This window comes from Nocardioides pinisoli (assembly GCF_024199985.1).
GTDB classification, from domain to species: Bacteria; Actinomycetota; Actinomycetes; order Propionibacteriales; family Nocardioidaceae; genus Nocardioides; species Nocardioides pinisoli.
In genome coordinates this window covers 448779-505188 of sequence record NZ_JANARS010000001.1, presented here as the reverse complement: position 1 = coordinate 505188, position 56410 = coordinate 448779, and the positions used below count along the sequence as shown (strand labels likewise).

The 56410-nt window shown below is 73.7% G+C and carries 52 protein-coding genes (2 of these 52 only partly in view); 24 read left to right on the top strand and 28 right to left on the bottom strand.

Annotation, left to right across the window (positions count from 1 at the left end; genetic code table 11):
- Positions 1-492: the 3' portion of a DMT family transporter gene (locus NCI01_RS02440; RefSeq protein WP_254179872.1), read on the top strand. 468 nt of this gene lie to the left of the window's left edge; 492 of the gene's 960 nt are visible here — the last part of the coding sequence; the start codon falls outside the window, past its left edge; its stop codon occupies positions 490-492.
- Here NCI01_RS02440 and NCI01_RS02435 read toward each other — a convergent pair.
- The 5 genes from NCI01_RS02435 to NCI01_RS02415 form a co-directional block, all read right to left on the bottom strand.
- Positions 489-1373, bottom strand: coding sequence for a LamG domain-containing protein (locus NCI01_RS02435; RefSeq protein WP_254179871.1), 885 nt, complete (start codon positions 1371-1373; stop codon positions 489-491). The two genes, NCI01_RS02440 and NCI01_RS02435, sit on opposite strands and share 4 nt — an antisense overlap.
- An 83-nt stretch (positions 1374-1456) precedes the next feature.
- Positions 1457-3634: a HelD family protein gene (locus NCI01_RS02430; protein WP_254179870.1), complete on the bottom strand. Its 2178-nt coding sequence runs from the start codon at positions 3632-3634 to the stop codon at positions 1457-1459.
- Positions 3635-3749: 115 nt separating this feature from the next.
- Positions 3750-4178: a hypothetical protein gene (locus tag NCI01_RS02425; protein WP_254179869.1), complete on the bottom strand. Its 429-nt coding sequence runs from the start codon at positions 4176-4178 to the stop codon at positions 3750-3752.
- On the bottom strand, positions 4175-4867 hold the full coding sequence (locus NCI01_RS02420; protein ID WP_254179868.1) for an SDR family NAD(P)-dependent oxidoreductase: 693 nt from the start codon (positions 4865-4867) through the stop codon (positions 4175-4177). Before NCI01_RS02420 ends, NCI01_RS02425 begins: the two co-directional genes overlap by 4 nt.
- A 70-nt stretch (positions 4868-4937) precedes the next feature.
- Positions 4938-5708, bottom strand: coding sequence for an enoyl-CoA hydratase-related protein (locus tag NCI01_RS02415; protein WP_254179867.1), 771 nt, complete (start codon positions 5706-5708; stop codon positions 4938-4940).
- Positions 5709-5766: 58 nt separating this feature from the next.
- Between NCI01_RS02415 and NCI01_RS02410 the strand changes: the two genes are divergently transcribed.
- The 14 genes from NCI01_RS02410 (at position 5767) to NCI01_RS02345 (ending at position 19554) form a co-directional block, all read left to right on the top strand.
- The gene (locus tag NCI01_RS02410; RefSeq protein ID WP_254179866.1) at positions 5767-7308 is read left to right on the top strand and encodes a molybdopterin-dependent oxidoreductase; all 1542 of its coding nucleotides are present in this window, start codon (positions 5767-5769) and stop codon (positions 7306-7308) included.
- A gap of 160 nt (positions 7309-7468) precedes the next feature.
- The gene (locus NCI01_RS02405; protein WP_254179865.1) at positions 7469-8131 is read left to right on the top strand and encodes a fasciclin domain-containing protein; all 663 of its coding nucleotides are present in this window, start codon (positions 7469-7471) and stop codon (positions 8129-8131) included.
- 27 nt (positions 8132-8158) lie between these two features.
- Positions 8159-8788 carry an ECF RNA polymerase sigma factor SigK gene (gene sigK, locus NCI01_RS02400; protein WP_302181434.1) on the top strand — a complete coding sequence of 210 codons (630 nt, stop codon included), beginning with the start codon at positions 8159-8161 and terminating at the stop codon, positions 8786-8788.
- Positions 8785-9522 (top strand): anti-sigma factor, encoded by a 738-nt coding sequence (locus NCI01_RS02395; protein WP_254179863.1) that lies wholly within the window; start codon positions 8785-8787, stop codon positions 9520-9522. The genes sigK and NCI01_RS02395 overlap by 4 nt, the downstream gene beginning before the upstream one ends.
- Positions 9519-11717 carry an FAD-dependent oxidoreductase gene (locus tag NCI01_RS22530; RefSeq protein WP_254179862.1) on the top strand — a complete coding sequence of 733 codons (2199 nt, stop codon included), beginning with the start codon at positions 9519-9521 and terminating at the stop codon, positions 11715-11717. Before NCI01_RS02395 ends, NCI01_RS22530 begins: the two co-directional genes overlap by 4 nt.
- The gene (locus tag NCI01_RS02385) at positions 11714-13063 is read left to right on the top strand and encodes an SAM-dependent methyltransferase (RefSeq protein WP_254179861.1); all 1350 of its coding nucleotides are present in this window, start codon (positions 11714-11716) and stop codon (positions 13061-13063) included. The genes NCI01_RS22530 and NCI01_RS02385 overlap by 4 nt, the downstream gene beginning before the upstream one ends.
- A gap of 8 nt (positions 13064-13071) precedes the next feature.
- A complete protein-coding gene (locus NCI01_RS02380; RefSeq protein WP_254179860.1) occupies positions 13072-14391 on the top strand; it encodes a class I SAM-dependent methyltransferase in 1320 nt (439 codons plus the stop codon).
- Positions 14385-15161, top strand: a complete 777-nt coding sequence (locus NCI01_RS02375) for a DUF1295 domain-containing protein (RefSeq protein WP_254179859.1) — start codon at positions 14385-14387, stop codon at positions 15159-15161. The genes NCI01_RS02380 and NCI01_RS02375 overlap by 7 nt, the downstream gene beginning before the upstream one ends.
- A gap of 392 nt (positions 15162-15553) precedes the next feature.
- Positions 15554-16105, top strand: coding sequence for an RNA polymerase sigma factor (locus tag NCI01_RS02370; RefSeq protein WP_254179858.1), 552 nt, complete (start codon positions 15554-15556; stop codon positions 16103-16105).
- A 34-nt stretch (positions 16106-16139) separates the two neighbouring features.
- The gene (locus NCI01_RS02365) at positions 16140-17351 is read left to right on the top strand and encodes a hypothetical protein (protein WP_254179857.1); all 1212 of its coding nucleotides are present in this window, start codon (positions 16140-16142) and stop codon (positions 17349-17351) included.
- Positions 17352-17576: 225 nt separating this feature from the next.
- Positions 17577-18038, top strand: a complete 462-nt coding sequence (locus NCI01_RS02360; RefSeq protein ID WP_254179856.1) for a helix-turn-helix domain-containing protein — start codon at positions 17577-17579, stop codon at positions 18036-18038.
- Positions 18039-18048: 10 nt separating this feature from the next.
- Positions 18049-18516, top strand: coding sequence for a VOC family protein (locus NCI01_RS02355; RefSeq protein ID WP_254179855.1), 468 nt, complete (start codon positions 18049-18051; stop codon positions 18514-18516).
- Positions 18513-18992: a cupin domain-containing protein gene (locus tag NCI01_RS22525; protein ID WP_254179854.1), complete on the top strand. Its 480-nt coding sequence runs from the start codon at positions 18513-18515 to the stop codon at positions 18990-18992. Before NCI01_RS02355 ends, NCI01_RS22525 begins: the two co-directional genes overlap by 4 nt.
- Before the next feature lie 10 nt (positions 18993-19002).
- Complete coding sequence (locus tag NCI01_RS02345; protein ID WP_254179853.1) at positions 19003-19554, top strand: protein-L-isoaspartate O-methyltransferase family protein; 552 nt, start codon at positions 19003-19005, stop codon at positions 19552-19554.
- Here NCI01_RS02345 and NCI01_RS02340 read toward each other — a convergent pair.
- Genes NCI01_RS02340 through NCI01_RS02330 form a run of 3 tightly spaced genes read right to left on the bottom strand, consistent with a single transcriptional unit; the run spans position 19530 to position 21818 of the window.
- Positions 19530-20657: a heparan-alpha-glucosaminide N-acetyltransferase domain-containing protein gene (locus tag NCI01_RS02340; RefSeq protein ID WP_254179852.1), complete on the bottom strand. Its 1128-nt coding sequence runs from the start codon at positions 20655-20657 to the stop codon at positions 19530-19532. The two genes, NCI01_RS02345 and NCI01_RS02340, sit on opposite strands and share 25 nt — an antisense overlap.
- A gap of 41 nt (positions 20658-20698) precedes the next feature.
- The gene (locus NCI01_RS02335; RefSeq protein WP_254179851.1) at positions 20699-21082 is read right to left on the bottom strand and encodes an MmcQ/YjbR family DNA-binding protein; all 384 of its coding nucleotides are present in this window, start codon (positions 21080-21082) and stop codon (positions 20699-20701) included.
- Positions 21083-21128: 46 nt separating this feature from the next.
- A complete protein-coding gene (locus tag NCI01_RS02330) occupies positions 21129-21818 on the bottom strand; it encodes a winged helix-turn-helix transcriptional regulator (protein ID WP_254179850.1) in 690 nt (229 codons plus the stop codon).
- A gap of 113 nt (positions 21819-21931) precedes the next feature.
- Here NCI01_RS02330 and NCI01_RS02325 point away from each other — a divergent pair, with 113 nt between their 5' ends.
- Complete coding sequence (locus NCI01_RS02325) at positions 21932-23326, top strand: FAD-binding oxidoreductase (RefSeq protein ID WP_254179849.1); 1395 nt, start codon at positions 21932-21934, stop codon at positions 23324-23326.
- A gap of 15 nt (positions 23327-23341) precedes the next feature.
- Here the strand turns inward: NCI01_RS02325 and NCI01_RS02320 are convergent, their stop codons facing one another.
- From NCI01_RS02320 to NCI01_RS21950, 10 genes are all read right to left on the bottom strand, one after another.
- The gene (locus tag NCI01_RS02320; protein ID WP_254179848.1) at positions 23342-24502 is read right to left on the bottom strand and encodes an acyl-CoA dehydrogenase family protein; all 1161 of its coding nucleotides are present in this window, start codon (positions 24500-24502) and stop codon (positions 23342-23344) included.
- Positions 24499-26472, bottom strand: coding sequence for an acetyl/propionyl/methylcrotonyl-CoA carboxylase subunit alpha (locus NCI01_RS02315; RefSeq protein WP_254179847.1), 1974 nt, complete (start codon positions 26470-26472; stop codon positions 24499-24501). Before NCI01_RS02315 ends, NCI01_RS02320 begins: the two co-directional genes overlap by 4 nt.
- On the bottom strand, positions 26469-28112 hold the full coding sequence (locus tag NCI01_RS02310; protein ID WP_254180189.1) for an acyl-CoA carboxylase subunit beta: 1644 nt from the start codon (positions 28110-28112) through the stop codon (positions 26469-26471). Before NCI01_RS02310 ends, NCI01_RS02315 begins: the two co-directional genes overlap by 4 nt.
- A gap of 94 nt (positions 28113-28206) precedes the next feature.
- The gene (locus tag NCI01_RS02305) at positions 28207-28677 is read right to left on the bottom strand and encodes an SRPBCC family protein (RefSeq protein ID WP_254179846.1); all 471 of its coding nucleotides are present in this window, start codon (positions 28675-28677) and stop codon (positions 28207-28209) included.
- Positions 28678-28687: 10 nt separating this feature from the next.
- Positions 28688-29821: an acyl-CoA dehydrogenase family protein gene (locus tag NCI01_RS02300; RefSeq protein ID WP_254179845.1), complete on the bottom strand. Its 1134-nt coding sequence runs from the start codon at positions 29819-29821 to the stop codon at positions 28688-28690.
- The gene (locus NCI01_RS02295; protein ID WP_254179844.1) at positions 29818-31542 is read right to left on the bottom strand and encodes an acyclic terpene utilization AtuA family protein; all 1725 of its coding nucleotides are present in this window, start codon (positions 31540-31542) and stop codon (positions 29818-29820) included. The genes NCI01_RS02300 and NCI01_RS02295 overlap by 4 nt, the downstream gene beginning before the upstream one ends.
- Entirely contained in the window at positions 31539-32318 is a 780-nt protein-coding gene (locus NCI01_RS02290; RefSeq protein WP_254179843.1) for a TIGR03084 family metal-binding protein, read from the bottom strand. Before NCI01_RS02290 ends, NCI01_RS02295 begins: the two co-directional genes overlap by 4 nt.
- Entirely contained in the window at positions 32315-32965 is a 651-nt protein-coding gene (locus tag NCI01_RS02285; RefSeq protein WP_308213182.1) for a TetR/AcrR family transcriptional regulator, read from the bottom strand. Before NCI01_RS02285 ends, NCI01_RS02290 begins: the two co-directional genes overlap by 4 nt.
- A gap of 45 nt (positions 32966-33010) precedes the next feature.
- On the bottom strand, positions 33011-34573 hold the full coding sequence (locus NCI01_RS02280) for an Ig-like domain-containing protein (RefSeq protein WP_254179842.1): 1563 nt from the start codon (positions 34571-34573) through the stop codon (positions 33011-33013).
- Positions 34574-34584: 11 nt separating this feature from the next.
- Positions 34585-36222, bottom strand: a complete 1638-nt coding sequence (locus tag NCI01_RS21950) for an AfsR/SARP family transcriptional regulator (RefSeq protein ID WP_302181433.1) — start codon at positions 36220-36222, stop codon at positions 34585-34587.
- A gap of 254 nt (positions 36223-36476) precedes the next feature.
- Here NCI01_RS21950 and NCI01_RS02265 point away from each other — a divergent pair, with 254 nt between their 5' ends.
- From NCI01_RS02265 to NCI01_RS02250, 4 genes are all read left to right on the top strand, one after another.
- Positions 36477-36671: a hypothetical protein gene (locus tag NCI01_RS02265; RefSeq protein ID WP_254179840.1), complete on the top strand. Its 195-nt coding sequence runs from the start codon at positions 36477-36479 to the stop codon at positions 36669-36671.
- Between the two features lie 90 nt (positions 36672-36761).
- A complete protein-coding gene (locus NCI01_RS02260) occupies positions 36762-36980 on the top strand; it encodes a hypothetical protein (RefSeq protein WP_254179839.1) in 219 nt (72 codons plus the stop codon).
- A gap of 84 nt (positions 36981-37064) precedes the next feature.
- Complete coding sequence (locus tag NCI01_RS02255; protein ID WP_254179838.1) at positions 37065-39356, top strand: MinD/ParA family ATP-binding protein; 2292 nt, start codon at positions 37065-37067, stop codon at positions 39354-39356.
- On the top strand, positions 39353-40048 hold the full coding sequence (locus NCI01_RS02250) for a hypothetical protein (RefSeq protein ID WP_254179837.1): 696 nt from the start codon (positions 39353-39355) through the stop codon (positions 40046-40048). The genes NCI01_RS02255 and NCI01_RS02250 overlap by 4 nt, the downstream gene beginning before the upstream one ends.
- Positions 40049-40062: 14 nt before the next feature.
- Here NCI01_RS02250 and NCI01_RS02245 read toward each other — a convergent pair whose 3' ends face one another.
- From NCI01_RS02245 to NCI01_RS02235, 3 genes are all read right to left on the bottom strand, one after another.
- Positions 40063-42708: an FtsX-like permease family protein gene (locus tag NCI01_RS02245; RefSeq protein WP_254179836.1), complete on the bottom strand. Its 2646-nt coding sequence runs from the start codon at positions 42706-42708 to the stop codon at positions 40063-40065.
- A gap of 61 nt (positions 42709-42769) precedes the next feature.
- Positions 42770-43492, bottom strand: a complete 723-nt coding sequence (locus NCI01_RS02240; protein WP_254179835.1) for an ABC transporter ATP-binding protein — start codon at positions 43490-43492, stop codon at positions 42770-42772.
- On the bottom strand, positions 43489-44130 hold the full coding sequence (locus NCI01_RS02235; RefSeq protein WP_254179834.1) for a PadR family transcriptional regulator: 642 nt from the start codon (positions 44128-44130) through the stop codon (positions 43489-43491). Before NCI01_RS02235 ends, NCI01_RS02240 begins: the two co-directional genes overlap by 4 nt.
- 152 nt (positions 44131-44282) lie before the next feature.
- On the opposite strand from NCI01_RS02235, the gene NCI01_RS02230 reads away from it, so the two are divergent.
- Positions 44283-44774 (top strand): DUF4282 domain-containing protein, encoded by a 492-nt coding sequence (locus NCI01_RS02230; protein WP_254179833.1) that lies wholly within the window; start codon positions 44283-44285, stop codon positions 44772-44774.
- A gap of 120 nt (positions 44775-44894) precedes the next feature.
- Here NCI01_RS02230 and NCI01_RS02225 read toward each other — a convergent pair whose 3' ends face one another.
- From NCI01_RS02225 to NCI01_RS02210, 4 genes are all read right to left on the bottom strand, one after another.
- Positions 44895-46448: a hypothetical protein gene (locus NCI01_RS02225; RefSeq protein ID WP_254179832.1), complete on the bottom strand. Its 1554-nt coding sequence runs from the start codon at positions 46446-46448 to the stop codon at positions 44895-44897.
- Positions 46432-47130, bottom strand: coding sequence for an ABC transporter ATP-binding protein (locus NCI01_RS02220; protein ID WP_254179831.1), 699 nt, complete (start codon positions 47128-47130; stop codon positions 46432-46434). Before NCI01_RS02220 ends, NCI01_RS02225 begins: the two co-directional genes overlap by 17 nt.
- 172 nt (positions 47131-47302) lie before the next feature.
- A complete protein-coding gene (locus NCI01_RS02215; protein WP_254179830.1) occupies positions 47303-49528 on the bottom strand; it encodes a 3-hydroxyacyl-CoA dehydrogenase NAD-binding domain-containing protein in 2226 nt (741 codons plus the stop codon).
- A 185-nt stretch (positions 49529-49713) separates the two neighbouring features.
- A complete protein-coding gene (locus NCI01_RS02210) occupies positions 49714-50925 on the bottom strand; it encodes an acetyl-CoA C-acetyltransferase (protein WP_254179829.1) in 1212 nt (403 codons plus the stop codon).
- Positions 50926-51031: 106 nt separating this feature from the next.
- Between NCI01_RS02210 and NCI01_RS02205 the strand changes: the two genes are divergently transcribed.
- Genes NCI01_RS02205 through NCI01_RS02195 form a run of 3 tightly spaced genes read left to right on the top strand, consistent with a single transcriptional unit; the run spans position 51032 to position 53912 of the window.
- Positions 51032-51640: a helix-turn-helix domain-containing protein gene (locus NCI01_RS02205; RefSeq protein WP_254179828.1), complete on the top strand. Its 609-nt coding sequence runs from the start codon at positions 51032-51034 to the stop codon at positions 51638-51640.
- A complete protein-coding gene (locus tag NCI01_RS02200; RefSeq protein WP_254179827.1) occupies positions 51637-52962 on the top strand; it encodes a cation:proton antiporter in 1326 nt (441 codons plus the stop codon). Before NCI01_RS02205 ends, NCI01_RS02200 begins: the two co-directional genes overlap by 4 nt.
- Before the next feature lie 35 nt (positions 52963-52997).
- Positions 52998-53912, top strand: coding sequence for an NAD(P)H-binding protein (locus NCI01_RS02195; RefSeq protein WP_254179826.1), 915 nt, complete (start codon positions 52998-53000; stop codon positions 53910-53912).
- 11 nt (positions 53913-53923) lie between these two features.
- Here the strand turns inward: NCI01_RS02195 and NCI01_RS02190 are convergent, their stop codons facing one another.
- The 3 genes from NCI01_RS02190 to NCI01_RS02180 form a co-directional block, all read right to left on the bottom strand.
- A complete protein-coding gene (locus tag NCI01_RS02190; protein WP_254179825.1) occupies positions 53924-54610 on the bottom strand; it encodes a CPBP family intramembrane glutamic endopeptidase in 687 nt (228 codons plus the stop codon).
- A gap of 24 nt (positions 54611-54634) precedes the next feature.
- A complete protein-coding gene (locus tag NCI01_RS02185; RefSeq protein WP_254179824.1) occupies positions 54635-55702 on the bottom strand; it encodes an LLM class flavin-dependent oxidoreductase in 1068 nt (355 codons plus the stop codon).
- Positions 55703-55902: 200 nt separating this feature from the next.
- Positions 55903-56410 carry the 3' portion of a DEAD/DEAH box helicase gene (locus NCI01_RS02180; RefSeq protein ID WP_254179823.1) on the bottom strand. The gene runs 956 nt beyond the window's last position, so 508 of the gene's 1464 nt are visible here — the last part of the coding sequence; the start codon falls outside the window, past its right edge; the stop codon is at positions 55903-55905.

Below are 56410 nucleotides of genomic sequence, written 5' to 3'. Positions count from 1 at the left end.
GTCAGCGTCGCCGGGCACGAGTCGTCGACCGGGCCGGCGCCGGTCGCCGGAGTGCTGCTCGCCCTCGCGTCCGGTACGACGTACGCGCTGACGACGGCCGCCGGTGGGTCGGTCAGCCAGCAGGCGCCGCCGCTCGTGCTCACGGCCGGCATGACCCTGGTGGGTGCGGCGGTGCTGCTGCCGTGCCTGGCACTGGTCGACGGCCCGCTCGTCACCACCGACCCGGCCGCGCTGGCCTGGCTGGCCTACCTCGGGGTGCTCACGATGGCGCTGGCCTACGTCCTGCTCTACTCGGGGCTGCGGGTCGTCGCGCCGAGCACTGCTGTCACGGCGAGCCTGGTGGAGCCCGTCACCGCAGCCGTCGTCGCGGCCGTCGTGCTGTCCGAGTCGCTCGGTCCGGCCGCGGCCGTCGGCATCGTGCTGGTGCTCGGCGCGGTCGCAGGGCTGGGCAGGCCCAGCACCGCTGCCGGGCCGGTGCTCGACAGCGCCTAGGGGTAGTCCACCTCGACCGTCACCCAGTCCACCAGCATGCTGTGCCGGGTGCCGCCGGGGACGGCGTGCTCGGGCTTGACGTCCTTGTTGGACAGGCGGACCTGGATGGGGGCGGCGTTGCCGGGCACGCGGCGGGCGTCGGGCGCGGACGCGATCTCGTAGGGACGGTTGCCCGCAGGATCGCTGGCGGAGAACAGCACCGTGTCACCACCGACGGTGAACTCGGCGGAGTAGCTCCAGAACCTGCTCCACGGCTCCGCCCCGGCCGGGAACAGCTGGGTCACCGGCGTCATGACCGGCGCCCTCCCCGTGGCGGCGCAGGCGTTGACGGCGGTCTCGGGGGTGTCGTCGTAGCAGATGTGGGAGGCGAACTGGGCCCCCGCCGGCTTGAGCGGGCCGTAGCTCTCGATCACGTCGATCTCGCGCGGGTCGACGCCGTTGGGGTGCTGCACCCAGAGGGCCGCGTAGTTGCTGCCGGTGTCCGGCATCAGGAGGCTGGCGCTCACCCGCACCCGGGTGCCGACCGGGAGCGTCCAGCCCTGGTTGGTGCGGATCTGGGAGAGGTGCCCGACCTCGAGCTGGCCCAGTCCGTTCTGCGCGGCCGCGTTGGTCCACAGCATGTTGTGCCACTGGTCCGGCCACACCCCCGCGGGACCGTCGAACCCGTCGTAGAACACGGTCTCCCACCCCGAGACCGGCGTGGGCTCGGGGGCCGGGGTCGGCTCGGGCGCGGCAGGCGTGGGCTCCGGCGTGGGCTCCGGGGTCGGGTCGAGCGCGGCGATCACTCCCGGGCCGCCGCCGAACCCGGCGGGGGCGTCGGCGACGACGACGAGGAGGAGCGCCGACACGACCGTGCCGAGGGCGCGCGCGAGCAGGGACATCACCCTCCAGGAGTCAGCTGACCGGACCGGACCTGAGCGGAGAATCCTACGTGGCACCACCGACGACGACCATCGAACCGCGCTCAGCCGACCGTCGTCAGCAGCTGGGTCGCGCGGGTCAGGACGACGTACAGCGTGGCCCGGCCGGTGGCCGACTCGTCCTCGATCTCCTGCGGCGAGACGACCACGATGCCGTCGAACTCCAGGCCCTTGGTGTCGAGGCCGGTCAGCACGACGACGCGGTCCTCACCGCTCGGCGTGACGCTCGAGTCGACGGCCGCACGCGCGTTGGGGGCGGCGTCGGCCAGCTCGGGCCACGACGCCAGCCAGGCGTTGACCTCGGAGCGCCGCGCGACCGGCACGACGATGCCGACGGTGCCCTCCACGCGGTCGGCGATGGTGGTCACCGCCTCGCGCACGGCGGCCTCGAGGTCGTCGACCGGGCCGACGACCTGCGGCTCCTCGCCGGTGCGGCGTACGGCGTCGGGCAGGTCGGCGTCGAGCCCCACCCGGCGGGCGTAGTCGGCGGCGAAGGCGTAGATCTCGGCCGAGTTGCGGTAGTTGGTGGAGAGGTGGAACTCGTGGAGCTCCTTGCCCTCGAGCGCCTCGGCGCGCGCCGCGGCGGCCTCGGGAGCGTCGGGCCACGACGACTGGGCGGGATCGCCGACGATCGTCCAGCTCGCGGTGCGGCCACGTCGACCGACCATCCGCCACTGCATCGGGGTGAGGTCCTGCGCCTCGTCGATGAGCACGTGGGCGTAGCCGTCGTCCTCGATGCGGTGGGTCGGCGCCGACCAGGCGAGCCCGCCGGGGGCGTACTCCCGGTCGGAGATCGTGGTGAGCTCCTGCAGGTCGACGCCGCCCTCGAGCAGGCCCGTCTCGTCGAGGTCGCGCTCGTCGTCGGTGCGCTGCGGGACGTCACCGAGGGCGTAGCGCAGCTCGTCGATGAGCGGCACGTCCTCGATCGACAGACCGCCGACTGCCCACGACTTGGCGAGCAGCAGCTGCTCCTCGCGGCTGATCACGCCCTCGCCGACGCGGGCGAGGAAGTCGGGCTCCCGCAGCCAGCCGAACACGGACTGCGCGTCGAGCGGGGGCCACCAGGCGGAGGCGAACTCCACGAACCCGGCGTGGCCGAGCATGTCGTCGTCGAAGGCCTCACGCCCACGCTCGCGCCCCCGCTCGCCGGTGACCTGGCGCCACATCGCGTCGAGCAGCGTCTTCGCCACCCGCGGCAGCTGGCGGTTGCGGCGTCCCTGCGACATGAGCTGGCGGCGCAGCCGGCCGAGCAGGCCCGGGTCGAGCACGATGGTCTCGTCACGCCAGTAGATGCGGAAGCTGGTCGGGGCGCCGGGCGCGTGCTGGCGCGCGGTGCGGCGCAGCAGCTCGGCCATGCGGGTCGCTCCCTTGACGTCGGCGACGGCCGGCTCGTCGTGCCGGGTGGCGCGGATGCCGCCCACCACCTCGCCGAGGGAGCGCAGCGCCACCGCGGTCTCGCCGAGGCTCGGCAGGACGCGCTCGATGTAGCGCATGAACACGCCGCTGGGGCCGACGACGAGGACGCCACCGCCCTCGTAGCGGCGGCGGTCGGAGTAGAGGAGGAAGGCGGCGCGGTGCAGGGCGACGACCGTCTTGCCGGTGCCGGGACCGCCGGAGATCGACACGACGCCCTTGCCGGGCGCGCGGATCGCCTGGTCCTGCTCGGCCTGGATGGTGGCCACGATGGAGTGCATCGAGCGGTCGCGGGCCCGCGAGAGCTGCGCCATCAGGGCGCCCTCGCCGACGATCGGGAGGTCGGTGTCGGCCTGGTCGTCGAGCAGCTCGTCCTCCACGCCGATGACGGTGCGGTGCAGCGAGCGCAGCACCCGTCGTCGTACGACGCCGGACGGGGTGGCGGCCGTGGCCTGGTAGAACACGCCGGCGGCGGGGGCGCGCCAGTCGATGAGCAGCACGTCGCGGTCGGCGTTGCGCACGCCGATGCGACCGATGTAGCGCGGCTGGGCGTCGATCTCCGGGCGCAGGTCGAGCCGGCCGAAGACCAGCCCCTCGTGGGCGGCGTCGAGCTGGGCGATGCGCTTGGCAGCCTGGAAGACCATGGCGTCACGCTCGACGAGCCCGCCCTCGTGCTCCAGCTTGCCGCGGCTGTGCCCCTCGGCCGCCAACGCCCGCGCGCTCCGCGTCGATGCCTCGAGCTGCACGTAGACCTCGTCCACGTATGCCTGCTCCGCCGCGATCTCCCGCGCCTCGAGCTCCTCGCTCAACTCCTGCTCCTCATCCCCCGATGAACCACTGTCCAACGGTCCCGGACAGACGGACAAGCGTACCGGCGAGCACCCACGACCACCGACTCCTCGCGCATGGTGGACCCGAGGACCCTCATGCGAGGAGCACCACGGCGCCCACCAGGCACAGCACGGCGCCGGCCGTGCGGACCAGGTCGACCCGGCCGAGGGTGTCGAGCAGCTCCGCGCGCTCCACCGCCGGCACGGTGGCCAGGCGGCCGTGCAGGGGCGCGGCGAGCGCGGCGGTGGTGAGGACCGACAGCGCCCCTCCGACCAGCGCGAGCCACGTCCCGGTGGCCTGCGGCTCGGTCGCCGCGACCCAGGCCAGGGCGATGACCAGGGGCACGTAGAGCACGCCCACCAGCGGCGCGATGCGCCGGGAGTGCCGCTCGTGCGCCCCCGACCACGCCTCGTCCCCGACCTCGCGCAGCGCCGGGTAGACCACCGCGGCCACGGTGAGCTGGAAGCCGAGGTGGGCGGCGGCGGCGAGCAGCAGCCAGGTGGCCGGCGCGGTGCGGATCACCCGAACGCCTCCGGGCCGAGGTCGAGCTCGCGTGCCTCGATCGCGTCGACGACCCGGCGCGCGACCCCCGCGGGATCCTTGCCCGCGGGCAGGCGCGGCGCCTCGCCGGCCAGCGGTCGGGAGGCCAGGCCCGTCTCGGTGTGCGGCGGGCGGACGTCGTGGACCTCGACCCGGCTGCGCCGCAGCTCGGTGCGCAGGGCGGTGGCCGCGGCGCTGAGCGCCGCCTTGCTGGCGGAGTAGGCCGCCATGCGCGGCAGCGGCTGCTGGGCCACCACCGCGCTGAGCTGGACCACGAAGCCCTGCGACTCCTCCAGCAGCGGCAGCACGCGCCTGAGCAGGAAGAGCGGGCCGACGACGTTGGTGAGGAACAGCTCCTCGATGACCTCGTCCGGGGTGTCCACGAGGGCGCCGAACGCCACCACTCCGGCGGCGTTGACCAGCCCGTCGAGGCCGCCGAGCTGCTCGCGCGCGGCGACGACGACCGCGTCACCGGCCGTCGCGTCGCCCAGGTCGGCCACGAGCCGGGCCTCGGCCTCGAGGCCCGCGAGCCGGTCGGCGTCACGTCCGACGACCAGCAGCCGGGCGCCGCGCGCGGCGAGCTCGGCGCTCAGGAGGGAGCCAAGCGCCCCGGTGGCACCGACCACTGCGATGCGGGCACCGGCGATCTCGCGGGTCTCACGCTGGTTCACGGAAAGCCTCCTTCGACGTGGTTCCTCCCCCTTCTCCGCTCCGGGGCCGCCGACGGATGCAGGCCCCGCGCTACTTCTTGCGGGAGAGGAAGGCGGTCATCGCCTCGCGCGCCTCCTCGGAGGCGAACAGCCGGGTGCTGGTCTCGGCCATCTCCTCGCCCAGTGCGTCGATGCGCGCGACGAGGTCACGGTTGAGGATGCGCTTGGACTCGCGGAGCCCCTGGGCCGCGCCCGTCGCCAGGCTCGCGCACACGGCGGCGACCTCGGCGTCCAGCTCATCGGCGGGCACCGCCTTCGTCACCAGTCCGTACGCCGCCGCCTCGGCGCCGGTGAACACCTCTCCGCCGAGGGTGGTGAGCGCCGCGGCCCGCGGGGTCATCCGGTGGTGCACGGTGAGGCTGATGATCGCGGCGGCCAGCCCGAGCTTGACCTCGGTGAGCGCGAAGGTGGCGTCGTCGGCGCTGATGGCGATGTCGGCCGCCGCGACGATGCCGATGCCGCCGGCGCGCACGGCGCCGAGGTTCTTGGTGACCACCGGCTTGTCGAGGGTGGCGATCAGCCGCTGCAGCTCGACGATGCGTCGGGTGCCGGCCGCCATGCCCTCGCTCGACGCCTCGGTGAGGTCGGCGCCGGAGCAGAACACCTTGCCCGAGCTGTCGACCAGCACCGCCCGCACGTCGGGGTCGGCGCCGGCCCGCTCGAGGTGGGCGTGGAGCTCGGTCACCAGCTGCCGGCTCAGCGCGTTGCGGTTGGCGGGGCTGTCGAGGGTGATCGTGGCGACGGCGTCGGCCACGGAGTAGTGCACCAGCTCTGCGGAGGCGTGGTCGGTCGGGGCGGTCATGGCGTGCATCCTGCCGCACCCGGGCCATCCGCTCGCCCGGTCGCTCCGAACACCACCCATGCACTCCCTCGACCAGCGATCCCGTCCGCGCACCCTGCGGCACGCGGCCTACGGCGTGCTGGCCACCGTCGTCGGCCTGGCCGCGGCCCACCTCGTCGCGGCCCTGACCGTGCCCGCGGCCTCCCCCGTGCTCGCCGTCGGCTCGACCGTCATCGACCTCACCCCCACCCCGCTGAAGGAGTGGGCGATCCGCCAGTTCGGCAGCGCCGACAAGGTGATCCTGGTCGGCTCGGTGATCGTCGTCGTGCTGCTGCTGGCCGCCGTCGCCGGCGTGGTCACCGCCCGCCGCGAGACACCGGGCCTGCTCGTGCTGGTGGGCCTCGCCGGCGTCGCGGGCGTGCTGGCCGTCCTGCGCCCGGGCTCCGGGCCGCTGGACCTCGTTCCTGCCCTGGTCGCCGCCGCTGTCGGTGCCACCGCGCTGTGGTGGCTGCACCGTCTCGACGGCCGGGGCCCCACGGAGCCGTCGCCGGGGGTCGACGGTCCGTCACGACGCGGGGTCGTGCTGGCCACCGGTGGGCTCGCCGTCGCAGCGGCGGCCATGGGGGCCGTCGGTCGGTGGGTGACGTCCTACCGCCTCGGGGGGACCGACGTGCCCCTGCCGGTGGCCACCGACCCCGCGTCGACCTTCCCGACCGGCCTCGAGGAGACGTACGACGGCATCACGCCGCTGCGGACCCCGACGGCGGACTTCTACCGCGTCGACACCCGCCTCACCCTGCCGACGGTCGACGTGGAGTCGTGGACCCTCACCATCGACGGCGACGTCGACCAGGAGGTCACGCTGACCTTCGACGACCTCGCCGCGATGGACACCATCGAGCGCGACATCACGCTGACCTGCGTCTCCAACGAGGTCGGCGGGCCCTACGTCGGCGGCGCCCGCTGGCTCGGCGTACCACTCGCCGCCGTGCTGGAGCGGGCCGGCATCGAGTCGACGAAGGCCGACCAGATCCTCTCCACCGACGTCGACGGCATGACCATCTCGACGCCGCTCGGCGTCGCCCTCGACGGGCGCGACGCGATGATCGCAATCGGCATGAACGGTGGACCGCTCCCGCGCGCCAACGGCTTCCCGGCCCGCATGGTCGTGCCCGGGCTCTACGGCTTCGTCAGCGCGTGCAAGTGGATCACCAAGATGACGCTGACGACCTACGACGCCGAGCAGGCCTACTGGACCGAGCGCGACTGGGCGGTCGACGCCCCCATCAAGATCTCCAGCCGCATCGACACGCCCGAGCCGCTGTCGGAGACCGACGCCGGCAAGGTCGTCATCGGCGGCGTCGCCTGGGCCCAGGGGGTCGGCATCGACAAGGTCGAGGTACGCGTCGACGGCGGCGCCTGGCAGCCCGCGAAGCTCGGCCCGCAGGTCACCGACGACTACTGGCGCCAGTGGTACTACGAGTGGGACGCCGAGCCCGGACGGCACCTCATCGCCTGCCGCGCCACCAACAAGGACGGCGACGTGCAGACCGACGTCCGGATGCGGCCCTTCCCCGAGGGATCGAGCGGCCTCCAGGAGATCTCGGTCCTCATCAGCTGACCGGCGTCCGGACCGAGCCGCTCCCGGGTCCAGCACGCCCTGTCCAAGGATTGTCCAAACTTTTTCGAGAAACCACCCATCCGCTTCCCACGCGGTCCCGAACACCTCCCGACAGCGGGCCCCCGGGCCCCCCTGATGGCTCCAACCGAAAGGCAGTGTCATGAACACCAAGCTCCGCACCCGCTCGATGGGCATCGCCGCCCTTGCCCTGACCGCGTCCATGGGTCTCGCCGCCTGCGGCAGCGAGGAGGAGAGCAGCAACGCCTCCGAGCCCACTACCTCCGAGGCCCCCATGGAGTCCGAGACCTCGGAGTCCGAGGAGCCCATGGAGTCCGAGGAGCCGATGGCCGCCGACGCCCCGTTCGGTCCCGGCTGCGCCGGCGTCCCCACCTCCGGTGAGGGCTCCGTCGAGGGCATGGCCGACGACCCGGTCGCCACCGCCGCCTCCAACAACCCGCTCCTCAAGACGCTGGTCGCCGCGGTCACCGAGGCCGACCTGGTCGACACGCTCAACTCGGCCGAGAACCTCACCGTGTTCGCCCCGACCGACGACGCGTTCGCCGCGATCCCGAAGAAGGACCTCAACGCCCTCCTCGCCGACAAGGAGGCCCTCACCACGGTCCTCACCCACCACGTGGTCGGCGAGCGCCTGAGCCCCGAGGACGTCGCGGGTGAGCACGAGACCCTGGCCGGCGACATGCTGACCGTCGAGGGCGAGGGCGAGGACTTCACCATCGGTGAGGCCAGCGTCGTGTGCGGCAACGTGCAGACCGCCAACGCCACTGTCTACGTCGTCGACCAGGTCCTGATGCCGCAGATGTGACCGTCTCCCGACGATCACTGCGCAAGGATGACTGACGTGGACCACGTGAGGCCCGTACCGGACGGGGCGCCTGAGGGCGCCCCGTCCGGGGGCGACGCAGCCAGGGGCGACGCAGCCCACCTCGCAGACCTGCTCCGGCAGGCGGCGCGGGGAGACGAGGCAGCCTTCGCCGCGTTCTACGACGCGACGTCCGCCCGGGCCTACGGCCTGGCGCTGCGCGTGGTCCGCAACCCGGCGCACGCCGAGGAGGTCACCCAGGAGGCCTACCTCGACGCCTGGCGGTCCAGCACGAGGTACGACGCCGACCGCGGCAGCGCGGCCGGCTGGCTGCTGACGATCGTGCACCGCAAGGCCGTCGACCGGGTCCGCTCGGTCGAGGCCGCCACGGCTCGCGACGAGACCTGGAACCGGGAGGCCGCGCCGACCGACCACGACCAGACCGCCGAGACGGCACACGCCTCCCTCGACGCCGCGCGGGTGCGCGGGGCCGTCGCCACCTTGACCGACGTCCAGCGCCAGGCCGTCGAGCTCACCTACTTCGGCGGCTACACCCACACCGAGGTCGCCACCTTGCTGGACGTCCCGCTGGGGACGGCCAAGACTCGAATACGCGACGGACTGATCCGCCTGCGCGACCTGATGGGAGTTGCCTCATGAGCGAGATGGATGTTCACAAGCTCACGGGCGCCTATGCGCTGGACGCGCTCGACGAGCTCGAGCGAGCCCGGTTCGAGCAGCACCTCGCCCAGTGCGACGACTGCCGTGCCGAGGTCGCGGAGCTGCGCGAGACCGCGGCGCTGCTGGCCGACACCGTCGCCGTACCGCCCCCCGCGTCGCTGCGCGACTCGGTGCTCGCCGGCATCTCGCAGGTCCGGCCGCTCGCCCCGGAGGTGCCCGCCTCCCCGACGCGTCACGCCACTCGCCCGGCTGCTCGGGGGCGGGCCTGGATGCCCTTTCTGGTCGCGGCGGCACTCGCGCTCATCGTCGGCGTCGGCGCCCTGGTGATGCAGCCCTGGGCCCCGTCCGAGGAGGTCGAGAGGCTGACCGCGGCCGAGCAGGTCCTGCAAGCACCGGACGCCGAGGAGGTGTTCGTCGACCTCGGCGAGGCCGGACGCGCGACCGTCGTCCGCTCCAAGTCCCAGGACCGCGCCGTCATCACCACCGAGGACATGGTCTCCGCCCCCTCGGGCAAGGACTACGAGCTGTGGTTCATCGAGGGTGACGAGTTCGTCTCCGCCGGGCTGATGCCCGACGCGCCCGACCAGACCGTCGTCCTCGACGGGTCCGCCGCCGCGGCCGCTGCCGTCGGCATCACGGTGGAGCCCGACGGAGGTTCCAAGCAGCCCACCAGCGACCCGATCGCCGTCTTCGACCTCACCGAGGCGACGTGAGCCGCGCCCCGCGCGCGGGCACCACGGGCAGCACAGGGTCACGCCGGATCGCAGTCGTCGGCTCCGGCGTGGCCGGGCTCACCGCTGCCTGGATCGCCTCGCGCACCGCCCACGTGACCCTCTACGAGGCCGACGACCGGCTCGGCGGGCACGCCGACACCCACCGTGTCGCGACCCCCGAGGGCGAGCTCGCCATCGACACCGGCTTCATCGTGCACAACCGCCGGACCTACCCCACCCTGCTCCGGCTCTTCGCCGAGCTGGGCGTGGAGACGCAGCCCTCGGAGATGTCGCTGTCGGTCAGCGACGCCGGGACGGGCGTGGAGTACGCCGGCGCGCTCGGGCCGCGCGGCCTCTTCGCCCAGCGGTCGTCGCTCCGCTCGCTCGAGCACTGGCGGATGCTGCTGGAGATCCCGCGCTTCCACCGCCGGGCCCGGGCGCTGCTCGCCGCCACGACGGGCACGTCCGCGGACGACCAGACGCTGCGCGACTTCCTGGACGAGGGCGGCTTCTCCGCCGGCTTCGTCCGGCACTTCGTGGAGCCGCTCGTGGCGGCCGTCTGGTCGTGCGACCCGGCGACCTCCCTGGACTACCCCGCCCGCTACCTCTTCACCTTCCTCGAGCACCACGGGATGCTCGCCGTCTTCGGTTCGCCGGAGTGGCGCACCGTCACCGGCGGCTCGGGGACCTACGTTGCCGCCGTGGCCGCCGGGCTGCAGGAGGTGCGTCTGGAGACCAAGGTGACGTCGGTGCGCGAGCTGGCCGACGGCGTCGAGGTCACCGACGGCAGCGGCACGACCACGCGCTTCGACGCGGTCGTCATCGCCACCCACCCGTCCCACGCGCTCGGCATGCTGGAGTCGCCCACCGACCTGCAGCGTGAGGTGCTGGCCGCCCTGCCCTACAGCAGCAACACCGCGTTGCTGCACACGGACACCGCGCTGCTGCCGTCGGCTCCCGACGCGCGCGCCTCCTGGAACTTTCACCGCCCTGCGACTGAGCCTGCGAAGTCGCAGACCCAGGCGGGGAGGTCGAGGAGCGTCGGATCGGACCCGAGCTTGCGAGGGGACGATCGACGCGTCTCGAGACCAGGCGCGCGCCCCGAGGCCGGCGGAGTCACCGTCACCTACGACCTCACCCGGCTCCAGCGCCTGCCCACCCGCACCCGCTACCTCGTCACGCTGGGCGGCGAGCACCTCGTCGACCCGGCCACGGTCATCGACCGGATGGAGTACGAGCACCCGCTCTACACGCCGGCGTCGGTCGCCGCCTCGCGCCGGCTGCCCGAGATCAACACCACGCGGATCGCCTTCGCCGGGGCCTACCACGGCTGGGGCTTCCACGAGGACGGCGCGCGTTCGGGCCTCGCCGCGGCGACCCACCTCGACCTGCCCTGGGCGCGCACGACGCCGGTGCTGCCCCGGCCGGGTCGGTTCGAGACCACCATCCGCCACACGCGGCGCAGCCCCTTCCGGCGCAGCTTCGAGCACCGCTCGACCCTGTGGCTGGTCGACCTCGACGACCTGCCCGACCACGGCGTGCTGGCCCGGTTCGAGGCGCGCGACCACCTCGGCGCGACCGAGGCCACGCTGCGGAACAACGTCGAGTCGTTCCTCGCCGTCAACGGCGTCTCGCTCGGCGAGGGCCCGCGCCCCGGCACCATCCTGATGGCCGCGCACCCGCGCTCGCTCGGGCACTGCTTCAACCCCATCAGCGTCTTCTGGTGCTTCGACGACCAGGGACGACAGGCGGGAGTGGTCGTCGAGGTCCACAACACCTACGGCGACCGGCACGCCTACCTCGTCCACCCCGACGAGCAGGGGCGGGCCCGCACCGACAAGGCGATGTACGTCTCCCCCTTCCACGGCGTCGACGGCTGGTACGACGTCGCCGTCCCGGTCCCGACGGACCGCCTCGACATCGCGGTCACGCTGCGTGGCCACGACACCGCGGACGACCGCACCGCGACCGACCGCACCGACGGCGCCGCCGGCACCGCCGGCACCGACAGGGGTTCCGCGCCGTTCAGCGCGAGCCTCGTCGGCACCCGCAGCGACATCCCCGTCAGCAGGACCATCGGCGCCGCGCTGCGCGGCACCGCGCTGATCCGGGCACACGGCATCTGGCTGTGGGCCCGGCGGCTGCCGGTCCGTCCCCGGCCCCAATCCCCCCACCGACAGGAGGGCGTCACATGACCCTCGAGAGAAACCGCCCCGACGAGGTCCGCACCCAGGGCATGCCTGCCCCGGAGCAGGTCCCGTCCGGACCCCGCACCGCCGTCTCGGCCGCCGTCGCGCGCCGCCTCTTCCACGCCGCCGTCGCCCGCCTCGACATCACCGTCGTGGAGGAGCCGACCGGCCGCACCCTGGGCAGGGGCGGGCCGCTCATGCGGCTGCACCGGCCCGACGAGTTCTACGCCCGCGTGGGCCGCGACGGCCTGATCGGCTTCGGCGAGGCCTACCTGACCGGCGCGTGGGACGCCGACGACCTCGCCGGCTTCCTCACCGTGCCGGCGGCCCGCATGGCCACCCTGGTCCCCGAGCCGCTGCAGCGGCTCCGCGCCCTCGTCACGCCGCGGCTGCCCAGCCACCACCGCAGCACCGAGGACAACAGCCAGGCCAACATCTCGCACCACTACGACCTGTCCAACGACCTCTTCGCGCTCTTCCTCGACGAGACGCTGAGCTATTCGTCCGCTCTCTTCGACACCTCCTTCACTCCCACCGGGAAGGGCCCCGGCTCCGTCGGTGACCACCTGGTCGCCACCCCACCAGAGCCCACCGACACCGCCGACCCCGCGCGCCACCACCCCGACCTCGCCGAGGCGCAGGGCCGCAAGATCGAGCGCCTGCTCGACGAGGCCGGCGTCACGGACGGCACGCGCGTCCTGGAGATCGGCACCGGCTGGGGCGAGCTCGCCATCCGGGCCGCCCGCCGCGGCGCGAGCGTCCACACGATCACCCTGTCGGTCGAGCAGCTCGAGCTGGCCGAGGACCGCATCGCCGCCGCCGGGTTCGCCGACCGGGTCCACGTCGAGCTGATGGACTACCGAGCGCTCGCCGCCACCGGGGCGACGTACGACGCGGTGGTGTCCGTGGAGATGATCGAGGCCGTCGGCCACGAGTTCTGGGGCACCTACTTCGCCACCATCGACCGCGTGCTGGCCCCGGGCGGCCGGGTCGCCGTGCAGGCGATCACCATGCCGCACGACCGGATGCTCGCCACGCGCGACACCCACACCTGGATCACGAAGTACATCTTCCCCGGCGGCTTCCTGCCCAGCGTCGAGGTGATCGACCAGGTCACCCGGAGCGAGACCACGCTCCGGCTGACGGGCCAGCTCGCGCTGGGCAGCCACTACGCCGAGACCCTGCGCCGCTGGGACCGCCGGTTCCTCGCCCAGCGCGACGCCGTGCTGGACCTCGGCTTCGACGACCTCTTCATGCGGGTCTGGCACTTCTACCTCGCCTACTCGCAGGCCGGGTTCGCCAGCGGCTACCTCGACGTCTCGCAGCTCACCTTCACCCGAGAGGACCGGTGACGGACGCCGTGACCCAGACCGCCCCGCACTCCGCCGCCACCGTCACGACCGCGGGGATCGCCGATCGCCTCGCGGCCGCCGTGCGACCCTTCATCGGCGGCGACCTGCCCGTGCGGCTGCAGGCCTGGGACGGCTCGGTCGCCGGCCCCGCCGGTGCCCCCCTCGTGGTGCTCCGCTCCCCCGACGCGCTGCGTCGGCTGCTGTGGCACCCGGGCGAGCTCGGGGCCGCCCAGGCCTACGTCACCGGCGAGCTCGACGTGCCCGAGCAGGACGGCTGGGACCTCGGCTCGGCCCTCACCCACGCCTTCGCCGTGGGTGCCGAGCGCGGGCTGTCGGGCGTACGCCTCTCCCCGCGCGCGCTGGCAGACGCGGTCCGCACCGCCGCCGGCCTCGGCGCGCTCGGCCCGCCGCCCGCGCCGCCGGCCTCCCAGGCCCGCATCCGGGGTCGGCTGCACAGCCTGGCCCGCGACCGGTCGTCCATCAGCCACCACTACGACCTCTCCAACGAGTTCTACTCACTGATCCTCGAGCCGCAGATGGCCTACAGCTGCGGCTACCACGCGACGCCCGACGTCTCGCTCGAGGAGGCACAGCGCGCCAAGCTCGACCTCGTCTGCACCAAGCTCGGGCTGGAGGCGGGCATGCGGATGCTCGACGTCGGGTGCGGCTGGGGATCGCTGTCGCTGCACGCCGCGCAGCACTTCGGCGCGCGGGTCACGGGCGTCACCATCTCGAAGGAGCAGAAGGCGTTCATCGATGCCCGGATCGCCGAGCGCGGCCTCGAGGACCGGGTCGAGATCCGGCTCCAGGACTACCGCGAGGTCCCCGAGCGCGACCACTTCGACGCCGTCGGCTCGCTCGAGATGGGCGAGCACGTGGGGGCGCGCAACTACGCGACCTACGTCGAGGTGCTCCGCCGAGCGGTCAAGCCGGGCGGGCGCGTGCTCGTGCAGCAGATGTCGCGGCAGGGCGCCGGCGGTGGCAAGCACCCCGGCGGCGGGCCGTTCATCGAGTCGTTCATCGCGCCCGACATGACGATGCGCCCGGTCGGCGAGACCGTCGGCCTCATGGAGGCGGGCGGGCTTGAGGTGCGCGACGTGCACGCGATGCGGGAGCACTACGTCCTCACCGTGCACGGCTGGCTCGAGCGGTTCGAGGCCAACCTCCCGCGGCTGCGCGAGCTGGTGGGCGAGGAGGTCGTCCGCGTCTGGCGGCTCTACCTCGTCGGCGGGGCCCTCGCCTTCCGCGACGGCCGGATGGGCGTCGACCAGATCCTGTCGGTGCGTCCCGGCGCCGCCCACAACCTCCCGGCGGTCCGTACGTGGTGAGTGCCGCGCTGGTCGCGCTGCTCGCCGCCGCCGTGGTCATGGGGTCGACGGCGGCGGTGAGCCGGCGCCTCGACCGGGTCGCGGTGGTCGACGTGGCCTGGGGCCTGGCCTTCGTGGCCATTGCGCTGACCCTGGCCGTGGTGTGGCCCGACGCCCACTCCTGGCTCCTCGCCGGGCTCGTCGTCGTGTGGGGCGGTCGGCTGGCGTGGCACATCGGGCGTCGCTCGCGCGGCCACGGGGAGGACCCCCGCTACGAGAAGATGCTCGGCGGTCCCGGCTGGTCCGCCGGCGCACGACGCGTCGTCACCAAGGTGTTCCTGACGCAGGCCGTCGTCGCGTTCCTCATCTCGGCGCCGCTGCAGGTCGCGGCGGCGTACGACGTCCGCTGGTGGGCGGTCGTGTGGGTCGGCGTCGCGGTGTGGGCGCTCGGCTTCGTCTTCGAGGTCGTCGGCGACGCCCAGCTCGAGGCCTACAAGGCCCGCCCACGCGAGTTGCGACCGAAGATCCTCGACACCGGTCTGTGGGGCTGGAGCCGGCACCCCAACTACTTCGGCGACGCCTGCGTGTGGTGGGGGCTGTGGATCGCCGGCGCGCTGGCGCTGGGCTGGCTCCCGGGCCTGCTCACCGTGTGGGCGCCCGCGGCGATGACCTACTTCGTGCGCAACGTCACCGGCGCCAAGCTCCTGGAGAAGACGATGTCGCAGCGCGAGGGCTGGGACGACTACGCCGCCCGGGTGCCGCTCTTCTTCCCGCGCCCGCCTCGCCGCTGAGCCGCCGCGCAGTTCTAGAGGTTGCCCGCCGCGCCACCCACCCCCGAAGAACTGCGGCCGGACGACAGCTCGGGAGCCCGTCGACCGGTCGCGCGGCCGCAGTTCTCCGGCGCCCAGCCCGGGACAGTGGTGGGCGGGCGTGTCGTCGTACGAGCGGTGGCTGAACCACATCGGACCCGCGCGGAAGGTGGCTGGGGCACCGCCGCGCCACCCACCCCCGAAGAACTGCGGCCGGACGACAGCCCAGGAGCCCGCCGACCGGTCGCGCGGCCGCAGTTCTCCGGCGCCCAGCCCGGAAGGACCGGGTCGGCCGTCCGGGTCGCCGACGATCGACGGGCACCGGCAGGGGGGTTCCGTGCGCGCCGGGTCCGCCTTCGGGTGACAATGCGCCAGTGGGTGAGCAGGAGGGGCTCGACTGCGCCGTCGAGGCGATGCAGGCGGGGGACGAGGCGGCGTTCCGCGTCGTCTACCGCCATGTCCAGCCACCCCTCCTGCGCTACCTGACCGTGCTGGTCGGTCCCGCCGAGGCAGAGGACGTGGCCAGCGAGGCCTGGGCGCAGGCCTTCCGTGACCTCGACCGGTTCAGCGGCGACGCCGACGGCTTCCGCGGGTGGATCACCACGATCGGGCGCAACCGGGCCCTCGACCACATCCGCCACGCCCGACGACGACCGATCGCCGACGAGTCGGTCGACGACCTCGTCGACCTGCCGGACGACATCGACCTCGAGGGCTACGTCATCGGCCGGGTGAGCTCCGAGGCCGTCGTCCGGTTGATCGGCACCCTGCCCCGCGACCAGGCCGAGGCGATCATGCTGCGCACGGTGCTGGGGTTCGACGCCCCGACCGCGGCCCGGATCCTGGGCAAGCGCCCGGGCGCGGTGCGCGCTGCGGCCCACCGTGGCCTCAAGCAGCTGGCCAAGCGATTGTCCGAGGAGCCGTAACACCTGTGAACGCCGTGACGCTGAAGGGAGTGAGATGAGCACCCCGGACCCCCGCCTGTCCCGCCGCGACGCCGAGCGCCTGCTCGACGCGCCGGCGGAGCACGACAGCGCCCTGGGCTCGGCCCTCACCGCCGCCAGCGCGCCGGCCCGCGCCGACGAGCTCCGCGGCGAGGACGCAGCGGTTGCCGCCTTCCACGCCGCTCGCGTCACGGCGGCCCCGGCGTCGCGGACCGGCTACGTCTCGCCCTCGCGCCTCGGCGGTCGCGCGGCCCTACGGGCCGTCGTCGCCACGGGTGCCGTCGTCGCGCTCACCTCGGGCGGTCTCGCCCTCGCCAGCTCCGCCGACCTTCCCGGTGTGCCGGGGCTGCCCGGGCTGCCGAACCTGCCCGCCCTCCCCGGCCAGGCCGACGACCGGGCGACCGAGTCCGTCGCCGAGTCGCCGCGAGGCGCTGCCGGCTCGGCCACCTCCAGTGATGACGGCAGCGCCGGGACCGACCCGTCGGGGTCGGCCACCGGCCCCGGCTCGACCGGGTCCGACGACGGCTCCGGCTCGACCAGCCCCTCCGGCTCGAGCACCTCCTCCGGCTCGACCAGCCCCTCCGGCTCGAGCACCTCCTCCGGCTCGACCAGCCCCTCCGGCTCGAGCACCTCCTCCGGCTCGACCAGCCCCTCCGGCTCGACGGCGCCGTCGGAGTCCCCCGACGGCGCCTCCACCCCCACGCCCAACCTCGAGGGCCTGTGCCGCGCCTTCCAGGCGACCGACCGGAGCGACGCGGGCGGCTCGCTCGACAGCGCGGCCTTCCTCGCCCTCGCGACAGCGGCCGGCGGTGCCGACCGGATCACCACCTACTGCGTCGACCTCATCGGCCCGCCCGAGGGGACCGGCAGGCCCACGGACAAGCCGACCCCGACCACCAAGCCGACCCCGACCAAGCCCAGCCCCACCAAGCCCAGCCCCACCAAGCCCAGCCCGACCAGGCCGACGCCGACCACGCCGACGCCGAGCCCCGGGAAGCCGACGGAGAAGCCGACCCCCTCGCCGGGCAAGCCGACCGACCTCCCGCCGCCCTCACCGGGCAAGCCGACCGACCAACCCACCCCGTCCCCCGGCAAGCCCACCGACCAGCCGACCCCCGCACCGGGCAAGCCGTCCGACCTCCCGACGCCCGGAGGCTCCGGTTCGCCGGGCGGCCCAGGCACGTCCGGCGGCCCCGGCAAGGGAGGCGGTAACCAGACGTCCGGTTGATGACCGGCGGCGGCCGCGTTCCGCAGGACCGGCTCTCGCACCTCGTACGTCGACCTCCCGCCGACGTACGAGATCCCCCCAGAACCGCGAGATCCGCCCTACAACGCACAGACAACGGCATGGCCCTCCCCCGGGGCCATGCCGTTGTCGCGTCCGGACCTCACGGGCCCGCGCGCCCTCGCTCCCCCTCCCCGGATGTCGCCGGAAGGGGTTAGGTTCCACGGCATGGGCAGGCCGCTCTCCGCGCAGGAGGACACCAACCGACGGATGCTGCGCGCCCGCGACGAGATGGACCGCCGCTACGCCGACCCCCTCGACGTACCGACGCTCGCGGCCCTCGCGCACCTGTCGGTGTCGCAGTTCGGCCGCGTCTTCAAGGAGGTCTACGGCGAGACGCCGCACCGCTACCTCCAGCGTCGGCGCGTCGAGCGCGCGATGACGCTGCTGCGCCAGACCGACCGGCCGGTGACCGACGTGGCCTGGGACGTCGGGTTCGCCAGCCTCGGCACCTTCAGCCGCACCTTCAGCAACGTCGTCGGGTGCTCACCCACCGAGTTCCGCGCCCGGCACAGCCCGGTCGCGGTGCCGTCGTGCTTCATCGCCGCGTGGACGCGTCCGCGCGAGAAGCAGACAGCGCCCCCGCAGACAGCGCAAACGGAGAAGCGGGAGGAGGTCGGCGCTGGTTAGCGTCGTTTCCATGACCACCAACCACATCACCAGCCTCCACATCCGCAGCGTCCCGGTGCTCGACCAGGACGAGGCGCTGGACTTCTACACCACCCACCTCGGCTTCGAGGTGCGCGACGACATCGATCTCGGCTTCATGCGCTGGCTGACCGTCGGCGTGCCGGGCCAGGACACCTCGATCCTGCTCGAGCTCGTCGGGGCACCGGTGCACGACGAGGCGACCGCCGCCCAGGTGCGCGAGCTCGTGGCCAAGGGCGCGCTCGGCGGCGTCTTCCTCCTCAGCGACGACGTGCACGCGACCTACGCAGCGCTTCGTGACGCAGGCGTCGAGATCACCCAGGAGCCCGTCGAGCAGCCCTACGGCACCGACTTCGGCATCCGCGACCCCTTCGGCAACCCCGTCCGCATCAGCCAGCCCAACGCCGCCACGCCGGCCGAGGTCCAGGGCGCCTACGACGCCGTGGCGGCCGAGCGGTGAGCTACCCGCCGCCGATCTACCACGGCGACTCCGGCGAGGTGTCGGCCCACGTCGTGCCGGCCGACCTCGAGCCGGCGCTCGTCTACCCCAACGGCAACAAGGTCTTCTACCTCGCGCAGGGCTCCGCCACCCAGGGCACCTTCGGTCTCTATCGGTGGGAGTTCGCAGGTCCCGCGAGCGGCCCCGGAGCCCACTTCCACCGCACCATCACCGAGTCGTTCTACGTCCTGGAGGGCACCGTCACGATCTTCGACGGGAAGGACTGGGTGAAGTGCCACGCCGGCGACTTCGCCCACGTCCCGGCCGGCGGGATCCACGGCTTCCGCAACGAGGACGGGGCGGCGAAGATGCTCCTCCACTTCGCGCCGGGCGCTCCGCGTGAGGCCTACTTCGAGGGCCTGGCCGCCGGGATGGGCCAGCTCGACGGCGACGCCTACGACCGCTTCATGCGCGAGCACGACAACACCTGGGTCTGAGAGGAGCTCGATGGACCCGGTCACCGCGGCGTTCGACGCCACCCCGCGTCGGGACTTCCTCCCGCGCGGGGTGCGGCGTCGTGCGTCCTACGACGGTCCGCTGGGCATCGCCGCTGGCCAGACCAACTCCCAGCCCCGCACCGTCGACGACATGCTGCGCCTGCTCGACGTCCGCGTCGGTCAGCGGGTGCTCGACGTCGGGTCGGGGAGCGGGTGGACGACCGCGCTGCTCGCCCACCTGGTGGGTTCCACCGGATCGGTGCTCGGGGTGGAGCTCGAGCCGGTGCTCGTGACGTTCGGCTCCGCCAACCTGGCGGGCGCCCGCCGGCCCTGGGCGACGATCCGGCAGGCCGACCCGGACGTGCTCGGCGACCCCGGCGGGGCGCCGTACGACCGGATCCTGGTCTCCGCGATGGCCGAGTCGCTGCCCCAGGCCCTGGTCGACCAGCTCGCCGACGACGGCGTGCTGGTGGTGCCGGTCGACGGGGTGATGCTGCGCGTGACCAACCCGGGCGCGGTCGTCACCGCGCACGGCCACTACCGGTTCGTGCCGCTGCGCTGAGGCTCGCGGGCGGACCGACGCGCCAGCCGGACCGGCAGGCCCGCCACCGCCTCGAGCGGTCCGCGCCGCCCGAGCAGCCGCAGCACCGCGCCGATCACCAGCAGCACGACGACGTGGAGGACGTACGACGACGGCTCCTCCGGCGGCCACACCGCCTCGGTGCGCATCACGACGTGGAGCGAGTAGAGCGTGAGCGTCGCCGCACCGGCGCCGAACAGCACGGCGAGCACCGTGGTCACCGGCCGTGGGAGGAGCCGTTCGGCGAGCAGGCAGAGCGCGATCACCAGGACGGCGCTGCCGATGGTCTGGGCGAGGTCGAACGGCGTCGCCGAGTGGGGTGCGACGAGCAGCAGCCAGCTCCAGTCGCCGTCGGGCGGCGTCACGCCGTACATCCCGGTCGCGCTGTCCGCGGCCACCGCCGGGTCGGCGAAGGTGCGCGACACCTGCGTCGCGAGCACCGCCACCGACAGCCCGCCGAGCGCGAGGCCGCCGAGCAGCGGGGCGTCGCGCAGGTCGAGGCGTCCGAGGACCAGGCCGGCGAGCAGGTAGGCGAGCCACGGCACGACCGGGTAGTAGCCGGTGAGCAGCAGCTCGCTGGCGAGCCGACCCGGCTCGGCCAGCTGCTCGACGGTCGGGCTGTCGAAGCCGCGCTCCGGCAGGTGCGGCCGCACCAGGTGCGACACCACCGGCACGAGGACCACCCACGCCACGGTGAGCGGCAGGAGCGCTCGCACGCCCAGGAGCGTGAAGGGCAGGCCCAGCACGAACAGCACGGCGTAGTAGGTGAGGATGACCGCGATGCCGGTGTCGAGGCCGCCGAGCAGCAGCCCCAGGACCCCGATGATCAACGCCCGGGCGGCGATGCCGGCCGTGCGGAGCGCGAGCGGACGGCCGCGCAGGGGCTCGCGGGTCATCAGGGCCAGGCTCACCCCGGCCAGCACCGCGAACAGTGCCGAGGCCCGCCCGCCCGCCAGCCACTGGGCGGTGGTGAGGTCGCCGCCGGCCGTGCGCTCGTCGAGCACGTGGGTGGCGACCATGCCGAGGAGGGCGAGGCACCGGGCGACGTCGAGCCCGACGAGGCGGCCGCTCGACGTCCCGGTCATGGCCCCCATCCTGCCGGGGCCCTCCCGACGGTCGCGCACGCTCACGCGCCGGGGCGGGCCACCTGCTCGGCGAGGTGGGCGGGCGCCTGGATGCAGTAGGAGTCGGTCAGCAGCTCGGCCAGCTCGTCCCAGTCGATCCCGGCGTCCTCGTCGAGGACCATCCCGATGACGTTGCCACCCCACCCGGACCGGAAGTAGGGGGCGCCCATGTGCTCGAAGGCCGCCACCTCGTCGGGCTCGCCGCGGAACGTGATCCGGAAGAGCTGGTCCTCCCCGCCGAAGACGTGGGCCACCGTCGCGCCGCCCACGCGCCACCGGGTGCCGGTCCAGGCCGACTCCTGCCGGCACCGCGGGAGCGCGCCGAGCACTGCGTCGATGCGCAGCACCCACGCCTCGGGGACGAGCGGACGGTCCTTGAGGGCCACGGCGCGATCCTGCCACCGCTCACCGACACCCCTCCCGGTCATCCGGTCAGGAGGCGGGAGCGGCCACCTCCTCCGGCAGCGGGACCGGGGCGAAGGTGCTGCGGGTGAACCACGTCGGCAGCGCGCGCACCAGCGGACGTGGGCCGGCGACGGCGAGGTCGCCCGCCTTCACCGCACCCATGAGGTCGCGCCGCCCCATCCAATAGTCGATCATCGTCTCGACGTGACCGGCCACCTCCACGTCGACGTCGTGCCCCGGGTCGGTCAGGCACAGGTCCACTGCCGGGGCCTCCAGCACCAGCCAGAAGTGGCTCTTGCGGTCGCTCGACCCCTGCAGGTGGAAGTGCACGACGACCCGGCCCTCGGGGAGCGCGTCGGTGTCGACGTTGCGGTGGATGTCCCACATGAGCAGCGAGGCGTCGTAGTGCTTGGCGATCACGTCACCGCGTGCCCAGCGCTGGCCCCAGACGCCCATCGACTCGATGACCGGCCACAGCTCCCTGCCGGCCGCGGTGAGGTGGTACTCCCCGCCGACGTGGTCGACGACGCCCACGCGCTCCAGGGTCTTGAGGCGCTTGGACAGCAACGCCGGCGACATGAGCGGGACCCCGCGGCGGAGGTCGTTGAAGCGGGTGCTGCCGCACAGCAGCTCGCGCACCACCAGGGGTGTCCACCTCTCGGTGAGCACCTCGGAGGCCATCGCGACGGGGCAGAACTGACCGTAGGTGGGAGCCATCCTCCGACGGTAGGACCGCTATCGCTTCTGTACCAGTACAGGATCGATACTCGCGGGCCCGGCGCCGCCGGTCGCACTGTGGACGAGCACCACCACCAGCGAGGGAGAAGACCATGACCGTGCTCGACATGCCCACCACCGAGGCGCTCGCCACCGACTTCGTCGGCGAGATCGTCACGCCCGACCACCCGGCGTACGACGACCAGCGCCGCATCTGGAACGGGGAGATCGACCGCCGACCCGCCGTCCTCGCCCGCTGCCAGGGCGCCCGCGACGTCGCCGCGGCGCTCCGCTGGGCCCGCGACCACGACCTGCCCGTCTCGGTCCGCGGCGGCGGCCACGGGATCGCCGGTCACTCGCTCGTCGACGATGGCGTCGTGCTCGACCTGTCGGGGATGCGCGGGACGGTCGTCGACCCGACGACCCGCACCGTCGCGGCGCAGGGCGGCGCGCTCAACGCCCACGTCGACCGGGAGGCGCAGGCCTTCGGGCTCGCGATGACCAGCGGCTACATCAGCCACACCGGGATCGCCGGGCTGACGCTGGGCGGCGGCATCGGCCACCTCATGCGGAAGATGGGATTGGCGATCGACGCGCTCCGGTCCTGCCAGGTCGTCACCGCCGACGGCTCCATCGTGCGCGCCTCCGAGACCGAGAACCCCGACCTGTTCTGGGGCCTGCGCGGAGGTGGCGGCAACTTCGGCGTCGTCACCGACTTCACCTTCGAGCTCCAGCCGCTCGGGCCGGTGATCCTCGCCGGGCTCGTCGCCTGGCCCGCCGAGGAGGCGCCGACGGTGCTCGCGTTCCTGCGCGACTTCATGGCCGACGCACCCGACGAGGTCGGCCTGATGGCCAACCTGCGGCTCGCCCCGGCCCTGCCGCTGTTCCCCGAGAGCCTGCACGGCAGGCCGATCATCGGCCTGGTGGCGACGTACGCCGGTCCGGTCGAGGAGGGCGAGCGGGTGCTGGCACCGGTCCGGGCGCTCGGCCACCCGGTGCTCGACACCGTCGCGCCCAAGCCCTACGCGACGCACCAGAAGTTCCTCGACCCCGCGGTGCCGCACGGACGGCACTACTACTGGAAGTCGCACCGCCTCGGGCCGCTCACAGACGACGTCATCCAGACGATCTGCGAGCACCTCGCGACGATCAGCAGCCCGCTGTCGACGGTGCCGATCTTCAGCTTCGGCGGCGCGATGAGCCGGGTGTCCGAGGACGCCACCGCCTTCCCGCACCGCGACGCCAGCCACGACATCAACATCGTGGCGTCGTGGCTGCCCGAGCAGGCCGCGGAGGCCGACCGGCACCGCGCCTGGGTGCGCGGCTTCTTCGACGCGCTCGCCCCGCACAGCCGCGGCGTCTACGTGAACTTCACCAGCGACGACGCCCAGACCCGCGTGCAGGAGGCCTACAGCCCGGTGCAGTGGGAGCGGCTGCGGACGCTGAAGACCGCGTGGGACCCCGACAACGTGTTCCGCGGCAACGCCAACATCCCGCCGCTGGGCTGAGGCGCTCGGGCCGGCTCAGTAGGACTTCGGCAGCCCCAGGCTGTGCATCGCCACGAAGTTGAGGATCATCTCGCGGCTCACCGGGGCGATGCGGCCGGCGCGGGCGGCGACGAGCAGCCCGGCCATGCCGTACTCCTGCGTGATGCCGTTGCCGCCGTGGGTCTGCACCGCGGCGTCGACGGCGTGCACGGCGGCCTCGGCGGCGGCGTACTTCGCCATGTTGGCCGCCTCGCCTGCGGCCATGTCGTCACCGGCGTCGACCAGCGCCGAGGCCTTCTGCGTCATCAGCCGGGCGAGCTCGGTCTCGATGTGGGCTTGGGCGAGGGGGTGGGCGATCGCCTGGTGCGAGCCGATGGGCGCCTTGAAGACCGTCCGCTCCTTGGCGTACGCCGACGCCTTGCCGAGGGCGTGCCGGGCGAGCCCGGTCGAGAAGGAGGCCGCCATGATCCGCTCGGGGTTGAGCCCGGCGAACAGCTGCACCAGGCCGCCGTCCTCGTCGCCGACGAGCGCCTCGCGCGGGAGGCGGACGTCGTCGATGAAGACCTGGAACTGCTTCTCCGGGCTGACGATCTCCATCGGGATCGCGGTGAACTCGAAGCCCGCCGCGTCGGTCGGCACGACGAACAGGCAGGGCTTGAGCTTGCCCGTCCGCGCGTCCTCCGCCCGCGCGACGACGAGCACGTGCGCGGCCTCGTCGACACCGGAGATGTAGATCTTCTGCCCCCTGAGCACCCACTCGTCACCGTCGCGGCGGGCAGTGGTGGTGATGTTGTGGGAGTTGGTGCCGGCGTCGGGCTCGGTGATCGCGAACGCCATCGTCGCGGTGCCGTCGCAGATGCCGGGCAGCCAGCGCTGCTTCTGCTCCTCGGTGCCGTAGCGGGCGATGACCGTGCCGCAGATGGCCGGGCTGACGACCATCATCAGCAGCGGGCAGCCCTGGGCGGCGAGCTCCTCGCAGACGGCCGCCACGTCGCCGATGCCGCCGCCCCCGCCGCCGTACTCCTCGGGGACGTTGATGCCGAGGTAGCCCGCCTTGGCGATCTCGAGCCACAGCTCGGTGGTCTTCTCGCCGGAGCGGGCGCGCTCGACGAACCAGTCGCGGCCGTAGCCGCTCGCCAGCCTCGCCACCTGGCGGCGCAGCTCCTGGCGCTCCTCGGACTCGGTGAACGTGCTCATGCCTGCTGCTCCTCTTCCACGACCGCGAGCACCTCGCCGGCGGCCACCTGCTGACCGGGCGCGACCCGGAGATCGGACACCGTGCCGGCGTGCGGCGCGGTGACGGTGTGCTGCATCTTCATGGCCTCGAGCACGAGCACCACGTCGCCGGCGACCACCTGCTCGCCCGCCTCGACCTTGACCGCCACGACCGTGCCGGGCATCGGCGCGAGCAGCGAGCCGCTCGCGACGGCGTCGGCGGGGTCGGTGAAGCGGGGGACCTCGCGGAACGTACGTCCCGATCGCGGGCTGTCGACGTAGACCTCGCGCGTCCCGGGCAGGCCGGGACCGAAGCGCACCTCGCACCACCCGCCCTCCCCCTCGCCGGTCCAGTCGATGCGCCAGCCGTGCTCGAGCCGCGTGGCCCGCTCGACGGTGAAGTCGGCGTTCGGGAACGCGATGCCGACGCCGGTGCGGACGCTGACCCACTCTCCGTCGAACACGTCGCCCGGCCAGCCGGTCTCGAACCGCTCGACGTGCCACTGGCCGCGGACGTTGCGCCACCCTGCGGGCACGCCCTGCTGGACCGTGCGGTGCTCGTCGCGGTCGAGCACGACGGCCGTGGTCGCACTCAGGAGGGCTGCCCCGGTCCAGTCCTCCCGCAGCATCACCGGCTCGCGCGACTCCAGCCACGTCGTGGTCATCTCGCCGGACACGAAGACCGGGTCGGTGAGGATCTCGACGAGCTGGTCGCGGTTCGTGGTCACGCCGTGGATGCGGGCCCGGCGCAGCGCGGCGACGAGCATCCGGACGGCCTGCTCACGGGTCGGCGCCCACGCCACGACCTTGGCCAGCATGGCGTCGTAGAAGGTGGAGACCTCGTCGCCGCCCGCGAAGCCGCTGTCGACGCGGATCCCGGCGCGGTCGAGCGGCCCGAACACCGCGTCGGCGGGCAGGTCGAAGGTGACCAGCTGCCCGCTCTGCGGGACGTACGCCGCGTCCTCGGCGTAGAGGCGCACCTCGATGGCGTGCCCGGTCGTCGACGGCCGACCGTCGAGCCCGAGCTCGCGGCCCTCGGCGACGGCGACCTGCAGCTCGACCAGGTCGATCCCGGTCACCAGCTCGGTGACGGGGTGCTCCACCTGGAGCCGGGTGTTCATCTCGAGGAAGAAGAACCGGTCGGTCGCGGGGTCGTGGAGGAACTCGACCGTGCCGGCGCCGCGGTAGCCGATGTCGGTGGCGAGCCGCTCGGCCGCCTCGCACATCGCCCGCCCGGTCTCCTCCGACAGCCCGGGCGCGGGCGCCTCCTCGACCACCTTCTGGTGGCGTCGCTGCACCGAGCAGTCACGGGTGCCGAGCGCGACCGTCCGGGTCGCGTCGGCGAACACCTGCACCTCGACGTGGCGCCCGGCCTCGACGTAGGGCTCGACGAAGACGGTGCCGTCACCGAAGGCGGAGAGTGCCTCGGCACGCGCCGCCTCGATCTCGGACTCGAGCCGGTCGAGGGTGCGTACGACGCGCATCCCGCGCCCACCGCCACCCGCACTGGCCTTGACCAGCAGCGGGAGGTCGGCCTCGGTCGGTGCCACGGGCGCCGAGAGGACGGGCACGCCGGCCTTCTCGGCGATCTCCTTGGCGCGGACCTTGTCGCCCATCGCCTCGATCGCCTCGGGCGGTGGCCCGACCCAGGTGAGCCCGGCGGCCTCGACGGCCCGGGCGAAGTCGGCGTTCTCCGACAGGAAGCCGTAGCCCGGGTGGACCGCGTCGGCGCCCGCGCTCTGCGCTGCGGCCACGACCTCGGAGGCGCGCAGGTAGGTGTCGGAGGGTGCGTTTCCGGGCAACCGGATGGCGGCGTCGGCCTCAGCGACGAAGGGCAGGCCGGCGTCGGCGTCGGAGTGGACGGCGACGGTCTCGATGCCGAGGCGTCGGCAGGTGGCGAAGACGCGGCGCGCGATCTCGCCGCGGTTGGCGACCAGCAGTCGGTTGATCATGGTCGGAACACCCCGAATCCGTCGGCGCCCTTGATCGGGGCGTTCTCGATGACGCTGAGGCAGATCGCGAGCACCGTGCGGGTGTCGCGGGGGTCGATGACGCCGTCGTCGTAGAGCATCCCGGACAGCGCGTAGGGCAGGGACTGCTCCTCGACCATCTGCTCGACCATCGCGCGCATGCCGACGTCGCCCTCCTCGTCGTACGCCTGCCCCTTGGCCTCGGCGGCCGCCCGGGCGACGATCGAGAGCACCCCGGCGAGCTGGGACGGGCCCATGACGGCCGACTTGGCGCTCGGCCAGGTGAAGAGGAAGCGCGGGTCGTAGGCGCGGCCGTTCATGCCGTAGTTGCCGGCTCCGTAGGACGCGCCCATGATCACGCTGAGGTGGGGCACCGTGCTGTTGGAGACGGCGTTGATCATCATCGCGCCGTGCTTGATGATCCCGCCCTGCTCGTAGTCCTTGCCGACCATGTAGCCGGTCGTGTTGTGCAGGAAGAGCAGCGGGGTGTCGGCCTGGTTGGCGAGCTGGATGAATTGCGTCGCCTTCTGCGCCTCCTCGGAGAACAGCACGCCCTGGGCGTTGGCCAGGATGCCGATCGGGCGCCCGTGGAGCTGCGCCCAGCCGGTGACGAGCGAGGTGCCGTAGAGCGGCTTGAACTCGTCGAAGGCCCGGCCGTTGCGCTCGCTCGTCCCGTCGACGATGCGCACGATCACCTCGCGCGGGTCGAAGGGCTCCTTGAGGTCCGTCGGGATCAGGTCGAGCAGGCCCTCGGGGTCGGCGTCGGGTTCGGCGAAGCCGGGTGTGGGGTCGAGAGGGCGGTCACCGGATATCCGGGGACCGCCCCGCATAGCACCCGAGATCTCACCTACGAAGCGTGAGTCCCGGGTGCGAAGTCCGGCCTTGGACGACGCGTCGCGGTTCAGCCGCGCCACGATGCGCCGCCCGATGCGGATGGCGTCGTGCTCGTCCTCGGCGAGGTAGTCGGCGAGGCCGGAGACGCGGGCGTGCATCTCGGCGCCGCCGAGCGACTCGTCGTCGGACTCCTCGCCGGTCGCCATCTTCACCAGCGGCGGGCCGCCGAGGAAGACCTTCGCGCCGCCGCGGACGAAGACGGTGTAGTCGCTCATGCCCGGGACGTAGGCCCCGCCCGCGGTCGAGTTGCCGAAGACCAGCGCGATCGTCGGCTGCTTGCGGGCCGAGGCGCGGGTGAGGTCGCGGAAGAGCTTGCCGCCGGGGATGAAGATCTCCTTCTGCGTCGGCAGGTCGGCGCCGCCGGACTCCACCAGCGAGACGGTGGGGAGGTTGTTCTCCTCGGCGATCTGCGAGGCGCGGAAGATCTTCTTGACCGTCCAGGGGTTGGATGCGCCTCCCTTCACCGTGGGGTCGTTGGCGCTGATCAGGCACTCGACGCCCTCGACGACGCCGATGCCGGTGACGACCGAGGCGCCGACGGTGAAGTCGGAGCCCCACCCGGCGAGCGGTGACAGCTCGAGGAAGGCCGACCCCGGGTCGAGGAGCAGCTCGATCCGCTCGCGCGCGGTCAGCTTGCCGCGGGCGTGGTGACGGTCGACGTACTTCTGGCCGCCCCCGGCCACCGCGACCGCGTGCTGGGCGTCGAGGTCGGCGAGCTTCTCGAGCATCGCCTCGCGGTTCGCCGACGTCGTGGTCACTTCGGGGTCCCTGCGGCGTTGTTCGGGGGAGCGCAGCGGAGGAGAAGAACGTCGTGGGGTGAGTTCACTTCTCCACCACCGCCTTCATCCGCTCGAGCGTCGTCCGCATCCCGCGGCGGTTGGTGCGGCCGCGGAGCGGGCCGAGGACCAGCCAGTAGAGGCGGGTCGGCAACGCCGGCTGGAGCCGGAAGTACTCCGTGACCAGGGTCCCGCCGTCCTTCGGCTCGAGGCGGTAGCCCCAGTTGTTGACCGTGATCGCATCGGTGCCGACGGAGAACTCGAAGACCTTCTCGGGCTCGCAGGCGGTGACCCGGCACGGCGACCAGTACGTCGGTCCGACGCCGTTGCGCTTCACGTGGCCGGCGAAGTACGCGCCGACCTCAGGCCCGGTCGAGCCGCGGGTCCACTTCGCCTCGAACGTCTCGGGGCTGAACTCCCCGATCCGGGTCACGTCGCTGACGAGGTCCCACACCTCGGCCGGCGGGGCGTCCATCCAGACCGAGACCTCGTCTCCCAGGGGTGCCAGCAGCTTCATCTCTGTCCTCTCATGACGCATAACCCATCAGCTTCGCCGTCAGGTCGCGCAGCACCTCGTCGGCGCCGCCCCCGATCGGCAGGATCCGGGCGTCGCGGTAGTGCCGCTCCACCTCGGTCCCATGCATGTAACCGGTGCCGCCGAAGAGCTGCACGGCCCGGTCGCAGACGTGTGCCGCGCAGTCGACCGCGGTCTGCTTGGCCAGGCAGGCCTCGGCGACGACGAAGTCGCCCGCGACGTGCCGGGCGGCGACGGACCGCGTGTAGGTGCGCGCGACCTCGACGTGCCGCCGCATCTCGACGAGCGTGTGCTGGACCGTCTGGTTGTCGATGAGCGGCCGGCCGAAGGTCCGGCGCTCGCGGGCGTGGGCCGCCGCCAGGTCGAGCGAGCGCGCCGCGATGCCGTAGCCATGGACGGCCAGCGCGATCCGCTCGACGACGAACTGGTCGGCGATCTGGCCGAAGCCCGATCCCTCCGCACCGACGAGGTTGGCCACCGGCACCCGCGCGTCGACGAACGACAGCTCGGCGGTGTCGGAGCAGTGCCAGCCCATCTTGCGCAGCGCACGGTCGACGGTGAAGCCGGGCGTGCCCTTCTCGACGACCAGCAGCGAGATGCCGCCGTGGCCGGGGCCGCCGGTGCGGACGGCCGTGGTCACGAAGTCGGCCCGGACGCCGGAGGTGATGAAGGTCTTGGCGCCGTTGACGACGTAGTGGTCGCCGTCGCGCACCGCGCGGGTGGTGATCCGCGCGACGTCGGACCCGCCTCCGGGCTCGGTGATCGCGAGCGACCCGATGGTCTCGCCGGCGAGCGTCGGACGGACGAAGCGGTCGACGAGGTCGGCGTCGCCGCTCGCCGCGATGTGGGGAAGCGCGATGCCGGCGGTGAACAGGCCGGCCATCAGCCCGCTCGACGCGCCGGCGTCGAACATCGCCTCCTGCAGCGCGACGCTGTCGAGCAGGTCGCCGCCCCCACCGCCGACAGCCTCCGGGAAGGCCACGCCGATCAGACCCAGCTCGCCGGCGGTCCGGTGCAGGGCGCGCGGAATCTCGCCGGCGTCCTCCCACTCCAGCAGGTGCGGCGCCACCTCGCGGCGCACGAACTCGGCGCCGGTGGCCCGCAGCGCCTCCCGCTCGTCGCTCATGCGAGGCTCTCCTCGATCGAGACCAGCCGCGAGCGCAGCCACTCGCCGAGCGCCTTGGCCTGCGGGTCGAACCGGGTGGACGCGGCCACGCCCTGGCCGAGCAGGCCGTGCACGACGAGGTTGACCGCGCCGAGGTGCGGCAGCAGCCAGACGTCGACGTCGAGGTCGGCGGCCTCGGGGAGGAGGGCCGGGATGCCGCGGGGGGACATCAGCTTGAACAGCCACTGCACGCGGGCGCCGTACGTCTCCTGGTCGACGCCGTCGTGCGCGACCCAGAGGCCGACGTTGGCGTCGCCGCCCTTGTCGCCCGAGCGGGCGTGGACGAACGTGCCGAGCGGCAGGCGGCGGGTGAGCGTGTCGGGGGCGGCGGGGTAGGGCGACGGACGTCGCCCGGGCGCCTCCGTCGAGGGGGCGTACGCCGTGGGGTCGGCGACCACCTCCCGCCGGCCGTCGGCGTGCACGACCGTGTGCGCGACGTCGGCGCGGTCGACGTACTCGGCCCGGTAGACCCCGTAGGGCGTGGCCGCGCCGGGGGGCGCGGTCATCGTGAAGCCGGGGTAGGACGCGAGCGCCAGCTCGACGGCCGCAGAGGTGAACGCGCGCCCGACGGGGTCGGGCGAGGGGTCCTTCACCGTGCAGCGCAGGAGGGTGGAGGCGGCCTCCTCGGTGTCCGCGTCGACCGGCGGAGCGGTGACCGCGGACCAGGTGACCTCGGCCGCGGTGAGCCGGGGCCCGAGCTGCTCGCGCACCCAGGCGGCCTTGCCCTCGACGTCGAGGCCGGTCAGCACGAGCTCGACCTGGTTGCGCCAGCCGCCGAGCTCGTTGACGCAGACCTTGAGCCGCTCGGGCGGTGCCTCGCCGGTGACGCCCCGGATCGCGACCCGGTCCTCCGCCACCTGCTCGAGGCGCACCGAGTCGAGGTGGGCGGTGACGTCGGGCCCGAGGTAGCGCGTGGACTGGATCTCGTAGACGAGCTGGGCGGTGACGGTGTCGACGGTGACCGCGCCGCCGGTGCCGGCGTGCTTGATGATCACGCTCGACCCGTCGGCGGCGACCTCCGCGACGGGGAAGCCCAGAGGCAGGTCGCGGCGCGGCAGGTCGAGGAAGCCGCTGAAGTTGCCGCCGGTCGCCTGGGTGCCGCACTCGATGACGTGGCCGGCGACGACCGCGCCCGCCAGCTCGTCGTACGACGTCGTGCCCCAGCCGTGGTGCGCGACGGCCGGACCGACGACGAGGGAGGCGTCGGTGACGCGGCCGGTCACGACGATGTCGGCGCCCGCGGTGAGGGCGGCGGCGATGCCGAAGCCGCCGAGGTAGGCGTTGGCGGTGAGCGCGTTCGTGAAGGACAGGTGCCGCACGTCGTCGCCCTCGACGTGGGCGACCCGCGGGTCGAGGCCCAGGCCCGCGGCGACCTCGCGCACCTTGTCGGCGAGGCCGGCGGGGTTGAGGCCGCCGGCGTTGGCGACGATCCGCACGCCCCGCTCCAGGGCGAGCCCGAGGCAGTCCTCGAGCTGGCGGACGAAGGTGCGGGCGTAGCCGAGCGAGGGGTCCTTGAGCTGGTCCTTGCCGAGGATGAGCATGGTCAGCTCGGCGAGGTAGTCGCCGGTGAGGACGTCGAGCTCGCCGCCCTCGAGCATCTCGCGCATCGCGCTGAGCCGGTCTCCGTAGAAGCCGGAGCAGTTGCCGATCCGGAGTGCTCGTCCCTGCGGGCCGCCGGTCATCGCGGGCTCCGTCCCTTGCCGGGCTGGCCCGCGAAGGCCTGGGCGATGTCGAGCCACCGGTCGACGTCGGCGCCGGTGGCGACGAGGTCGGTGTCGGCACGGTGGACCCGCTGGGTGACGAGGCGGCAGAAGTCACCGGCGGTGCCGGTCAGCGTCTGGGCCGCTTCCTCGGGACCCCACGACCACACGTCACCCGACGGCGCGACTAGGTCGATGCGGAACTCCTCGGCCGGTGCGTCGAGGCCGTGCACGGAGAAGGCGAAGTTCCTGGTGCGGACGCCGAGGTGGGCGACGTGGCGGATGCGGTCGGTGTCGACGACCGGAGCGCCGAGGCCCTCGTGGACGTCGAGGCCGTGGGCCCAGGTCTCCATGAGCCGCGCGGTCGCCATCGAGGTGGCCGACATGGGCGGGCCGAACCACGGCATCTTCTGTCCCTGCGGCATCGCCACGAGCGTGGCCCGGAGGTCGGCCCGGGCCCGGTGCCAGCGCTCGAGGAGCCCGGGCTCGCGCGCGATGGCGAGGGCCTGCGCGTCGACGTAGCCCTCCGGGTCGGCGATCGCCTCGAGGACGACCGCGTCCCACGCCTCCTTGTCGGTGGCGGCCTTCACCGCCACCTCGTCGGTCCACGCCAGGTGGGCGACCTGGGTCGCGACGTCCCAGCCGGGCGCGGGGGTCGGCGTGCGCCAGCCGTCGTCGTCGAGCCCGGCCACCAGGCGCTCGAGCCGGTCGCCCTCCGCCGCCAGGTCGGTGAGCACCTGCGTCAGCACGTCGGTCATGGTCGCTCCTCGTCGAGCTGTCGGTCGAGCACGTCGGCCCACTCGCGGAGGATCCGGCGGCGGCGTGCGGAGTCGTCGGTGATCGTGGAGGCCAGGCCGAGCCCGCGCACGAGGTCGAGCGTCGCCTGCACCAGCTCGCGCGTGCCGCGCCGCGACTCGTCGACGCCCAGCGCGGCGACGGTGAGGCGGTGGGCCTCGCGGCCGACGCGCTGCTCCAGCGGTCCGACGGCCGCAAGGAGGGCCTCGTCGGTGCGGGCGGCCACCCACAGCTCGAGCGCGGCGGCGAAGACCGGGGAGGCGAAGTGGTCGCCGAGCATCTCGACCACGGTGCGGAGTCGCGTACGTCGCCCGGCGGCCGAGTCGACCGGCTGCGCGCTCAGTGCCGCGAAGGCGGCCGACAGCTCCGCACCCCGGCGCTCGGTGAGGTGCTCGACGGCGGCGACGACGAGGTCGTTCTTGGTCGGGAAGTGGTGCAGCTGCGCGCCCCGGCTGACGCCCGCCCGCTCCGAGACGAGGGTGGTGGAGGTGCCCGCGAAGCCGCGCTCCACCAGCAGCTCGACCGTCGCCTCCAGCAGCCGCGCCCGCATCGCCCGGGTCCGGTCGGCCTGCGGCACGCGCGCCGCGGCCGGGGCGGAGGGGGAGGTCACGGCGCCAGCCTGCCGTCGTACAAACAAACAGTCAATCCTGACTTTTTATGGGACCTGCGTCAGGGTCCCGACCGCGCCGCACGTCGAGGCCGACCCCAGCCAGAGGTCTCCCTCCGGCGCCGAGACGCGCCAGGCGTACCACCCGGGCTCCTCCACCTGGAAGCTCAGCGAGGTGAACGTGCCGTTGCCCGGGCGGCGCTGGACGACGTCGCGGTGGTTGCCGGTGCAGGCCTCGCTCGCCGTGCCGTAGGGACCGTAGAGCGAGGTGGTGACGTCGACCGGGCCGCTGAAGGGCAGCCCGGCGAGGGTGACCCGGGCCGAGACCACGTCGAAGCGGGCCGCCGTGGCGGGGGCCGAGACCGCCACGGTCGACCGGCCGCGCACCCGCACGGGGGCGCCGCACGAGGCGGCCGGCACGCTGGTGTCGGTGCCGTCGACCGCGACGCGCCACACGTAGTAGCCGCCGGCCGAGGGCGTGACCGAGGGCGAGGCGTAGGCCCCGTCGTCGAGCACCGGCATCGACACCGTCCCTGCGGCCGGGCCGCCACAGTGCGCCGCGGCCGCGGACGAGAACGGTCCGTGCAGCGACGCCGTGGCCGCGCGGCTGGAGCCGTCACCGTCGATCGTGGCGACGACCCTGGCCGGGGAGCCGGTCACGAGCACGGTCGGGTCCGCCGCGAGCGTCAGCGACTGCGGGCCGCGGACCGCGACCCGCGCGCTGGCCACGATCGTGCGACGTACGCCGCCCTCCGCCACGGACGCCTGCCGCTTGCGGTCCGCGCCGTGGACCCGCAGCCAGTGCAGGGGGACCTGCCCGACCTCGGCGACGACGGTGCGCCACCCGGCGAGGGGTGCCGCCAGCCTCACCACTGCGCGTCCGTCGTCGCCCGTCACCGCCTCGAGCGGGCCGGCGACCGGCTGGGACGTGCCGCCGTCCGGGGAGGTCACGGTCACCGGCAACCCGCCGACCGGCCCTCCGTGACCGTCGGTCACGCGCACGGTCACGCCCGTCACCCCGCCGACGTCGGCGCTGGTGGGCTCGACGCTGACCTGGTAGGGGCCGGCGCTCGCGCGGGAGCCGCGCAGCATCAGGCGGACGTAGCGGCGGACCGTCGCCGGGTCTCCCGAGGCCCGCACCCGGGCGGCGCCTCGTCGGGCACCGAACCGCCAGGCGCGCCCACCGAGCAGGTGCAGCACCGCGGCGTCGACCGCGGCGGCCTGCACGGCGTCCTTGTGGGCGCCGTACTTCGACAGGATCCAGGCGGCGCGCTGGGTGGCGGCTCCGGACGGCCGCTTGGTCCCCCGGAGGTCGGAGGTGGCGTCGACCGACCCGAAGCCGGCGCGGTTGGGCCGCCGGCGTGGCGTGATCACGAAGACGGGCGTGTCGTCGAGCCGGTAGCCACCGATCCAGCCCCCGGCCGCGCGGCCGGTCCGGGGGATGCGGAAGCCGGCCCACCGCTCGGCCCGGTCGTCCGCACCGGCAGCCCGGGGCGCCGGCAGCGCGACCAGGGTCGCGAGGGCGAGCACGAGCGCGAGGACGGGCGCGATGAGCGCGGCGCGTCCGGTCCTGATGGTCGTGGTGGTCGTGATGGTCCTGGTGGTCGGCATGGCGGTCCTCCTCACCCCACGGGGCCCGGGACCTGGGTGCCGGGGTCGGTGGGTTGGCCCGTCGGGCTCGGCTGCCGCGTCGGGCTGGGCTGTGGCGGGTGGTGGGTCGGGCTCGGGCTGGGCTGCGGGGCCGGCGCCGGGCTCGGGGTGGGGGTGGGGGTGGGGGTCGGCGTGTACGTCGGCGTGGGCGTGGGCGTGTACGTCGGCGTCGGGGTCGAGGCGGGCGGCGGGGGCGGGTCCCGCCGGGGCTCCTCGGCCGCGGCGAGGACGGGGGCCTCGGCCTCCGCGACCCGGACCTCGCCGACGACGGGGGCGGCGGTCGGGGACGTCGCCGACCACGCGTAGCTGCCCTCGTCGAGGCCGTCCAGGACCAGTCGTTGGCCGTCGCGACTGCGGACGACGACGCTGCGGACCACGACGCTCCTGCCGGACGGCCCCGCGACCTCGAGCCGCACGCGGGCGGGCCGCTGCGTGGCGCGGACGAGGAACACGGCGGCGCCCTCGGCCGGGCCGACGGAGCGCACCAGCACCTGCCGGCCGGTGGTCGCCGGGTCGCTGCCGCCCGCCCGTCCGGTCGGCTGCTCCCCAGGCCCCTCCCGGAGGCGGTCACCGGAGGACGCCGGCGTGGGCGGCGTACGGTCGGGGCCGAGGTTGGCCACCGACAGCGACGCGGCCATGACGAGGGCCGCCCCCACCGCCAGCCGGGTAGCGGTTGCCCGCCGGGACAGGCCGGCCGGCCCTGAGGGGGACAGGGGGTCCGGTGGGGGCGGCGGTCCTGAGGAGCGCGGACGGGAACGCGGGCGGGGACGGGGACGGACCCGGGGACCGGGCGGGGCGACCTGCTGGAGCACCGTCTCCGCGGGCGCGGTGGGTCCGGGCGGCTGCGGGAGCGGTGCCCGGCCCTCGGCGGGCACGGCCGGTGCGGCCGCCTCCACGAGCGCGACGAGCGCGGGCGAGGGGACCACGCCCAGCTCGGTGCGTACGACGTCGCGGTAGCGCTCGAGCTCACGCACGGCGGCGGCCCGGTCGCCCCGCCCGAGGAGGGCGCGGACGAGCAGCTCGCTGGCCGACTCCCGCAGGGGCTCGCTGCGCGCGACCGCCCGCGCGGCGTCCTCGGCGAGGATGGTGTCGCCGCGCTCGAGGGCCCGCCGGGCCACCCGCTCGAGGGCGCCAACCCGCCGGCGCTCGAGCTCGTCGCGGTGCTCCTCGACCCAGGTGTCGTACCACCCGGGGAGCAGCTGCTCCCCCGCCAGCGTGACCAGCAGTCCTGCGTCCAGATCCCCCTCCGGCTCCCCGCCCGGATCCCCGAACGAGCACGCAGCGGCCGACACCGCCGCCTGCAGCACGTCGACGTCGACCTCGACGTCGGCCGCCAGCGCGACGCTGGTCCGGTCGGCGACGAGCAGCCCGGGGCAGCGCTGGTGGGTCTGCGCGACGGCGCGCCTCAGGCTGGCCAGCGCGCGGGCGTCGGTGCTCTCGGGCCACAGGGTGCCGGCGACCTGCGCACGGGCTCGCGTGCCGGTAAGTGCGAGCAGGGCGCACAGGCGCTGCTCGCGGCCGCCGAGCACGACGACGTCGCCGTCCACGACGAGCTGCCACCCGCCGAGGAGGCTCAGGCCACGACTAGTCGTCGGCGCGGTCTGCGGCATGGTCGATCACCGAGACTTCCCTCTCCCGTGCCGCGGCTCGCGCAGCGAGTCGCGGGCTTCCCCGATCGACCACGGTGCCCGAGCCCCACCCCTGGGGAGTAGATGCCTGCGCCGATATCACCAGGATTGGGGTCGACGTCCAGACCAGTCCTGAGCATCTCCCACGGCGTCACCACCGGGTCACGCAGGAGTCACGCTGACCCGGGTCCGATGTGTCTGCCAGACCGACCGCAGACAGGGGGGAGGTGAACACCATGCGGGAACTGTCATTCGCCGAGCTCGACACCGAGCGCACCGAGCTTCTTCCGACCCGGGAGACGCTGACCTTCGGCAACTACAACTGGGCCAACATCGTCGCCAACAACTCGTCGATGGCCCTCAACGCCGCCACCTTCACGTCCGTCGCGCACAGCGAGGCGTGGCAGGCGATCAACGTCACGCAGGGCTGATGACCGCGCGTGGCCTCCCTGCGGAGGGGGAGGCCACGCCCGGTCCCGCGCAGCCCTCCGCCGACCCAGCACGGAAGGAGGTGGACCCGCATGGTCCGACGACCCGAGCTCGCCATGGCCGACCTCGAGGCCGAGACGGCCACGCCGTTGCCTCGACGGGAGACGATGAGCTGCCAGTTCGCCTGCGTCAACGTCACCAACGTCGTGGGCGTCAACCTCGCCCTCGCAGTCAACGCAGCCACGATCGGCTCGCAGGCCAACGCACTGGCGCTGCAGTACCTCGCGTCGGTGCAGATGCACACGCCGTGAGACCCGGCGGCGGGTGCGTTTGCTCTGGCGCACCCGCCGCCGTCAGCCGATCCACCCACCAGAGCAGACAGAGCACCCAGAGCGATGAACCTGACGACCACGGACCACATGACGACCGCGCCACCCGCCTCGGGCGAGGCTGCCACCGGGCAGCGGTGGCGCCAGGCGCACGGACTGGAGTTCCTGGGCCAGGTGCAGGGATCCGGCCTGAAGGACCCGGCCTTCCTGGTGCGCCGCGTCGACGACCAGGTGGTGCAGCTGTCCGAGCTGCTCCACCTCGTCGTGCGTGCGGTCGAGCCACCCCGCTCCGCCGAGCAGGTGGCCGACGACGTCAGCGCGGCGTACGGACGGACCCTGAGCGTCGAGGGCCTGGCCCACCTCGTGACCACCCGGCTCGAGCCGCTCGGGCTGGTGGTCCCGGACGAGTCGCCCGAGCCGACGAGGGCGGCGCGGGCGCGCCCCCTGCTCGCGCTGACCGCGAAGGGGACCCTGGTGCCGGCCGGCGTGGTCGGCCGCCTGGCCGGCGCGCTCGCCCCGATCTTCTGGCCGCCGCTCGTGGTCCTGGCGCTCGCCGCGCTCGTCGCCGCCGACGTCGCGCTGGTGACGCAAGGCGACTTCTGGGCGGCGGTCGACGAGCTCTTCGCCACCCCGACGACCGCCCTGCTGATCTACGCGATCCTCACGGCCGCGGCCCTCGTCCACGAGCTCGGCCACGCGGCCGCCTGCCGCTACGGCGGCGCGCGCCCGGGCGAGATCGGCTTCGGCCTCTACCTCGTCTTCCCGGCGTTCTACACCGACGTGACCGACTCCTACCGCCTCGGTCGAACCGGGCGGGTACGCACCGACCTCGGCGGGCTGCACTTCAACGCCCTCACCGTGCTGGTGCTCGCCGCGGGCTACCTGGCGACGGGCAGCGGCGTGCTGCTGCTGACCGCGCTCGCGCTGCAGCTGCAGATGCTGCAGCAGCTCATCCCGGTCGTGCGCTTCGACGGCTACTACGTCCTCTCCGACCTGGCCGGCGTGCCCGACCTGTTCGCGCGGGTCGGCCCCGTGCTGAGGAGCCTGCGCCCCGGCCACCCGCCCGACCCGCGGGTGACCGAGCTCCGGCCGCGCTCGCGGCGCTTCGTCACCGGATGGGTCGTGGTCGTGGTGCCCCTGCTGGCGGGGGCGCTGGCCTGGACGGTCTGGTACCTCCCGGAGTTCCTCGAGCGGGGCCGTGAGGGGATCCGGCTGCAGCAGCTGGTCTTCGACCTCGCGTGGGAGCAGCGCGACTGGCCGGCCATGGCGCTCGCGGTCATCTCGATCGCCCTCCTGCTGCTGCCGCTCCTCGGCGCGGTGCTGGCCCTGTGGCGGGTGGCGGCGACGCTGGTGGGGCTCGTCCGGACCAGGATCGCGGCCCGGCCGGAGGCGTCGTACGAGACCCTCCCGATGCCCGACCCGCCGCGGGTCGTCTCCGCAGCGGATTTCACCGACGAGGTGATGTACGCCGCCCCGGCGCCGGTCCCGACGGAGGGCTGGCGCGGCGCGGTCTACCGCGGCAGCGGCCACTTGCTCAACCCCGGCCCCAGCCTGCCGGAGCAGCGCCGGCGCGAGCTCGAGCACCGGCTGCGCACGCCCATCGACGGCTCACGACGCGTCGTGGTGATGAGCCGCAAGGGTGGTGTCGGCAAGACGACGATCACGCTGGCCCTGGGCAGCACCTTCGCGCTGCTGCGGGGCGACCGCGTCATCGCGGTCGATGCCAACCCCGACGCGGGCAACCTCGCCCATCGGGTCGCCCCGCCGCACGACCGCACCGTGACCGACGTGCTGCGCGACCTCGACCAGATCACGACGTATGCCGCCCTGCGCCGCTACACCTCGCAGGCCCTCGAGTCGCGGCTCGAGGTGCTCGCCTCCGACGACGACCCGCGCATCGGCATGGCGTTGGCGCGCGACGACTACCACCGGCTGATCGGCCTGCTCGACCGCTTCTACAACCTGATCCTGCTCGACACCGGCACCGGCATCCTCGACAGCGCCAACCAGGGGCTGCTCACCGAGGCCGACCAGGTCGTCCTGGTCGTGCGGGCCGGTCTCGACGGCGGCCGCGCCGGGGCGCTGACCCTGGACTGGATGGACCAGCACGGCTTCGAGGACCTCGTGGCGCGCACCGTCGTGGTGGTCAACGCCGAGCGACGTGGCGCCGAGCCGCCCGAGCCGATGCGACGACACTTCGAGAAGAGGTGCGCCTGCGTCGTGACGGTGCCGTGGGACGACGCGCTCGAGCCGGGCGCCCTCACCGACATGTCCGCGCTGCACCGGCGCACGCGCGACGCCCTGGTCGACATCGCCGCGGCGGTGGCCGACAACTTCGTCGTCGAGGACGACGCGTGAGCGCGCGCGGCGTGGCCGTCCACGCCGTGCTGGCGGTCCTGCTGCTGGCCGGCGCCGCGGACGCGGTCCAGCGCGCACCCGACGACCCGCGCCGCGACCTCGACCTGGTCGCCAGCGCCCAGCCCAGCGACCAGCGACGCGCCGACAGCGACAGCGTCGTCGACGAGGTGATGGTGCGCGAGGGCGACGTGAAGGCCGACGCGGTCGCGACCAGCGTGACGTCCTGCCACGGCTGCCGCGGGGACAGCAGCGTGCTGCAGGTCCTCTACGTGCCCGGGCCGTCGTCGGCCCGCTTCGACAACGTCGCCTCCGCCTGGACCCAGGACTGCTGGGACTGCACCGCCACAGCCCTCGCCGTGCAGGTCGTGGTCATCGGCCCGGGCACCCGGGCGCGGCCGACCAACCGTGCGCTCACGGTCGGCGAGGCGTGCGCCACGTGCGTGACGGCGACGGCCGCGTTCCAGGTCGTGGTGCAGGCGGACGGCGTCGGGCGGCTGCCCGACGCGGCCCTCGCCGAGGTCACCGCGTGGGTCGAGGCGCAGGCCGCCGTGCTGCGGACGGCGGCGGTCGCCCCGCCCGCGGCCCGACGCGCCGAGCGGGCTGCGGCCCGCTCCCTCGGCGACCTCCGCCGGGTCGTCGTACGCGCCCTCGACGGCCGCACCCGGTCGGCGCGGGTCGCCGTCACCCGCTGACGCCCGACACCCGCTCAGCCGAGGCGGGCGACCAGCGGCAGCCGGGAGCGGGCCGTGAGGCCGACGACGGCAGCCGTGAGCAGCGGCAGCGCGAGCACGATCACCGCGATCATCAGCCACGGGATGTCGAGGAACGGCCCCTGCTCGGGTGCGCCCATGACGTTGGCCGACGTGAGCGGCCGCGAGATCGCGACGCCGGGGATGAACCCCACGGCGGCACCGAGGACCGCGCCGACGAAGCCGACCACCAGGGCGTACGACGCCGCGACCCGGCGCCGGGTCCGGGGCGCTGCCCCCACCGCCGACAGCGTGGCGAGGTCGGGGCGGGCGTCGGACAGCGCCAGGAAGGTCGCGGTCAGCGTGCCGCCGAGCATCAGCACCCCGCCCAGGCCCGCCAGGACCAGCAGCACCACCGAGGCGAAGTCCTCCCGCTGGTAGCCGCGCTCGACGTAGGTGTACGCGCCCGTGGCCGCCCCCTCCGCGACCTCGGCGACGCGGGTCTCGGTGGCCTCGTCGAGGTCGCCGTCCAGGCGCAGGCTGGTGGTGGTGACGGCGAGCCCGAGGTCGTCGGTCATGCTCGTCGGGAGGATGGACGACGAGGGCGCGGGCCCCGAGGCGTCGGCGTCCCACGCGACGAGCCGGGCGGGCCTGGTCTCGGTCGTCGACGACAGGAGCTCGTCGCCGTTCTCGCCCCAGGTGTCCCGGTGGATCCCGACCTCGGCGTCGAGGTCGGTCGAGACCGTGAAGACGACCGCGCGGCCGGCCGACAGCGCCCGGTCGACGTCGGCGGCGACGTCGCCCGTCACGCCGAGCTCGGCTGCGCTGTCCGCGACGGCGATCCCCGACCCGAGCGAGCTCAGGCAGCACTCGTCCACCCCGTTGCGCGCCTCGCGGCTGCCCTGCGCCTCGAGCCAGGTCGAGGTGTAGCCGGCCGGGTCGTAGGGCTCGTCCAGCCCACGCCAGCGGGTCGTCCGGACGTCCGGCGCGACACGGTGCACGGCCTCCTCGATCCCGTCCCAGGTGGCCGCCGCGTCGGGCGGCTCCTCCCCCGGCAGCACCTCCGGGGACCACGAGACGTAGCCCGATCCCATGGCCGCCTGCGGCTGGTAGGTCCGGACGTTCTCCAGCTCGTCGCTGGCGTTGGCGATGCCCAGCGCGACCACCCCGGCCACGGTTGCCGCGACCGCGGCCACGGCCGGCACGGTGCGGGTGCGGTGGCGGGCCGCGTCGCGGGCGGCGTACCTCGCGGTCAGCGGCAGCCGGCCCGAGAGGCGGGCGAGCACCGCGACCACGACCGGGACCACGAGGACCATGCCGAGCACGGACACCACGGCCGAGCCGCCGATCCAGAGGGCGCCGTCGCCGTCGGAGGCGAACGCCCCGAAGGTCGACGAGGCGATCCCGACGCCGAGCAGGACGAGCCCGATGACGGGGGTCGAGGCGCGCGGGCGGCGGTCGCCGCGACGTCCGGCCAGCACGGCCACGACGTCCTGGCGGCTGGACAGGAAGGCGGGCACGACCGAGGCCAGCACCGCGGAGACGAGACCGAACGCCACGATCGCGGCGAGGTAGGTCCACGGCAGCTCGAACGGGCCGAACCACTCCTCCTGCTGGCCCTGGACCAGCGGGAGCACGGCCCAGCCGAGCACGCCGCCGAGCACCAGCCCGATCGAGGAGGCGACGAGCCCGAGCACCACGCCGCTGCCCAGGATGACGCGGCGTGCCTGGGCCGGCGTACCACCCGACGCGGCGATCAGCGCCAGCGTGCGGGCGTGCCGGCGGGCGCCGACGGCGAAGGCCGGGCCGGCGAGCAGGACGACCTCGATCAGCGCCATGACGACGATCAGCACGGCCACGGCGACCATCTCGTTGCTCCCGGTGTCGGCCTGCTCGGCGGCCGGCGCGACGTCGGGCGGGTCGGCGAGCACCGCGCGTGAGGTGACGACCGCGCCGAGCCGGTTGAGCTCGCGGACCTGGGCCCAGCTGACGGGTCCGGCGCCGACGAGCCACTCGCGGAGGTTGTCGGAGTCGGGCGGCAGGTCGTCGGCCGAGGCGAGGAGGGCCGGCGACTTGCGCACCGTCGCGTCGCGACCGGTGCCGACGATCGTCAGCGTCGTGCCGTCGACGTCGACCTCGCCGCCGACCTCGAACCCGCGGTCGAGCAGCGGCTGGTTGACCACGGCCTCACCGGCCCGCTCGGGCAGCCGTCCGCTGTCGAGCGTGAACAGTCCGCGGGCGAGCGGGTCGGCGAGGTCGACACCCGTCGCGGTCAGGCTGATGACCCGCTCGCCGGAGCGGATCCGCGCCCAGCTGCTGGTGATCGGGACGAGTCGCGCGTCATCGCCGAGCACGGCCTGAAGGTCCTCGGCGGTGAGGGGCTGCCCGGGGTCGGGGTCCTCGGCCTGGCTCCACCGGCCGTTGCCCGGGTCGGGCGCCTGCTGCACCTCGCCGCGACCCTCGGTGCGGATGCGGGCGTCGGCGGCGCCGAGCGTGCGGTCGAGGCCCTCGAGGCCGCTCACCTCGGCCGTCTTGATGACGATCGCGGCCGCGCTGACGGCCAGCACCGGCAGGCTGATCATGACCAGCACGAGGATGCTGCGACCCTTGTGGCGCAGCGCGTCGCGCCAGGCGATGCGCAGGGCCGGGCGCCAGCCCTTCATGCGGGGTCCCCGCGGCGTTGTTCGGGGGAGCGGAGCGGCGGAGAAGAACGTCGTGGGGTGCTCATCGTCCGGCCTCGCCGGCGAGCAGCGCCTCGGGCTCGTCCGCACCGGTCTCGTCGACGACCACGCCGTCGCGCAGGAAGACCACCCGGTCCGCCCACGCGGCGTGCCGCGCCTCGTGGGTGACCATGACGCCGGCGGCGCCGGCGTCGCAGCGGGCGCGCAGCAGCTGCAGGATCTCCTCGCCCGTGTCGGTGTCGAGCGCGCCGGTGGGCTCGTCGGCGAGGATCAGCCGCCGGTCGCCCACGATCGCGCGGGCGATGGCGACGCGCTGCTGCTGGCCGCCCGACATCTCGTCGGGGAACCGGTCGGCGAGGTGCGCGATCCCGACCTCCTCCAGCGCGGTCAGCGCGAGCCGGCGGGCGACCTTGCCCTTCTCGCCGTCGAGCTCGCGCGGGAGGGCGACGTTCTCCGCGGCGGTGAGCGCCGGGATGAGGTTGAAGTCCTGGAAGACGTAGCCCACCGACGTACGACGCATGCGCGCGCGGCCGGCCTGGTCGAGCGAGGCCAGGTCGGTGCCCTCGATCCACACCGAGCCGGTCGTCGGGGCGTCGAGGCCGCCGGCGAGGGTGAGCAGGGTCGACTTGCCGGAGCCGGACGGCCCCATCACCGCGACGAGCTCACCGGGGTGGGCGCGGAAGGTCACGTCGCGCAGCGCGTGGACCTCCGTGGCGCCCTCGCCGTGGACGCGCGAGACGGCGGCGAGGTGGAGGACGGCGCTCATCGGACAGGCTCCTCGGCGGTCGTCACTGCGGGGGACTCGTGGCGTACGGCACCGCGCCCGGGCTCGAGCGCCGCGCGCCGCAGCCGTGCCTCGCAGTGGTCGAGCCAGCGCACCTCGGCCTCCGCGTCGAAGACGAGCGAGTCGAGGACCAGGCTCCAGGCGAGGTCGGCGGGCTCCTCGGGCGTCGCCGCGCGGCCGGTGCGCTTGAGCCGGGTGTAGTCCTGCAGCGAGGCCATGGTGGCGCTGCGCTGGCGCTGGATGATCGTGCCGACGTCCACGCCGGGCAGGGTGACGGCGATCGCGAGCTTGATCGCCAGCTCGTCGCGGGCGGGCTGGGTGCGAGGCACCGGCGTGGCGAACCACGCCGATACCTCGCTCCGACCCGCCTCGGTGGCGCGGTAGCTGACGTGCTGCCGGTCGCTCCCGGCCTGGTCGGCGGCCCGGTCTCCTTCGTCGGCACCCCCGTGTCCGACGACCTCGACCAGTCCGTCGCGCTCGAGCCGGGTCAGCGTCGTGTAGACCTGCCCGATGTTGAGCGGCCAGGTCTCCCCCGTCCGCTGCTCGAACTCCGCCCGCAGCTGGTAGCCGTACATCGGCCCCCGCTCCAGGATCGCCAGCATCGCCTGCCGGATCGACATCCCCGCCCCCATCAACCGTCCACCTGCCCCGTCGGCCGATGAATACCGGGTATGTATACCACGTATGCATCCGCGCTGCGGGTTCCCGGTCCGGTTTCGCCGTCCCCGAAGCGGGGCAGGAACGCCTCACTCACCCACCACAGGAGGTCCCCATGTCACAGTCCGGCGGAACGCCCGAGCACAACCCGTACGGCGACCAGCCCACCGCGCCCTACGGCCAGGCACCCTCGTCGCCCCCGCCGGGCTCCTACGGCTCCTCCGGCGGTGGCTCCTACGGGGGCGGCGGGTCCTACGGCGGTGGCTCCTACGGGGGCGGCGGGTCCTACGGCGGCGGCCCCCTCGCGGGGCAGTCGAGTGGCAAGGGGTTCTTCGGCGCGCTCTTCGACCTGAGCTTCACGTCCTTCGTGACGCCGTCGATCATCAAGGTCGTCTACGTCATCGGCCTGATCGCGATCGGCATCGGCACGCTCTTCTTCGCCATCAGCGGGTTCTTCGGCGACAGCCCCGGGGTCGGCATCGTCACGCTCATCGTCAGCCCCCTGGTGGGGCTGCTCTACCTGTGCCTGTTCCGGATGATGTGCGAGTTCTACGTCGCGATCACCCGGATGAGCGAGGACATCAACCGCCGGCTCCCGCAGGCCTGAGGTCGCGGGCCGGCGACCTGTCGGGGGAGTCCGTCACCTGGAGGGGGTTGTTTCCCCCTCCCAGTGGCGGACTCCCCGCTCGAGCGGGGAGTCCACCGCACGGGTCTCCCCCTCCCCGCCTCAGACGGCCGCGACCGTCAGCACCACCCGCGCGCGCTCGTCGCCGGCCGACCACCGGCGGCGGGCGCGCCGCAGGCGGCGGGTGGACCAGGCGAGGAACGGCACGGCCACCACGACCGGGGCCCACGCCCACGGCAGTGCGGCGAGGCCGGTGAAGAGCATCGCCGTCAGGGTCGTGACCAGCGAGAGCCGCCCGGCGTAGCCGGCCATCGCGGCGTGCGGGGCGGGCGTCGCCCTCGGCGAGGAGAGGTCGACCGAGTAGGGCGACCGGATCGACCAGGTCATCACGATCGCCAGCACCTGCACGACCACGACGAGCCAGCACGACACCACCGCCACGCCGGTCACGAGCGGCGGCAGGCCGTTGCGGAGCAGCGCCAGCACGACGGTCACGCCCGACACGACGGCCATGCACTCCGCGACCACCAGTGCGCGGACGTCGAACACGTCGGCCGGCGACACCGGCAGGGTCTCGCGCCAGACCATGCCCTTGCCGTCGAGGCACCAGGCGTTCACGCCGAAGAGCAGCGCAGCGCCGCTCGCGGTGAGGCCGGGCAGCAGCAGCACCGTCCCCCACTCCAGACCGGCGACGAGCGCGACCAGCCCGGGACCGACCCCGAGGACCATCAGGCCGCGGCGCATCCCCACCGAGCGCCACACCGACCCGCGGTCGAGGCGGCGCAGCAGGGCCCGGTCGGCCGAGCCCCAGCGCGGCTCCGGCACGGGGCGCGCCTCGTGCACGCCGGACTGCACCCGCAGCTCCTCGCGCGGCGGCAGGCCGAGGGCCCACGCGGCGGGCACTCCCCCGGCCACGACAGCGAGCACGGCGAGCGCGAGCACGCCGAGCGCCACAAGAGGCCAGCGGTCGTCCTGCATGGCTGAAGCGACCCAGGTCGTCGGCAGCCCTTCGACGACCGGTCGCAGGTGACCGGTCAGGTGCAGCGCACCGACGCCGAGGGCGATCGCGACGCCCGCGCCCCGGACGACGAGGACGCCGTGCGGCGTGCGTCGTACGCCCTCGACGGCCCAGCCCACGGCCTGACCCAGCGCGGTCGCCGCCAGCACCCAGGTCACCACCACGACCTGCGCGCCCGCGCGGGCGTCGCCGGGCGTCACGAGCGCGACGACGGCGAGCAGTCCCCAGACCTGGATGAGCCAGGCGAGGTTGAGCGGTGCCAGGGCGAGCGCTCCGAGGTGCTCCGTGCGCGGGCTCAGCGGGTGGATGGAGGCCTCGCTGCGCGAGAGCAGCTCACGGCCGCCGCCTGAAGTCGTCGCCGACACCACGGACAGCAGGAACGTGCCTGCGAGCGCGGCTCCCACGTTGCCGCTCAGGGCGTCGACGAGGGTGTCGAGGATGTCGCCGACCGCGCCGTCGGCGTCCACGTCGGCGGGGCCGACCGCGAAGAGCACCGTCAACAGCAGCACGAGGGCGGCGCCCGCCGCCGCGGAACGGCGTCGGCGTACGGTCCGGGCGCGGAACGCGACCAGGTGCCCGGCGTCGCGCAGCGCGTCGCCCCAGCCGCTCCGGTGGACCGCGTCAGTCGAGGAGGGCACGGTAGGCCTCGCCGGTGAGGTCGCCTGCCTGCATCGCCGCGACGCGGTTGCCGCCGCGCAGCACGACCGCCTCGCCGCAGGCCTCGAGCGCGAGGTCGCGCAGGTGGGTGGAGAGCAGGACGCAGGCGCCACGGGCGCGGGCATCGGCGACGACCTCGAGGGTCGCCTCGACGCCGAGCGGGTCGACGCCGTCGAAGGGCTCGTCGAGCAGCAGCACGGCCGGCTCGTGGAGCGCGGCCAGCACGACGCTGAGGCGGCGGCTCATGCCGTGGCTGAAGCCGCCGACCACGCGATGGGCGACGTCGCCGAGCTCGAACCGCTCGAGCAGGTCGCGCCCGCGCTCCTCCCAGTCGCCCATCCGGCGCAGGCGCGCGCTGAGCTGGAGGTGCTCCCACGGTGTCGCGCGCGGGACGAGGCCGCCGACGTCCGGGCAGTAGCCGACGGCGCGCTTGACGCCCAGGGCGTCGGTCGCGGCGACGTGGCCGGCGACGGTGACCACGCCGGAGGTGGGCGGCACGACCCCGGCGAGCACCTTCATGGTGGTCGACTTGCCGGCGCCGTTGCGTCCGAGCAGCGCCGTGGCCCGCCCGCTGTCGGCCGTCAGGTCGACGCCCGCGACCGCCTCGACGTCACCGAAGCGGACGTGCAGGTCGTGGACGACGACGGCGGGGGGCTGGCTCACGCCGGAATTCTCCCCGACCGGGCGCTTCCTCGCGGTGGAATGCGCCGACCGGGCACTTCCTCGCGGAGGAGGTGCCCGGTCGGCGGTCCCCAGCGCGAGGAGGTGCCCGGTCGGCGGTCCCCAGCGCGAGGAGGTGCCCGGTCGGCGGTCCCCAGCGCGAGGAGGTGCCCGGTCAGGCGGGGAAGCCCTCGCCCTTCGCCGCGAGGTCGCGGAGGTAGGGCGTGGGGCGGAAGCGCTCGCCGTAGGAGTCGGCCAGCTCGTCGGCGCGCGCGAGGAAGGCGTCGAGCCCGACCGGACCGACCCCGTGGCCGGTCTCGTCGAGCGCCTGCCAGCCCGTCATGAACTGCGCGGCACCGCCGGTGAGCGCCGGGAAGCCGATGCCCATGATCGAGCCGATGTTGGCCGCCGCGGCCGAGGTGATGACGCCCTCCTCGAAGCACTTCGCGGTCTCGAGCGCCTCGATGAACAGCATCCGGTCGCGCATGTCGCGGATCGGGATCTGCTGCTCCGCGACGGGGAAGTGCTCGGCGAGCCCGGGCCACAGCGTCGTACGACGTCCGGACTCGTCGTAGTCGTAGAAGCCGGCGCCCTTGAGCCGCGACGGCCGGCCGAGGCCGATCATCGTGGCGATGACGTCGCCTGCCGGGTAGTCGCCCAGGTCGACGCCGTCGCGGGCGGCGGCGTCCTCGGTGGCCTTGCGGATCTTGGCCATCAGCTCCATGTTGAGCTCGTCGCTGATCTGCAGCGGCCCGACCGGGAAGCCGGCCGACGTCGCGGCCCGCTCGAGCGAGACCGGGTGCACGCCCTCGGCGAGCATGGCCAGGCCCTCGTTGATCTGGGTGCCGATCACGCGCGAGGTGTAGAAGCCGCGCGAGTCGTTGACCACGATCGGCGTCTTGCGGATCTGCTGGACGACGTCGTACGCCTTGGCCAGCGCGACGTCAGAAGTCTCCGCACCGCGGATGATCTCGACGAGCGGCATCTTGTCGACGGGGCTGAAGAAGTGCAGGCCGATGAAGTCCTTCGGCCGGTCGACGCCCTCGGCGAGCTCGGTGATCGGCAGCGTCGAGGTGTTGGAGCACAGCAGCGCGTCGGGGTCGACGTACGGCGCCACCTCGGCGAACACCTTCGCCTTGAGCGACGGGTCCTCGAAGACCGCCTCGATGACGAGGTCGCAGCCCGCGAGGTCGGCGGCGTCGGCGGTCGGCGTGATCCGCGCCAGCAGCTCGTCGGCCTTGGCCTGGGTGATCTTGCCGCGCTCGACGCCCTTGGCGTTGAGCTTCTCGGTGTACGCCTTGCCGCGCTCGGCCGCCTCGAGCGAGACGTCCTTGAGCATGACCTGCATGCCGGCGCGGGCACAGGAGTAGGCGATGCCGGCGCCCATCATCCCGGCGCCGAGGACGGCGACCCTGGTGGCCGTCCACCGCTCGATGCCCTGCGGGCGCAGCGAGCCCGAGTTGATCGCCTGGAGGTCGAAGAAGAAGGCCTGGATCATGTTCTTGGCCTGCTGGTTGACCACCAGGTTGGTGAAGTAGCGGCTCTCGATGCGGGAGGCGGTGTCGAAGTCGACCTGCGCGCCCTCGACCGCGGCGCTCATGATCGCGCGCGGCGCGGGGTAGACCGCACCCTTGGTCTGCTTGCGCAGCAGGGCCGGGAAGGCCGGCAGGAACTGCGCCAGCGCCGGGGTCCTCGGGGTGCCGCCGGGCATCTTGTAGCCGGCCCGGTCCCACGGGTTCTTCGCGGCGTCCTCGTCGTCGCGGTGCTCGAGGATCCACGCCTTGGCGGCGGGCACGAGCTCCTCGCGCGTCGGCAGCACCTCGTCGACGAGGCCCTTCGCCAGCGCGCCCTGCGGGTCGAACTGCGTGCCGGGCATGAGCACGTCCATCAGCGCGGACTGCAGGCCCAGCATGCGTACGACGCGGGTGACCCCGCCGCCGCCCGGCAGCAGGCCGAGCGTCGCCTCGGGCAGGCCGATCTTGACCGAGCGGTCGTCGACGGCGATGCGGTGGTTGGCCGCGAGCGCGATCTCGAGGCCGCCACCGAGGGCGGCGCCGTTGATGGCCGCGACGACGGGACGCGGGAAGGTCTCGAGGCGGCGGAGGCTGGCCTTGACGGCCTCGCCCATCGCGAAGATCTCCTCGGCGTCGTCGGGCGTCGCCTTCATCATGTTCTTGAGGTTGCCGCCGGCGAAGAAGGTCTTCTTGGCGCTGGTCACTACGACGCCGGTGACGTCGTCGACCTCGTCGTGGAGGCGCTGGACGGCGGCCTCCATGGAGGCCTGGTAGAGCTCGTTCATCGTGTTGGCGCTGGCCGTCGGGTCGTCGAGGGTCAGCGTGACGATGCCGTCGCTGTCGCGGTCGTAGCGGACGGCAGTCTGCGCGTCGGTGGTGGTGCTCATGCGGGTGCTCTCCTTCGCGCCGCGCGGGGTGGCGGCACATTGCACGGAAGTAGGGGGATCAGCTGCGATCTGCCGCCACCGTCGGCGGGCGGCGGTCGGCGGGCGGCGGTCGGAGGTGGCGGCATATCGCAACAAGCGAGGTGCTGGAGGTGCGATCTGCCGCCATCACGGGACCGGACGGAGGCTCAGACGAGCTCGACGATCGTGGCGATGCCCATGCCGCCGCCGACGCAGAGCGTGGCGAGGCCGCGCTTCTGGTCGCGGCGGGCGAGCTCGTCGACGAGGGTGCCGAGGATCATCGCGCCGGTCGCGCCGAGCGGGTGGCCCATCGCGATGGCGCCGCCGTTGACGTTGGTGACGTCGTGGCTGATGCCCATGTCGCGCATGAAGCGCATGGCGACCGCGGCGAAGGCCTCGTTGATCTCCCACAGGTCGATGTCGTCGACCTCGAGACCGGCCCGGGCGAGCGCCTTGCGGGCGGCGGGCGCGGGGCCGGTGAGCATGATCGTGGGGTCGGCGCCCGAGACGGCGGTCGAGATGATCCGCGCGCGCGGCGTCAGGCCCAGCGACGTACCGACCTCCTCGGTGCCGATCGCCATGACGGCCGCGCCGTCGACGATGCCCGAGGAGTTGCCGGCGTGGTGGACGTGGTCGATCGCCGGGATCCAGTGGTACTTCTCGAGCGCGACGTCGTCGAAGCCGGCGTCGCGACCGATCTGGGCGAACGACGGCTTGAGCCCGGCGAGGCCCTCCACCGAGGTGTCGGGCCGGACGGTCTCGTCGCGGTCGAGCACCGTCACGCCGCTGAGGTCCTTGACCGGCACGACGGCGTCGTCGAAGTAGCCGTTGGCCCACGCCTTGGCGGCGCGGTGGTGGGACTCGGCGGCGTAGGCGTCGACGTCTGCGCGGCTCCAGCCCGCGATCGTGGCGATCAGGTCGGCGCCGATGCCCTGCGGGACGAAGCCGGTCTCCAGCGCGGTGGCGGGGTCCATCGCCCAGGCGCCGCCGTCGCTGCCCATGGGCACGCGGCTCATCGACTCGACGCCGCCGGCGATGACGAGGTCCTCGAAGCCCGAGCGCACCCGCTGGGCGGCCTGGTTGACGGCCTCGAGGCCCGAGGCGCAGAACCGGTTGAGCTGCACGCCCGCGACGGTCTCGGGATAGCCGGCCTTGAGCGCGGCGGTCTTGGCGATGTCGCCGCCCTGGTCGCCGATCGGGGTCACGACACCGAGCACGACGTCGTCGACGCGGGCCGGGTCTAGCGTGGGGTTGCGGGTCTTGAGCTCGTCGAGGAGTCCGACGACCAGGTCGACCGGCTTCACCTCGTGCAGCGAGCCGACGGCCTTGCCGCGGCCGCGAGGTGTGCGGATGTGGTCGTAGACGAATGCTTCTGCCATGTGGGCGATTGTGACACCATTACTGTCACAGTCCAACAGGTGTGGCGCGCGTCACTCACCCCCCGGGGTCTCCGGTGGGCAGGACGGGTGAGGAGAGGATGGGCCGGTGGAGACAGAGCTGGAGACCGACCGGCCGACCGGGCAGGACGGCGAGCTGCTGACCCTGGACGAGCTGACCGAGCGCACCGGGGTGAGCGCGCGCAACGTGCGGTTCTACGCCTCGCGCGGCCTCGTGCCCCCGCCCGTACGACGTGGCCGCTCGGGCTACTACGGCCCCGACCACGTCGCCCGCCTCGAGCTGGTCCGCGAGCTGCAGGGCCACGGCTTCACGCTGTCGGCGATCGAGAAGTACGTCGAGCAGATCCCCGCCACGGCGACGCCCTCCGACATCGCCCGCCACCTCTCCCTGCTCGCGCCCGTCACCGGCGACCGCGACGTCGACGTGCCGGGCGGCCTGTCCGGGATGGGCATCTCGCCCGAGGCCGCGCAGGCGGTCGCGGAGGTCTACGCCGAGCACGGGCGCCAGGTCGCCGAGGAGCTGTCGGAGATCGTGCGCACCAAGGTGTGGCCGCAGTTCCGCGAGGCGGGCTACTCGGCCGAGCAGCTGCGCGAGTTCATCCACCGTCTCAAGCCGCTCACGATCGCCGGCCTGGTGACGGCATACGAGCAGGCCATCGACGAGAGCCATGCGTTGTACGACGGCCGCCGTCGATGAGCGGGGCCGCGGTCTACCTCATCCTCGGCCTCTCCCTCCTCGTCACGACGGTCCTTCCGCACGTGAGCCGCCGGATCGCGCTCTCGCCGCCGATGGTGCTCGTCGGCATCGGCCTGGCCGTGGGGCTGCTCCCCCTCGGGGACGACATCAGCCTGCAGCCCGAGGACAACCGCGAGCTCATCACCCACGTCACCGAGTTCACCGTGCTGGTCTCGCTGATGGGGGTGGGACTCGCGATCGACCGGGTGCTCGACGTGCGGTCGTGGCGTTCTTGGCGCGCCTGGTCGCCGGTGTGGCGGCTGCTGCTCGTCACGATGCCGCTGACCATCCTGGGGACCATGCTGCTGGGATGGTGGGTGGCCGGGCTCACGCCTGCCGTGGCCCTGCTCCTCGGCGCCGTCCTCGCGCCCACCGACCCCGTGCTGGCCTCCGACGTCCAGGTCGGTGAGCCCCTCACCGAGGACGTGGCAGAGGCCGAGGCCGAGGAGGAGGACGTCGACGAGGACGACGACATCCGGTTCGCCCTGACCGCCGAGGCGGGCCTGAACGACGGCCTCGCGTTCCCCTTCGTCCACCTCGCGCTCCTTCTCCTCGCCGGCGGGTTCGGTCTCGTCGACGCCGTGGCCTGGGTCGGGTGGTACGTCGTCGGGAAGATCGCCCTCGGCCTGGTCGTGGGCTGGGGCGCCGGCTGGCTGTTCGGCCGCCAGGCCTTCCACACGCGCAACGAGAACCTCCGGCTCGCCGACGCCGGCGAGCCGCTCCTCGCGCTGGCAGCGCTGCTGACGTCGTACGGTGCGGCGGAGCTCGTCGGCGGCTACGGCTTCCTCGCCGTCTTCACCTGCGCGGTGGCACTCCGCTCGTCCTCACGCGGCCACTCCTACCAGCGGGCGATGCACGGCGTGGTGGAGAGGCTGGAGCGCCTGATGACGCTGCTGGTGCTGCTGCTGCTCGGCGTCGCGATGACCCGTGGCCTGCTGGACCACCTCGACTGGCGCGGTGTCGCCGTGGCGGTGGCGCTCGTGCTCGTCGTGCGGCCCGCGACCGGATGGCTCGCGCTCACCGTCGCCGCCCGCGACGCGCACGAGGACGGTGGCCTCGACCGACGCGAGGCCGCGGCGGTGGCGTTCTTCGGGGTGCGCGGCGTCGGCTCGCTGTTCTACCTCGGGTACGCCGTCACGCACGGGGAGGTGCCCGGCGAGCAGTGGTTGTGGTCCACCGTCGCGTTCACCGTGATCCTGTCGGTGCTCCTCCACGGCTTCACCGCCACGCCGGCGATGGCGCGCATCGACGCGCGCCGCGAGGAGGCCGCAGCCGCGGGATGAGGTCCCCGCTCCCGCGTGCCTGACAGAGTGGTGACATGAGCACAGTTCTCGTCACCGGCGCCACCGGCTTCATCGGCCGCCGCCTGGTCCCCGCCCTGGTCGAGGCCGGCCACGACGTCCGCGCCATGACCCGGCGCCCGGACTCCTACAAGGGCGAGGGCGAGCCGGTCGGGGCGGACGTGTCCGACCCCGCGTCGCTGGAGGACGCGCTGCGCGGGGTGGACGTCGCGATCTACCTCGTCCACTCGCTCGACGACCCCGACTTCGAGCGCAAGGACGCGCAGGCGGCGCGCAACTTCAGCGCCGCGGCGGCCGAGGCCGGGGTGCGGCAGATCGTCTACATGGGCGGCCTCGGCGACGACGACGACGACCTCTCGGCCCACCTGCGCTCGCGACGCGAGGTCGAGCACCTGCTCGGCGAGGACGGCGTACCGGTCACGGTGCTGCGCGCCGCGATCGTGGTCGGCCACGGCGGCATCTCGTGGGAGATCACCCGGCAGCTGGTGAAGAACCTCCCGGCGATGGTCGTGCCGAGGTGGGTCCACACCCGCACCCAGCCGATCGCGCTCGACGACGTGGTCCGCTACATCGTCGGCGTCGTCGACAACGAGTCGGCCATGGGTCGGGTCTTCGAGATCGGCGGCACCGAGCAGCTGACCTACCTGGAGATGATGCGGGTCGCCGCCGAGTCGATGAACGGCCGTGCCATCCCGATCGTCACGGTCCCGGTGCTGACCCCGCGGCTGTCGTCGTACTGGCTCGCGCTGGTCACCGACGTCGACGCGACGACCGGGCGCAACCTGATCGACTCGATGTCGCACGAGGTCGTCGTCAAGGACACCTCGATCCGCGACGTCGTGCCGGGCGAGCCGCTGTCCTACCGCGAGTCCGTACGCCGCGCGCTGGCCGAGCGCGCCGCCGCCGAGCGGGCATCCGCGGACAAGAGCTAGAAGAGCAGCGCCTAGAAGAGCAGTGGCAGCAGGAAGAGCATCGAGAGCGACCACGTGATGTGCGTCAGGATCGGCGCCAGCACGCCGCCGCTGGCGCGTCGCTCGAGGCCGCAGACCACGCCGAGCACGATGGCGGCGAAGCCGAGCATGACGTTGCCGGTCGCGAGGGTGGCCACGACGTAGGCCAGCGTGGTCCACAGCACCGGGTGGCGCGGGATCGCGGCATACATCGCGCCGCGGAAGAACAGCTCCTCGGCGATGCCGTTGACGAAGGTGATGGCCGCCAACACGGTCAGCGACCCCTCGTCGGCGTAGGCCAGCACCGAGCTGACGTAGTCGGCGAGCGGCTCGATCTCGCGCACGACGAGCGAGCCGAGGACGAAGACGCCCACCAGGAGCAGGCCCAGCATGATCGGCGCGAGGATCGGCCGGATGAAGACCTCGCCGTCACCCGCGATGCGCCCCAGGTGCAGGCGACCGGACAGGAACGCGCCGGCCGCCCAGACGCCGGCCAGCACCACGGCGGCGACGTAGAACGTGTTGCCGCCGGGCTCGAGCCGCAGCGACCAGCCGAGCACGACGGCTCCGACCAGCACGACGATGGCGGCGACCACCTGCCGACGCCGGAAGGCCTCGACGCTGTCACGTTGGTCGCGCGGGACGACGTCCCACAGCGATCGCTGGATCCAGGCACGCATGGGAGTCAGCCTAGGAGGGCGCCTCTAGGACTCGGAGCGCAGCAGCTCACGGACCCGGGGGACGACCTCCTCGCCGTACAGGCGCACCGACTCCAGCCGCTGCTCGTGCGGGAGCGAGCCGACGGAGTACTTCAGCTGGAAGCGGGAGAGCCCGAGGGTCCGGGTCGCCCAGGCGATCTTCTGCGCGACGGTCTCCGGGGAGCCGACGAACAGGGCTCCCTGCGGCGAGGCCGCCTGCTCGAACTGGATGCGGGAGTACGGCGGCCAGCCGCGCTCGCGGCCGATGCGGGTGTAGAGCTCGGCCTGGTGCGGGTAGAGCTGCGTGCGGGCCTCCTCGTCGGTGGCCGCGACGTGGCCCGGGGAGTGCATGCCGATCGGCAGCTCGAGCAGCTCCATCCGGCCGAGCGCCTCGCGGTAGAGGTCGGCGAGCTGCACGAAGCCGGCCGGCGAGCCGCCGATGACGGCCAGCATCAGCGGCATGCCGTACTGCGCGGCACGCACCACCGACTGCGGCGTGCCGCCGACGCCGATCCAGGCGGGCAGCCGGCCGGCGGCGGTGGTCGGGTAGACGCGCTGGTCGACGAGCGGCGGGCGGACGGTGCCCTCCCACGACACGGGGCCCTCGGCCTGGAGCGCGGCGAAGAGGTCGAGCTTCTCGGCGAAGAGCCGGTCGTAGTCGGACAGCTCGAGCCCGAAGAGGCCGAAGGACTCGATGAACGACCCGCGGCCGAGCTGTACCTCCGCGCGGCCGTTGCTGACCGCGTCGAGGGTGGCGAAGCGCTGGTAGACCCGGATCGGGTCGTCGGAGGACAGGACCGTCACGCCGGTGCCCAGCCGGATCCGCTCGGTCTGCCCGGCGATGGCGGCGAGGACGACGTCGGGGGCGGAGATCGCGTAGTCGGGGCGGTGATGCTCGCCGAGGCCGACGTAGTCGATCCCCACCCGGTCGGCGAGCACCGCCTCGGCGACGACCTCCCGCAGCGTCTCGGCGTGGTTGGCCGGAGCGCCGTCGAGCGGGGCGTCGCCGAACGTGTCCAGGCCCAGCGTGGGGTGCTCGCGGGTGCCGAGCACCGAGAAGTCGAAGTCAGCCATCGGTTCCTGTCCTCCAAGTTGGTTGAAGGGTGAACCATCATGGCGCGGCCGGCATTCCGGCGCACACATCAGGCCCCGCTCGGGACGGCCGGCCGGCCGGGGACCCCTGAAGATGTCAGGGCGTGCAAGGGCCGACCAGTTCAGGGATCCCCGGGCAGCCGGGGATCCCTGAACTGGTCAGGCTCTTCTGCGAGCAAGGGTCAGCGACCGCGGCTGAAGGTCGACGCGCTGTGCGCGCGACCGCCCTGCGGGGCGCCGCCCGACTGGCCGCCGCCGCTGCGGCGGCGCTGGCCGCCGGACTTCGCCGGCTGGCCGCTGCGTGCGGAGCCCGTGCTTGACGACTGGCCACGCTGGCCGCCGCCCTGGCCGCGACCCTGGCTGCTGCCCTGGCCGCCCTGGCCGGTGCCGCGACGACGCGAGCGGTTGCGACCGCCACCGCCGGCGCGTGCGCCCTGGGCGCCGGCACCGGTCGGGGTCTCGACGACGAGGCCGCCCGGCACGAGCGTCCGCTCGCCGGGAGCGAGCTGGACCAGGACCGGGTGGTCGGGGCCGTTGACCTTGGTGGTGACCGGCTTGATGCCGGCCTGACGGGTCAGGTCGCGCACGTCGCGGACCTGCTCGTCGGTCATCAGGGTGATGACGGTGCCCTCGTTGCCGGCGCGGGCCGTGCGGCCCGAGCGGTGCAGGTAGGCCTTGTGCTCGACCGGC

Bases quoted from the DNA above. Each gene is read 5' to 3' on its own strand.
- NCI01_RS02435 (WP_254179871.1), bottom strand. From the start codon at position 1,373: ATGTCCCTGCTCGCGCGCGCCCTCGGCACGGTCGTGTCGGCGCTCCTC.
- NCI01_RS02415 (WP_254179867.1), bottom strand. From the start codon at position 5,708: ATGACCGCCCCGACCGACCACGCCTCCGCAGAGCTGGTGCACTACTCC.
- NCI01_RS02410 (WP_254179866.1), top strand. From the start codon at position 5,767: ATGCACTCCCTCGACCAGCGATCCCGTCCGCGCACCCTGCGGCACGCG.
- NCI01_RS02405 (WP_254179865.1), top strand. From the start codon at position 7,469: ATGAACACCAAGCTCCGCACCCGCTCGATGGGCATCGCCGCCCTTGCC.
- sigK (WP_302181434.1), top strand. From the start codon at position 8,159: ATGACTGACGTGGACCACGTGAGGCCCGTACCGGACGGGGCGCCTGAG.
- NCI01_RS02395 (WP_254179863.1), top strand. From the start codon at position 8,785: ATGAGCGAGATGGATGTTCACAAGCTCACGGGCGCCTATGCGCTGGAC.
- NCI01_RS02385 (WP_254179861.1), top strand. From the start codon at position 11,714: ATGACCCTCGAGAGAAACCGCCCCGACGAGGTCCGCACCCAGGGCATG.
- NCI01_RS02365 (WP_254179857.1), top strand. From the start codon at position 16,140: ATGAGCACCCCGGACCCCCGCCTGTCCCGCCGCGACGCCGAGCGCCTG.
- NCI01_RS02360 (WP_254179856.1), top strand. From the start codon at position 17,577: ATGGGCAGGCCGCTCTCCGCGCAGGAGGACACCAACCGACGGATGCTG.
- NCI01_RS02355 (WP_254179855.1), top strand. From the start codon at position 18,049: ATGACCACCAACCACATCACCAGCCTCCACATCCGCAGCGTCCCGGTG.
- NCI01_RS02345 (WP_254179853.1), top strand. From the start codon at position 19,003: ATGGACCCGGTCACCGCGGCGTTCGACGCCACCCCGCGTCGGGACTTC.
- NCI01_RS02340 (WP_254179852.1), bottom strand. From the start codon at position 20,657: ATGACCGGGACGTCGAGCGGCCGCCTCGTCGGGCTCGACGTCGCCCGG.
- NCI01_RS02330 (WP_254179850.1), bottom strand. From the start codon at position 21,818: ATGGCTCCCACCTACGGTCAGTTCTGCCCCGTCGCGATGGCCTCCGAG.
- NCI01_RS02325 (WP_254179849.1), top strand. From the start codon at position 21,932: ATGACCGTGCTCGACATGCCCACCACCGAGGCGCTCGCCACCGACTTC.
- NCI01_RS02320 (WP_254179848.1), bottom strand. From the start codon at position 24,502: ATGAGCACGTTCACCGAGTCCGAGGAGCGCCAGGAGCTGCGCCGCCAG.
- NCI01_RS02315 (WP_254179847.1), bottom strand. From the start codon at position 26,472: ATGATCAACCGACTGCTGGTCGCCAACCGCGGCGAGATCGCGCGCCGC.
- NCI01_RS02310 (WP_254180189.1), bottom strand. From the start codon at position 28,112: ATGCTCGAGAAGCTCGCCGACCTCGACGCCCAGCACGCGGTCGCGGTG.
- NCI01_RS02305 (WP_254179846.1), bottom strand. From the start codon at position 28,677: ATGAAGCTGCTGGCACCCCTGGGAGACGAGGTCTCGGTCTGGATGGAC.
- NCI01_RS02300 (WP_254179845.1), bottom strand. From the start codon at position 29,821: ATGAGCGACGAGCGGGAGGCGCTGCGGGCCACCGGCGCCGAGTTCGTG.
- NCI01_RS02295 (WP_254179844.1), bottom strand. From the start codon at position 31,542: ATGACCGGCGGCCCGCAGGGACGAGCACTCCGGATCGGCAACTGCTCC.
- NCI01_RS02290 (WP_254179843.1), bottom strand. From the start codon at position 32,318: ATGACCGACGTGCTGACGCAGGTGCTCACCGACCTGGCGGCGGAGGGC.
- NCI01_RS02280 (WP_254179842.1), bottom strand. From the start codon at position 34,573: ATGCCGACCACCAGGACCATCACGACCACCACGACCATCAGGACCGGA.
- NCI01_RS21950 (WP_302181433.1), bottom strand. From the start codon at position 36,222: ATGCCGCAGACCGCGCCGACGACTAGTCGTGGCCTGAGCCTCCTCGGC.
- NCI01_RS02265 (WP_254179840.1), top strand. From the start codon at position 36,477: ATGCGGGAACTGTCATTCGCCGAGCTCGACACCGAGCGCACCGAGCTT.
- NCI01_RS02260 (WP_254179839.1), top strand. From the start codon at position 36,762: ATGGTCCGACGACCCGAGCTCGCCATGGCCGACCTCGAGGCCGAGACG.
- NCI01_RS02255 (WP_254179838.1), top strand. From the start codon at position 37,065: ATGAACCTGACGACCACGGACCACATGACGACCGCGCCACCCGCCTCG.
- NCI01_RS02245 (WP_254179836.1), bottom strand. From the start codon at position 42,708: ATGAAGGGCTGGCGCCCGGCCCTGCGCATCGCCTGGCGCGACGCGCTG.
- NCI01_RS02240 (WP_254179835.1), bottom strand. From the start codon at position 43,492: ATGAGCGCCGTCCTCCACCTCGCCGCCGTCTCGCGCGTCCACGGCGAG.
- NCI01_RS02235 (WP_254179834.1), bottom strand. From the start codon at position 44,130: ATGTCGATCCGGCAGGCGATGCTGGCGATCCTGGAGCGGGGGCCGATG.
- NCI01_RS02230 (WP_254179833.1), top strand. From the start codon at position 44,283: ATGTCACAGTCCGGCGGAACGCCCGAGCACAACCCGTACGGCGACCAG.
- NCI01_RS02215 (WP_254179830.1), bottom strand. From the start codon at position 49,528: ATGAGCACCACCACCGACGCGCAGACTGCCGTCCGCTACGACCGCGAC.
- NCI01_RS02210 (WP_254179829.1), bottom strand. From the start codon at position 50,925: ATGGCAGAAGCATTCGTCTACGACCACATCCGCACACCTCGCGGCCGC.
- NCI01_RS02200 (WP_254179827.1), top strand. From the start codon at position 51,637: ATGAGCGGGGCCGCGGTCTACCTCATCCTCGGCCTCTCCCTCCTCGTC.
- NCI01_RS02195 (WP_254179826.1), top strand. From the start codon at position 52,998: ATGAGCACAGTTCTCGTCACCGGCGCCACCGGCTTCATCGGCCGCCGC.
- NCI01_RS02190 (WP_254179825.1), bottom strand. From the start codon at position 54,610: ATGCGTGCCTGGATCCAGCGATCGCTGTGGGACGTCGTCCCGCGCGAC.
- NCI01_RS02185 (WP_254179824.1), bottom strand. From the start codon at position 55,702: ATGGCTGACTTCGACTTCTCGGTGCTCGGCACCCGCGAGCACCCCACG.